The sequence below is a fragment of the Microcoleus sp. B9-D4 genome, assembly GCF_036705105.1.
In the GTDB taxonomy this organism is placed as follows: Bacteria; Cyanobacteriota; Cyanobacteriia; order Cyanobacteriales; family Microcoleaceae; genus Microcoleus.
Genome location: NZ_JAUBTS010000004.1, coordinates 115,343 through 173,013, shown reverse-complemented (window position 1 = coordinate 173,013; position 57,671 = coordinate 115,343). Strand labels below are relative to the sequence as shown.

At 45.9% G+C, this 57,671-nt stretch carries 45 protein-coding genes, 1 tRNA gene and 2 pseudogenes (1 of these 48 cut by a window edge); 16 read left to right on the top strand and 32 right to left on the bottom strand.

Annotation, left to right across the window (positions count from 1 at the left end):
- The first annotated feature begins 191 nt into the window (after nucleotides 1–191).
- From QUB24_RS03960 to QUB24_RS03940, 5 genes are all read left to right on the top strand, one after another.
- Entirely contained in the window at nucleotides 192–542 is a 351-nt protein-coding gene (locus tag QUB24_RS03960) for an STAS domain-containing protein (protein ID WP_333150853.1), read from the top strand.
- 144 nt (nucleotides 543–686) lie between these two features.
- Nucleotides 687–3,518 (top strand): TIGR03960 family B12-binding radical SAM protein, encoded by a 2,832-nt coding sequence (locus QUB24_RS03955; protein ID WP_333150943.1) that lies wholly within the window; start codon nucleotides 687–689, stop codon nucleotides 3,516–3,518.
- Between the two features lie 807 nt (nucleotides 3,519–4,325).
- A complete protein-coding gene (locus tag QUB24_RS03950; RefSeq protein ID WP_333150851.1) occupies nucleotides 4,326–4,454 on the top strand; it encodes a hypothetical protein in 129 nt (42 codons plus the stop codon).
- Between the two features lie 402 nt (nucleotides 4,455–4,856).
- Complete coding sequence (locus tag QUB24_RS03945) at nucleotides 4,857–7,175, top strand: Rne/Rng family ribonuclease (protein ID WP_333150849.1); 2,319 nt, start codon at nucleotides 4,857–4,859, stop codon at nucleotides 7,173–7,175.
- 2 nt (nucleotides 7,176–7,177) lie between these two features.
- Nucleotides 7,178–7,861 carry a ribonuclease HII gene (locus tag QUB24_RS03940; RefSeq protein ID WP_333150846.1) on the top strand — a complete coding sequence of 228 codons (684 nt, stop codon included), beginning with the start codon at nucleotides 7,178–7,180 and terminating at the stop codon, nucleotides 7,859–7,861.
- An 816-nt stretch (nucleotides 7,862–8,677) separates the two neighbouring features.
- Here the strand turns inward: QUB24_RS03940 and QUB24_RS33530 are convergent.
- Nucleotides 8,678–10,067 (bottom strand): annotated as a pseudogene (locus tag QUB24_RS33530) (IS4 family transposase).
- 151 nt (nucleotides 10,068–10,218) lie between these two features.
- Entirely contained in the window at nucleotides 10,219–13,212 is a 2,994-nt protein-coding gene (locus QUB24_RS03925; protein WP_333150840.1) for a PAS domain S-box protein, read from the bottom strand.
- A gap of 691 nt (nucleotides 13,213–13,903) precedes the next feature.
- Between QUB24_RS03925 and QUB24_RS03920 the strand changes: the two genes are divergently transcribed.
- Both QUB24_RS03920 and trpD read left to right on the top strand, forming a co-directional pair.
- Nucleotides 13,904–14,074 (top strand): hypothetical protein, encoded by a 171-nt coding sequence (locus QUB24_RS03920; RefSeq protein WP_333150838.1) that lies wholly within the window; start codon nucleotides 13,904–13,906, stop codon nucleotides 14,072–14,074.
- 10 nt (nucleotides 14,075–14,084) lie between these two features.
- Nucleotides 14,085–15,200 (top strand): anthranilate phosphoribosyltransferase, encoded by a 1,116-nt coding sequence (gene trpD, locus QUB24_RS03915; protein ID WP_333150836.1) that lies wholly within the window; start codon nucleotides 14,085–14,087, stop codon nucleotides 15,198–15,200.
- An 808-nt stretch (nucleotides 15,201–16,008) separates the two neighbouring features.
- Here trpD and QUB24_RS03910 read toward each other — a convergent pair.
- Nucleotides 16,009–17,127: a mechanosensitive ion channel domain-containing protein gene (locus tag QUB24_RS03910; RefSeq protein ID WP_333150833.1), complete on the bottom strand. Its 1,119-nt coding sequence runs from the start codon at nucleotides 17,125–17,127 to the stop codon at nucleotides 16,009–16,011.
- Nucleotides 17,128–17,607: 480 nt separating this feature from the next.
- Nucleotides 17,608–18,252: a retropepsin-like aspartic protease gene (locus tag QUB24_RS03905; RefSeq protein WP_333150830.1), complete on the bottom strand. Its 645-nt coding sequence runs from the start codon at nucleotides 18,250–18,252 to the stop codon at nucleotides 17,608–17,610.
- Nucleotides 18,253–18,707: 455 nt separating this feature from the next.
- Between QUB24_RS03905 and carA the strand changes: the two genes are divergently transcribed.
- The 5 genes from carA (at nucleotide 18,708) to QUB24_RS03880 (ending at nucleotide 23,463) form a co-directional block, all read left to right on the top strand.
- Nucleotides 18,708–19,865, top strand: a complete 1,158-nt coding sequence (gene carA / locus QUB24_RS03900; RefSeq protein ID WP_333150828.1) for a glutamine-hydrolyzing carbamoyl-phosphate synthase small subunit — start codon at nucleotides 18,708–18,710, stop codon at nucleotides 19,863–19,865.
- Nucleotides 19,866–20,046: 181 nt separating this feature from the next.
- Nucleotides 20,047–20,403, top strand: a complete 357-nt coding sequence (locus QUB24_RS03895) for an STAS domain-containing protein (protein ID WP_333037230.1) — start codon at nucleotides 20,047–20,049, stop codon at nucleotides 20,401–20,403.
- A gap of 383 nt (nucleotides 20,404–20,786) precedes the next feature.
- Nucleotides 20,787–21,242, top strand: coding sequence for a ribonuclease III domain-containing protein (locus QUB24_RS03890; RefSeq protein WP_333150826.1), 456 nt, complete (start codon nucleotides 20,787–20,789; stop codon nucleotides 21,240–21,242).
- Nucleotides 21,243–21,496: 254 nt separating this feature from the next.
- Nucleotides 21,497–22,888 (top strand): 23S rRNA (guanosine(2251)-2'-O)-methyltransferase RlmB, encoded by a 1,392-nt coding sequence (rlmB, locus tag QUB24_RS03885; protein WP_333150823.1) that lies wholly within the window; start codon nucleotides 21,497–21,499, stop codon nucleotides 22,886–22,888.
- Between the two features lie 296 nt (nucleotides 22,889–23,184).
- Nucleotides 23,185–23,463: a DUF1816 domain-containing protein gene (locus QUB24_RS03880; RefSeq protein WP_333150821.1), complete on the top strand. Its 279-nt coding sequence runs from the start codon at nucleotides 23,185–23,187 to the stop codon at nucleotides 23,461–23,463.
- A gap of 128 nt (nucleotides 23,464–23,591) precedes the next feature.
- Here the strand turns inward: QUB24_RS03880 and QUB24_RS03875 are convergent, their stop codons facing one another.
- The 4 genes from QUB24_RS03875 to QUB24_RS03860 form a co-directional block, all read right to left on the bottom strand.
- Nucleotides 23,592–24,428 carry an alpha/beta hydrolase gene (locus tag QUB24_RS03875; RefSeq protein WP_333150819.1) on the bottom strand — a complete coding sequence of 279 codons (837 nt, stop codon included), beginning with the start codon at nucleotides 24,426–24,428 and terminating at the stop codon, nucleotides 23,592–23,594.
- A gap of 56 nt (nucleotides 24,429–24,484) precedes the next feature.
- Complete coding sequence (locus QUB24_RS03870; protein ID WP_333150817.1) at nucleotides 24,485–25,711, bottom strand: serine hydrolase; 1,227 nt, start codon at nucleotides 25,709–25,711, stop codon at nucleotides 24,485–24,487.
- A complete protein-coding gene (locus QUB24_RS03865; protein ID WP_333150815.1) occupies nucleotides 25,674–25,844 on the bottom strand; it encodes a hypothetical protein in 171 nt (56 codons plus the stop codon). Before QUB24_RS03865 ends, QUB24_RS03870 begins: the two co-directional genes overlap by 38 nt.
- A gap of 156 nt (nucleotides 25,845–26,000) precedes the next feature.
- Nucleotides 26,001–26,456 (bottom strand): helix-turn-helix domain-containing protein, encoded by a 456-nt coding sequence (locus QUB24_RS03860; RefSeq protein WP_333057162.1) that lies wholly within the window; start codon nucleotides 26,454–26,456, stop codon nucleotides 26,001–26,003.
- Between the two features lie 463 nt (nucleotides 26,457–26,919).
- Between QUB24_RS03860 and QUB24_RS03855 the strand changes: the two genes are divergently transcribed.
- The 3 genes from QUB24_RS03855 to QUB24_RS03845 all read left to right on the top strand — a co-directional run bounded on the left by QUB24_RS03855 (nucleotide 26,920) and on the right by QUB24_RS03845 (nucleotide 30,144).
- Nucleotides 26,920–27,576, top strand: coding sequence for a VWA domain-containing protein (locus QUB24_RS03855; RefSeq protein WP_332955871.1), 657 nt, complete (start codon nucleotides 26,920–26,922; stop codon nucleotides 27,574–27,576).
- 16 nt (nucleotides 27,577–27,592) lie between these two features.
- A complete protein-coding gene (locus QUB24_RS03850) occupies nucleotides 27,593–28,378 on the top strand; it encodes a PP2C family serine/threonine-protein phosphatase (protein WP_333150812.1) in 786 nt (261 codons plus the stop codon).
- A gap of 155 nt (nucleotides 28,379–28,533) precedes the next feature.
- Nucleotides 28,534–30,144, top strand: a complete 1,611-nt coding sequence (locus QUB24_RS03845) for a protein kinase domain-containing protein (RefSeq protein ID WP_333150810.1) — start codon at nucleotides 28,534–28,536, stop codon at nucleotides 30,142–30,144.
- An 18-nt stretch (nucleotides 30,145–30,162) separates the two neighbouring features.
- Here QUB24_RS03845 and QUB24_RS03840 read toward each other — a convergent pair whose 3' ends face one another.
- From QUB24_RS03840 to QUB24_RS03820, 5 genes and pseudogenes are all read right to left on the bottom strand, one after another.
- The gene (locus tag QUB24_RS03840) at nucleotides 30,163–33,654 is read right to left on the bottom strand and encodes a helicase-related protein (protein ID WP_333150808.1); all 3,492 of its coding nucleotides are present in this window, start codon (nucleotides 33,652–33,654) and stop codon (nucleotides 30,163–30,165) included.
- A 257-nt stretch (nucleotides 33,655–33,911) separates the two neighbouring features.
- Nucleotides 33,912–35,138: pseudogene (locus tag QUB24_RS03835) on the bottom strand (ISAs1 family transposase).
- A 113-nt stretch (nucleotides 35,139–35,251) separates the two neighbouring features.
- Nucleotides 35,252–35,527: a hypothetical protein gene (locus QUB24_RS03830; RefSeq protein WP_333150806.1), complete on the bottom strand. Its 276-nt coding sequence runs from the start codon at nucleotides 35,525–35,527 to the stop codon at nucleotides 35,252–35,254.
- Nucleotides 35,528–35,573: 46 nt separating this feature from the next.
- Nucleotides 35,574–36,971, bottom strand: coding sequence for a HAMP domain-containing sensor histidine kinase (locus QUB24_RS03825; RefSeq protein ID WP_333150804.1), 1,398 nt, complete (start codon nucleotides 36,969–36,971; stop codon nucleotides 35,574–35,576).
- Entirely contained in the window at nucleotides 36,937–37,614 is a 678-nt protein-coding gene (locus QUB24_RS03820; protein WP_333055594.1) for a response regulator transcription factor, read from the bottom strand. The genes QUB24_RS03825 and QUB24_RS03820 overlap by 35 nt, the downstream gene beginning before the upstream one ends.
- Before the next feature lie 185 nt (nucleotides 37,615–37,799).
- Between QUB24_RS03820 and QUB24_RS03815 the strand changes: the two genes are divergently transcribed.
- A complete protein-coding gene (locus tag QUB24_RS03815; protein WP_333150802.1) occupies nucleotides 37,800–38,522 on the top strand; it encodes a pentapeptide repeat-containing protein in 723 nt (240 codons plus the stop codon).
- A gap of 198 nt (nucleotides 38,523–38,720) precedes the next feature.
- Here QUB24_RS03815 and urtE read toward each other — a convergent pair whose 3' ends face one another.
- From urtE to QUB24_RS03720, 19 genes are all read right to left on the bottom strand, one after another.
- Nucleotides 38,721–39,419 carry an urea ABC transporter ATP-binding subunit UrtE gene (urtE, locus tag QUB24_RS03810; RefSeq protein ID WP_333150800.1) on the bottom strand — a complete coding sequence of 233 codons (699 nt, stop codon included), beginning with the start codon at nucleotides 39,417–39,419 and terminating at the stop codon, nucleotides 38,721–38,723.
- A gap of 215 nt (nucleotides 39,420–39,634) precedes the next feature.
- Entirely contained in the window at nucleotides 39,635–40,381 is a 747-nt protein-coding gene (gene urtD / locus QUB24_RS03805; RefSeq protein WP_333150797.1) for an urea ABC transporter ATP-binding protein UrtD, read from the bottom strand.
- A 179-nt stretch (nucleotides 40,382–40,560) separates the two neighbouring features.
- Complete coding sequence (locus QUB24_RS03800; RefSeq protein ID WP_333150795.1) at nucleotides 40,561–41,289, bottom strand: TIGR00266 family protein; 729 nt, start codon at nucleotides 41,287–41,289, stop codon at nucleotides 40,561–40,563.
- A gap of 188 nt (nucleotides 41,290–41,477) precedes the next feature.
- Nucleotides 41,478–42,620 (bottom strand): urea ABC transporter permease subunit UrtC, encoded by a 1,143-nt coding sequence (gene urtC / locus QUB24_RS03795; RefSeq protein WP_333150793.1) that lies wholly within the window; start codon nucleotides 42,618–42,620, stop codon nucleotides 41,478–41,480.
- 27 nt (nucleotides 42,621–42,647) lie between these two features.
- On the bottom strand, nucleotides 42,648–43,802 hold the full coding sequence (locus QUB24_RS03790) for an ABC transporter permease subunit (RefSeq protein WP_333150791.1): 1,155 nt from the start codon (nucleotides 43,800–43,802) through the stop codon (nucleotides 42,648–42,650).
- A gap of 376 nt (nucleotides 43,803–44,178) precedes the next feature.
- Complete coding sequence (gene urtA, locus QUB24_RS03785; protein WP_333150788.1) at nucleotides 44,179–45,501, bottom strand: urea ABC transporter substrate-binding protein; 1,323 nt, start codon at nucleotides 45,499–45,501, stop codon at nucleotides 44,179–44,181.
- 539 nt (nucleotides 45,502–46,040) lie between these two features.
- A tRNA-Ala gene (locus QUB24_RS03780) sits at nucleotides 46,041–46,113 on the bottom strand.
- A gap of 120 nt (nucleotides 46,114–46,233) precedes the next feature.
- On the bottom strand, nucleotides 46,234–46,962 hold the full coding sequence (locus QUB24_RS03775) for an HAD family phosphatase (protein ID WP_333150786.1): 729 nt from the start codon (nucleotides 46,960–46,962) through the stop codon (nucleotides 46,234–46,236).
- Nucleotides 46,963–47,047: 85 nt separating this feature from the next.
- The gene (locus QUB24_RS03770) at nucleotides 47,048–47,947 is read right to left on the bottom strand and encodes a methyltransferase domain-containing protein (protein ID WP_333150783.1); all 900 of its coding nucleotides are present in this window, start codon (nucleotides 47,945–47,947) and stop codon (nucleotides 47,048–47,050) included.
- A gap of 241 nt (nucleotides 47,948–48,188) precedes the next feature.
- Nucleotides 48,189–50,753 carry an ATP-binding protein gene (locus QUB24_RS03765; protein WP_333150781.1) on the bottom strand — a complete coding sequence of 855 codons (2,565 nt, stop codon included), beginning with the start codon at nucleotides 50,751–50,753 and terminating at the stop codon, nucleotides 48,189–48,191.
- Nucleotides 50,754–51,048: 295 nt separating this feature from the next.
- Complete coding sequence (locus QUB24_RS03760) at nucleotides 51,049–51,774, bottom strand: TVP38/TMEM64 family protein (protein ID WP_333150779.1); 726 nt, start codon at nucleotides 51,772–51,774, stop codon at nucleotides 51,049–51,051.
- A 297-nt stretch (nucleotides 51,775–52,071) separates the two neighbouring features.
- On the bottom strand, nucleotides 52,072–53,058 hold the full coding sequence (gene arsS, locus QUB24_RS03755; RefSeq protein WP_333150777.1) for an arsenosugar biosynthesis radical SAM (seleno)protein ArsS: 987 nt from the start codon (nucleotides 53,056–53,058) through the stop codon (nucleotides 52,072–52,074).
- Between the two features lie 201 nt (nucleotides 53,059–53,259).
- Nucleotides 53,260–53,655 carry an arsenate reductase, glutathione/glutaredoxin type gene (gene arsC, locus QUB24_RS03750; RefSeq protein WP_333150775.1) on the bottom strand — a complete coding sequence of 132 codons (396 nt, stop codon included), beginning with the start codon at nucleotides 53,653–53,655 and terminating at the stop codon, nucleotides 53,260–53,262.
- A gap of 64 nt (nucleotides 53,656–53,719) precedes the next feature.
- Complete coding sequence (arsH, locus tag QUB24_RS03745; RefSeq protein WP_333150773.1) at nucleotides 53,720–54,379, bottom strand: arsenical resistance protein ArsH; 660 nt, start codon at nucleotides 54,377–54,379, stop codon at nucleotides 53,720–53,722.
- A 7-nt stretch (nucleotides 54,380–54,386) separates the two neighbouring features.
- Complete coding sequence (locus QUB24_RS03740) at nucleotides 54,387–55,097, bottom strand: MIP/aquaporin family protein (RefSeq protein ID WP_333150771.1); 711 nt, start codon at nucleotides 55,095–55,097, stop codon at nucleotides 54,387–54,389.
- A gap of 68 nt (nucleotides 55,098–55,165) precedes the next feature.
- A complete protein-coding gene (locus QUB24_RS03735) occupies nucleotides 55,166–56,194 on the bottom strand; it encodes a PstS family phosphate ABC transporter substrate-binding protein (RefSeq protein WP_333150769.1) in 1,029 nt (342 codons plus the stop codon).
- Nucleotides 56,195–56,310: 116 nt separating this feature from the next.
- Nucleotides 56,311–56,670 (bottom strand): metalloregulator ArsR/SmtB family transcription factor, encoded by a 360-nt coding sequence (locus QUB24_RS03730; RefSeq protein WP_333150767.1) that lies wholly within the window; start codon nucleotides 56,668–56,670, stop codon nucleotides 56,311–56,313.
- A 97-nt stretch (nucleotides 56,671–56,767) separates the two neighbouring features.
- Nucleotides 56,768–57,022, bottom strand: coding sequence for a hypothetical protein (locus QUB24_RS03725; RefSeq protein WP_333075830.1), 255 nt, complete (start codon nucleotides 57,020–57,022; stop codon nucleotides 56,768–56,770).
- 84 nt (nucleotides 57,023–57,106) lie between these two features.
- A protein-coding gene (locus QUB24_RS03720; RefSeq protein WP_333150765.1) for a hypothetical protein crosses the window boundary here: on the bottom strand, nucleotides 57,107–57,671 show its 3' portion. 35 nt of this gene lie beyond the right edge of the window; the window shows 565 of its 600 coding nt (coding positions 36–600); its start codon lies off the right edge, out of view — the gene reads right to left on this strand; the stop codon is at nucleotides 57,107–57,109.

The following is a 57,671-nucleotide window of genomic DNA, read 5'->3' as shown; positions in this document are numbered from 1 at the left end:
TTACCTTTCCTCCCCAAATCTTACGCAAAATTTTATAAAAAAGAGTCAATAAATAAAGATTCAGTAAAATTACTGAAAACAACTGGTCAGTTGACCTCAGATCAAGTTAGGCTCAGAGTAATCAAATAGGTTGAGGCTTACATCCGTCCAGCGCAGTAGTTGAAAATACGTAGCAATCATAGGTTTGACATATGCAGACACTTCTTGCCCATAAACCAATTACGGTGATTCGACCCCTAGACTACCTTAATGCAGCCACCTGCGGAGAATTCGGACGGGAACTAACGACAGCAATTGCAGCCCCCGGGGTTGTAGCGGTACTCGTAGATTTGGCCGAAGTAAAATTTATTGACAGTGCAGGTTTGATGGCATTGGTTTCGGGCCTCAAGCAGGCGAAAAAAATGGGGCGCCGGTTTAGTCTTTGCTCGGTATCCCCTGGGATTAAGATGATTCTGGAACTCAGCCAACTCGATCGAGTTTTTGAGATATTTGAAAATGTCGATAGCTTTGATGCCCAAAACTCCTGCGTAAAACAACACTGATAGAGCCTCCTGGGCGACGAGAACAGGCAACAAAACACAGCAAATTCGGTTACATGGGCGAAAAGACAGACGACTATCGTTGGCGTGTTTGCAGATTTTAAGGTAGGCTGCTTAAGAGTCGCAAATATGAGAGCGAGTCGAGCCGTGGCAGTAAAAGTCGAAGAATTACTTACAGCAGACATTAATCAGCCTGCTCGTTATCTGGGAAACGAATTGGGGGCTGTGCACAAGCCTTGGGACGGGGCTTCTGTGCGCTGGGTGCTCACTTACCCAGAAGTGTATGAAGTTGGTGCTTCCAATCTGGGGCATATCATCCTTTACAACATTTTGAACGCTTTGCCGAGGCAGTTGTGCGATCGGGCTTATTTGCCCGCAGCCGACTTGGCAGCAAAACTCCGATCCTCTCCGAGGGCTGCGCTAACGACCAAAACTCCCCTGTTTGCCGTAGAATCAAGGCGATCGCTCACAGAATTTGATATTCTGGGCTTCAGCCTCAGCTACGAACTGGGAGCAACAAACATTCTGGAAATGCTGGATTTAGCCGGCATTCCACTAACTTGGCAAGAAAGAGCGACCAATCCCCAAAACGGTCAAATGCCGCTGATTTTTGCTGGCGGGCAAACGGCAACTTCCAACCCCGAACCCTACGCGGACTTTTTTGACTTCATCGCTTTGGGAGATGGAGAAGAGTTGCTGCCAGAAATTGGCTTGATTTTGGCAGAAGGCAAAACAAATAATTTGAGCCGAGAAGCATTGCTGCTGGATTTAGCGCAAATTCCCGGTGTATACGTCCCGCAATTCTACGATATGGCGGCCGACGGTTCTGTTCATCCCAACCGCCCGCAAGTTCCAGAACGAATTCTGCGCCGCGTGGCGACTCCGATACCAGCTTATTCGATCGGCCTGGTTCCCTACGTCCAGACAGTACACGACAGACTGACAGTAGAAATCCGCCGGGGATGCACCCGCGGGTGTCGCTTCTGTCAGCCGGGAATGCTGACTCGCCCCGCGCGCGATGTCGAACCGCAGCAAGTCGTAGAGGCGATCGAACAGGGGATGCAAGCCACCGGGCACAGCGAGTTTTCCCTGCTTTCCCTGAGTTGTTCAGACTATCTGGCACTCCCAGCAGTCGGCATGGAAATCAAAAATCGCCTCAAAGATAAAAATATTTCTCTGTCTCTACCCAGCCAGCGAGTTGACAGATTTGACGATAATATTGCCGACATTCTCGGCGGGACGCGACAAGGTGGTTTGACTTTTGCCCCGGAAGCTGGTACTCAGCGGATGCGCGACATCGTTAACAAAGGTTTGACAAACGAAGAATTGCTTCGGGGTGTCAAAACTGCGGTCGATCGTGGCTGGGATAAAATCAAGCTGTACTTTATGATCGGTTTGCCCGGAGAAACAGATTTTGATGTTCTCGGCATCGCCGAAACAGTCCGCTGGCTGCACAGGGAATGCAGGATCAATGGCAGGCGGGGACTGACTTTTAACTTGACAATTTCTAATTTTACGCCTAAGCCTCACACTCCTTTTCAGTGGCACTCGGTTTCTACTGCTGAGTTTTCCCGCAAGCAAAAACTCCTGAAGGAAGAGTTTCGGGGGATGCGGGGGGTCAAGGTGAATTACACTGATGTGCGGATTTCGGCAATGGAGGATTTTGTCGGACGGGGCGATCGACGTTTGGCCGCTGTAGTCCGCCGCGCTTGGGAACTTGGCGCGGGTATGGATGCGTGGTGGGAAAGCTTGGATCAGGCTTACAAAGCTTGGACTCAGGCGATCGATGAATCGGGCCTTACCTGGAAATACCGCCAAGTCGAAAGCGGCGAGTGGAATCTTTTTGAGAAGGAAGAGGAGCACGACACGGATGCGGACACGGATACACGGATGAATTTAACGGCGGGGGCGGGCACGGGGGCACCGCCCCTACCAGCGGGGGCGGGCACGGGGGCACCGCCCCTACCAGCGGGGGCGGGCACGGGGGCACCGCCCCTACTGGATCAACCTTTGCCTTGGGATCATTTAGATACGGGAATCGACAAAAACTGGCTGAAAATTGACTTGCAAAAGGCTTTGGAAGCCGCGACGGTTCCCGACTGTTCCTTTGAAGGGTGTTCGCGCTGCGGGGTTTGTGGCACTGATTTCGGACACAATGTGGTTGTGGATGCGCTGCCAATTCCTGAGTTTGCTGGGGAGTTTGTCCCGAATACGGAGCGGAAACAGCGTTTTCGGGTTTGGTTCGGGAAGGTGGGCGATATGGCTTTGGTTGGTCATTTGGATTTGATCCGATTGTTCGATCGAGTAGTCCGCAGAGCTGATTTGCCGATTTCGTTTACAGGCGGGTTTCACCCGAACCCTCGGATTTCTCTGGCAAATGCTCTGCCTCTGGGTGTTACCAGCACTGGGGAAATTGCCGACTTTGAGCTCACTGAGTCGATCGATATTGAGAGTTTTCGGGAAAAGTTGGCCGCTAAGCTGCCGGAAAATATTCCGATTTACAAGGTTGAGTCGATCGATCTCAAGGCTCCTTCTGCTAACCAGTTGTTAGAAGCAGCGGAGTATGTGATTACTGTGGCTGTAGGGGGCTCGTTGACAGAAAATGGCAAATTAGACCGGGAAAATTCTGCTCCTGTCTCCGTGGCTCCTGATCCCAACTGGGAAGCTTGGGTCAAGACGATCGTCGAAACCGAGGCTTTTTGGCGGGTGCATACTACTAAGTCGGGAAAGACGCAGAATGTCAATTTGCGCGAGCGGCTGCACAAACTAGAACTTGTAGATCACAAACCCGACAGCAGCACCTCTGCTAGAAGTGCTACATCCGAAGGTAGAGCCGTCTTGCGCTTTACCGGCAGTTGTCGCAGCGACGGCAACGTGCTAAAGCCAGAACATATTGTTTTCATGCTCGAACAAGTCAGCCAGCAGGAAATTCAGCTTCTACAGGTTGAGCGTAGTCAGCTAATCCTGGGTTATGGTTAAGATAGGGAAGCCGTGGTGGAATATTTCACCTTCGGCTCTCGATCGGGATGTGTCGTTTCACGCTATAATCGCTTGTTATGGAAGCCGCGGTGGCTCGAGCGCTTTAGTCGCTCGCCGCCCTCGTCAACCAGCAACGCGGGCTGGGTGCAATTTGCTTCTGTTCAAGACTTCAAGCCTTTTTGTTGTACATTCACTGGCTAAATCTAGCGCCAAACCCGCCGGAGCGGGGTCTGAACCAAATTTAGCGATTAATTTCGATCGATCGACTGGTTGTCGGTGGTCGGCTTATTCAAAAATCTCACGGTTCAAACCGCAGAGCGGATATTCAACAATAGATGTTTTTGACGGGTCAAAAAACGGAGATAAGCCCCCGACTTAAGTCGTGGAGAACCAAAAATTTTAGATTTTAGATTAAAGTTCCAGCTCCCAGATTTATCTGTGGAGTAAATCTAAAATCTAAAATCTAAAATCTAAAATCGACTGACCCGTCAAAAAACGCAGATAAGCCCCCGACTTAAGTGGTGAAGAACCAAAAATTTTAGATTTTAGACTCTAGTTCAATGTCCCAGATTCATCTGTGGAGTAAATCTAAAATCTAAAATCTAAAATCTAAAATCTAAAATCGACTGACCCGTCAAAAAACGGAGATAAGCCCCCGACTTAATTCGTGGAAAATCAAAATTTTAGATTTTAGACTAAATTTCAATCTCCCAGATTCATCTGTGGAGTAAATCTAAAATCTAAAATCTAAAATCTAAAATCGACTGACGAGGTTTTAGGGTTGGCAGGGGCGGAGGTTGCAGTCGAATGCCAAGCTGCGGTATGTTGAGTGCGATCGCGCAAGAATTCAACAAAAGTCTAGGCGCTTTCACTCCTACCTACTTTCCCTCAAAACCAGCCCTCAACCACCACGCAAGCGGAGTTATCAGTTCGTAGTGTTAAGTTGTGTGTTAAGAAATTGGTACGGTGTCAATGAATTTATTCGCGCTCGTTCAAAGGAAGAGTTGTAAGTGTTGAATTTTGAGTATTGATTTCGCAATTGTCAACTCAAAACTCAATCTTGCTAACTCGATAAAAGCCTCCTTATTTCTATCTCTCAGATTTATCTGCTGAGCATAACTCATAACTCTGTACGGGCGGGTTTAACTACTTTATCTGTAACAGTTAACAGTGAACAGTTAACAGTTAACAGTGAACGGTCAACAGTTAACTTTCCTTCCAGCCTGCACCAACTCACAGCTAATAACTCTTCAAGCTACTACTAATTACAGTCTAAGTCAGAGGCACTATGAGTGCGTAAGTGTCTCTAACTTGCTGCCAGTTTTTTGAGGAAATTGAATGACAAAGCAGATAGTTATAGCAGAGCAGCATCGCATTGCTGCCGTCTTTTCAGAAGATCAAATCCAAGAACTTGTGGTAGCCACAGGCAGCCACCAAGTCAGTGACATTTACTTGGGAATTGTTGAAAATGTACTCCCTGGGATAGATGCGGCCTTCGTTAATATTGGCGACCCAGAACGTAACGGGTTTATGCACGTCACAGACCTCGGCCCGCTGCGCCTTAAACGCTCGGCAGGAGCAATTACAGAACTCCTGACCCCCCAGCAGAAAGTGGTGGTACAGGTAATGAAAGAACCGACGGGCAGCAAAGGCCCCCGGCTGACAGGCAACATTACCCTGCCGGGCCGCTATTTGGTACTGATGCCCTACGGCAGGGGAGTTAATCTCTCGCGGCGGATCAAGTCGGAAGCCGAGCGCAACCGCCTCAGAGCCCTGGCTATTTTGGTGAAACCGGCCGGGATGGGGCTGCTGGTACGCACTGAAGCTGAAGGGATGACTGAAGAAGCGATCATGGAAGATTTGGAAGTCCTCCAAAAACAGTGGGAAGCCGTTCAACTCGAAGGCGGTACTTCGCGGGCGCCGGCACTGCTCAACCGGGATGACGATTTTATCCAGCGGGTGCTGCGAGATATGTTCAGCGGTGACGTGAATCGGATTGTGGTGGACTCGCAAAATGGAATTAAGCGGGTGAAGCAGCAGTTGATGAGCTGGAACGGCGGTAAACTTCCTGCGGGAGTTTTGATCGACCACCACCGAGAGCGCGCCTCGATTTTAGAATTTTTCCGGGTTAACGCTGCGATTCGAGAAGCCCTCAGACCAAGGGTTGATTTGCCTTCGGGTGGTTATGTGATTATCGAGCCGACTGAGGCGCTGACGGTGATTGATGTCAACTCTGGCTCGTTTACTCGATCGGCGACGGCTCGGGAAACGGTACTCTGGACAAATTGCGAAGCAGCCACGGAAATTGCTAGACAACTGCGGTTACGCAATATTGCCGGGGTGATTATTGTTGACTTTATTGACATGGAATCCCGCCGCGATCAGTTGCAGGTGCTGGAACATTTCAATAAAGCTCTCAAAGCTGACAAAGCTCGACCGCAAATCGCTCAACTGTCGGAATTGGGACTGGTAGAACTGACTCGCAAGCGCCAAGGTCAAAATATTTACGAGTTGTTCGGCCACAGTTGCCCTACTTGCAGCGGGTTGGGTCATCTGGTGCACTTGCCTGGGGAAGAAGACTTCGCCGCAGCGGTGCGGGAATCGGGCGATCGCACTGTTGCTACGTCGAACCGCGTTTTGTTGAATTTGCCAGAAGGATTGGAACGTCGCAGCTTGACGCCTGTGGCGGCTGCAACTCCTGCCCCGGTGCGGGAAGAACGCCCCCCCGAACCTGCTCGCGCTGCTTGGGAGCCTCAAAGCGAAAGTTTGGATTTTGAGACCGGCAGCAACGCATCGCCTTTGGACTTGCTCAACCATCCCAGCTATCAGGATTTGGGGAACGGAACTAGACGCCGCCGCCGCCGCCGGATTGGCGAAGAGCCTTTTGCTCTCCCGGCGGAGGAGGAACCGGTACGCAGCAAGTTGCGGCTGCCGAATACTTCGAACGCGCCCGTCGCGGATACGCGCTCTGAGTATCTGGCACCCCCCGGCATCCGGGCGGCTTCGGAGGGCTTCGGGCTGGTGAATATGGCGACTGTTGGCAGACGCGAGGATTTCGATCGCGTGCGTCCAGCTAAGTCTGAGTTGATGAAGCCGATGGTGGAGCCTCCAGAGGTGATTTCGGTGGAAATGACGGCGGAGGAGCAGGATGTTTATGCTCTGATGGGGGTTTCTCCTTTGGTGCTTACTGATCGCAGCGTCAAAAATCCTAAGAATGCGATCGTTTCGGTGACTCTCCCCGGATCGGCCCCGAACAAGCCGCCTTTCGAGCAGCTCGAATTTGAATTTGAACCGACGGCGCCTGCAGAAAATGCACAGGAACGGGATTATTATCCAGAAAGGTCGGTAGTTGAGCCTGTTTTTTCTGAGGATGATGAGGCCCAAATTTACGGCGAGAGTTCGATCGACGCAACTGATGATTTTGATCGGATCGAGGAACCCAGCGAGGTGATGGGCGAATCCTATGAGCCGATCGAATCCTATGAGCCGATCGAATCCTATGAGCCGATCGAATCCTATGAGCCGATCGAATCCCCTGAGTCGATCGAATCCCCTGAGTCGATCGAATCCCCTGAGTTGATCGAATCAAGCGAACCCGAGGAGCCTGCTATTAACCGCCGCCGACGCCGCCGCTCATCTGCCCTTTTGGATGAATAGTTATGAAGGAAGAGGGAAGAGAGAAGAGGAAAGAAACAAGAAGGAAGAAGGAAGAAGTAGAAATTTTTACTCTCTTCCCATCTTTCCATCTTCCCCTTTCCCCCTCTCCCTCGAACGCTCTGATAATTGCGGGTGTGGATGAAGTCGGACGAGGCGCTTTGTTCGGGCCGGTGGTGGCTGCGGCCTGCATTTTGCCCGATGAAGTTCTCGATGAATTAGCAAGTTGCGGGGTGCGCGATAGCAAGCAGTTGAGTGCCGCAGCCCGGAGTCGGTTAGCTGTGAAAATCCGGGCTGTGGCTGTTGACTGTCAAATTGGTGTGGCTTCGGTGCGGGAGATCGATCGCCTCAATATTTTGCAGGCTTCTTTGTTGGCGATGAAACGGGCGATTTTGAAGTTGAAGGTGACGCCGGATTTGTGTTTGGTTGATGGGAATCAAAGGATTCCCAATTTGGCGATCGAGCAAGAGACGATGATTAAGGGTGATGCGCGATCGATTCAGATTGCGGCTGCTAGTATTGTGGCGAAGGTTTGGCGCGATGAATTAATAGTACGTTTGGCTGTTAAGTATCCTGAATATGACTTGACAAATAACAAGGGATATGGAACAGCTAAACATAAATTGGCTTTGGAACGCTGCGGTGTATCTGTCTTTCACCGACAATCATTTAGCCCTTGTCAAAAATAGTTAGTTGTATCTGAAATGTTGCACCAATGTCAATAAGCTTTTATGAACAGGCTTTTCGGCCTGTTCCACAAAGAGTGAATTTCCTTGTGGAACAGGCCGAAAAGCCTGTTAAGCGAGAATTGTGCAATATCTCAGTTGGATCTCACATCTTGCACCATTCTCAACTAGCCCTTGCATTTGGTTCCAAAAGGTGAAAAAAAGGGCGTAAAAACAATCAGGTAGGTCAATGTTAACCATTCGTGAACGAACCTGACGGTCAACGGATTACCGTTAGACCGCAGGCTTCTTTTTCCTTTTTTGCTCATGCTTTTTAGAGTGAGGTAGTTCCACCCCCACTTGCTAATATAGTAAGCTGTCACGCATTTAAATTGCATATTCAGGGCGGGCTAGACGGCCCACCCCACAAGACTTAGATTATTTTTTGACATTCAATTTAAATGCACAACAGCTTACCAGAGTATTTCCAGGTTATCAAGAGGTATAAAAGAATAATTGTCGGTTTCCGTACCTACACCCGACGAGCCTTTCATCACGCGGGCGTAATTCCCAACGGGGTACGGGGCGCAGCGCTCAGATTAATCCCCTTTAAATATACGCCCGGGACTTCCCGGCTGGTAGTTAAACAGTAAGTACCAGCATTATTAGTCGCTTTCTCAATCATTACCAATGGTAAGTGCGGGCAGTAATTCGAGTTGAGATCAAAGCCAGGGTTTTAGTAATACAGAACATAAGCAAAACTTCTCTATTTAGGGTTCCATACCCACGGCACCTTACCGCTTTAGTCCGAGCCAGTTTTATGAGGACTTTAGTCCAATGTCACTGAAAAAGTCTCGATCGCAAGGCCTGTTTACCTTTTAAGATAGAGCGAGGTTCCTGCATTCGAGGATACGGCTTTGGCCTGTGTTTCAACACCCGAGGTTCGGAACGCTCAGGTCGTATCGTGAGTAAATTAGTTGCCACCTGCGACAACAGAAATTGATGCCATTGTCGCTGTTGGCGCTTTCCTGTAGTTGCCAACAGCGTCAATAACTGATTAAACTGCTGCGAAAGTTGATTGGAAGGAGATTTGAAAAGCTGTATGTTCTGATGAAGATACTGACTGCCACATAATGGTACGTAATAAAGTGTAAGCCAATAAGTGTATCCAGATTTCCTTTCTGACCATTGCCGGAGTTTTAGCTGTTAACATCTCCATTTTCAAAGTTGTTTTAAGATGACGGAGACTGACTTCAGCAGCAGACCACCGCAGCCCGTATAACTGAGTTAATTTGTGAACAGTGTAGCGTTTGGCGTCCAGTAACGTTGTGACTACAATAATACGCTCGTCTCGGAAGCCACGGTGTTGAATTCGCAAGCAGACTTCCCGAACAATGAAATTAGATGGTAATTCCTCGAATTCCTCATTACTCATGTGTTTGGGACACTGTTGAGGCTTATTCCAGACTACTTGATGGTCGCCAATTCCCAACTTTTTGCCCCGCCCTTAAGTCAGTTTTACGGAGATGATTTTTCCGAAAAACAGCGTCGGCTCCCTGCTGTTTTACCAAAACTAAATCGACATAATTGCCGCACAGGCTCGATCGGCTAATATCACATCGTCGGGAACTAAATTCGCATATAACAGGCGACTCATTACAATCTCACTCATCGTCAATGAAGCAATACCAGCCGATACGACTGCACCTGTGAGCAATGAAAAGAGCACTACCACTTTGGCGATGGGAAATCCACACCCAGTTTTTTGATTGCTGTGTTGCGGATACTCAGCTTGATTGGCAGCAGTATCACTCATCAACACGGTTGTGCCGACGAGATCCCGCACCTGTCGTCCACACCATTGCTGTAGGCGAGGAACTTGCTTTTCTAGTGCCTCTGCCACTACAGGTACTAACTGTTGGACAAGTCTTTCAGGTAGTCGTTGACGAGCTTTACTGTATGCCCCAGTGTCTGAAGAAGGAGGCACCACTCCAGCTACACTCAGCCAGGTACTCATCCGTTTTACTGCTTGACTCAAACTTTTGTCTGGATCTAGTACCTGAGATATCATCGCCCATAAGGTAACTATCGGCGTATAGACGCTGTTGTAGTATCTGAGATTCTCCTTCGCCAGAAGCTCTTTGACTGTAGAGTCTGGTAGCAATTCTTTCCAGGGTAAGGCAACACTCTGTAAAAATTGTTGCTTGAGAATAGACGCACGATTGGGCATACTAGAGAGAGATATTTTGGTTTGTAAGGCAATTATCTATGCAGAGCTTGCCTTACAGATTTTTTTTTGCTCACTTTTTCAGTGCCATTGGACTTTAGTCCTCACTAGAAACCGCGACTCGTTATCTCGATACGATCGCCCCGATCGCACTTTAGGATTGTTTGATTGGTTGTTCGATCGGCAATTCTATGATAAACTCGGCTCCGTGGCCGAGTGCAGACACGCAGCTAAGTTTGCCACCGTGTTCTTGGACAACTTTGTAGGAAATGGACAGGCCTAAACCGGTGCCTTTGTCGGCGGGTTTGGTGGTAAAAAAAGCCTCGAATAACTGCTGGGAAACTTCTTCTGGCATACCGGGGCCGTTGTCAGAAATCCTAATTACAGCATTGGAGTTTTGGACTTCAGTCCTAATTTTAATCTTGCTGCGGTTAGCTTTGACTTCGGCAACTGAACGCCCTTCGTTGTATTCCTCGATCGCGTCGATCGCATTTCCGATCAAATTCATAAATACCTGATTGACTTTCCCGGCATAGCACTCAACCAAAGGCAAATTTCCATAGTCCTTAATTACCGCAATTTCGGGATAGTTACCTCTGGCTTTCAGGCGACTTTGCAGAATCAGCAACGTTCCTTCAATCCCTTCGTGCAGGTTAACTTTGCTCATTTGAGAATCGTCTTTGCGAGAGAAATTTCTGAGCGAGCGCACTATTTCCCGAATGCGATCTGCCCCAACCTGCATCGAAGACATCGCTTTCGGCAAATCTTCTAGCAGAAACTCTAATTCGATATCCTTAATTTTATCTTGAATTGCTGCCGGCGGCTGCGGGCAGTGCTTCTGGTACATATCGATCAAATTCAGCAAATCTTCCGTGTAGTGGCCGACGTGGACGAGATTGCCGCAGACGCTGCTAACAGGATTGTTAATTTCGTGAGCGACACCGGCTACCATTTGACCGAGAGTAGACATTTTCTCAGTGTGAATCAATTGAGCTTGAGTTTGCTGCAATTCGTGCAAAGTATTTTCGAGTTGAAGTTTTTGTTTGGTTAACTCTGTTTGCGATCGCAGCAAAGCTTCTTCACTGCGTTTCTGCTCGGAAATATCAGTAATTAACCCTTCTAAAGCTATCAATTCTCCAGAGTCGGCAAACACTCCCAAACCTTGCTCCCAAACCCATTTTAATTCGCCATTTTTAGAAGTAATTCGGTAATTTAGCTGATAGGGTCGATTTTCTTGTAAAGCCACTTGCACGGCATTCCACAAATTCTCGCGATCGTCCGGGTGAGTCAATTCCGATATAGAAACTTGCCGAGTGCCGATAAATTCTTCAGGAGAATAGCCGGCTAACTGATAGCAACCTTCGCTGACAAACTCCATACTGCGATCGGCATCGTTGCGAAAACGGTAGGCCATTCCCGGCAAATTGCTCATCAGCGTCGCCAAAGCCCGCTGGCTTTCCCGTAGGGCTTCTTCGGCGTGTTTGCGATCGGTAATATCCGTCATCACCGCCAGCATACAGAGTTCGCCGTCCAAATTAATCAACTCTGCTGACAGCAAACACACCACCACCGATCCCGACTTCATCCTAAACTCGCATTCCTGATTGCGAACAACACCTTGTTCGTGTAAACTTTGTCTAAAATTAAGTCTGTCTTCCGGCCTTACCCAAATATTTAACCCCGGTACTGTATTCCAGGTCGTTTCTTCTAAATCATAACCAGTCATCAACAAGAAACTATCATTAACTTCAATAAAACGACCCTCAGCAAAAGTAGTAATAATCATCGGATCTGGACTCGAACGAAAAGCCTTAGAAAACTTTTCTTCCGATAAACTCAACTTTTTAATAGCCTCTTCCAACTGACTTGTTCGCTCTTTAACCCGGCATTCCAATACCTCATTAGCCTGCTTCAATGCCTCCTCAGCCTGCACCCGATAAGTGATATCGCGCACCACGCCTTGCAGCCCTATTTTGCCGCCGATATCCATAGAAGTTAGCAGCACTTCCGCCGGAAACTCAGAACCATCCAAACGGCAGTGTCGCCAGTCAAAACGGCAATTTCCCGATCGCAAAGCCGTATTAATTCGCTCTTGAGAAAGACTCATAGAATCTTGTCCGTCCGGTTGCAACGGCGGGCTGAACTCCGAAGGATGCTTGCCGCAAAACTCCGACTCAGTGCTGCATCCAAATAACTTTAAAGTAGCCGGATTGCAATCCAAAAAACCCTCTTCGTCTAGCAGCATTACCGCATCAGTCGTCGATTCGTACAAAGTGCGAAACTTTTTTTCCGACGCCTGCAGAGAAGCAATCAACTGCATCTTTTCCTCAGCCGCCCGCTTTTGGTCAGTAATATCCTGCATTACTTGAGAAAAGCCTTGCAACTTTCCCCTTTCATCGCGCAAAGGAGTAACAATAATATTCGCCCAAAATCGCGATCCGTCTTTGCGAAGCCGCCAGCCTTCATTTTCGTATCGACCTTCGGTCACAGCCAGGATTAATTTTTCTTGGGGTTTGCCAATTTCCAGATCTTCTTTCGTGAAAAAACACTCCGAATTATTGCCGACTATTTCATGATATCTGTATCCCAAAATGCGTTCTGCACCGGAATTCCAGCTAGCTACATACCCATCAGGATCTAACATGAATATAGCGTAATCCTTAACGCCTTCAATTATTAAGCGCAGGCGTTCTTCGCTTTCTCGAAGTGCAGATTCTGCTTGCTTGCGCTGGGTGATATCTTCTACAAAACCTTCGTAGTAGAGCAATTTACCCGCTTCATCGCAGACAGCCCGCGCATTTTCAGCGATCCAAATTATTGTTCCGTCCCGCCGATAAATCTGCGACTCAAAATCCGATACGATGCCATGTTCTTGCAAAGCAGAAACAAACTGATCGCGCCGATCGGGATTGACGTAAAGCTGATCGCTGATATCAGTCAGACAGCCCATTAATTCTTCAGCAGAATTATATCCGTAGATGCGAGCCAAAGCTGGGTTAGCGCTGATGTAACGACCGGATTGGGTTGTTTGAAAAATACCCGACACAGCATTTTCAAACATACTATAATATTTTGCTTCCATTTGGTGCAGTGCCTCCGCGACATTCAGGCATTCTATCGCTTTATTTCCTAATTTTTGATTTCCCACTTGTGAATACCCTGCTATTGTGTGTGAGTTGAAGATTTTTGGTCTACAGCCTGTTAAATTAGATCCGTTATTTAGGCTGAAAGCTCGTGTGTCGCAGCCGGAGACGAGTGTGTTTATTCATCTGTCCTACGGGGCGGCTAGTTATTAGTGATTGTTGGGGAAAGTTAGTTGATCGGGTATTTATTTGATGCTTGACTGGCTCTCACGATCGCATTGGCACATCGATCGGCTTGCAGTGCAGGTGTTCGAGCAAAACCCGCTCCTTGAAATCTCCCTGAATATATTAGCAGTTGAATACCCTGAAATAAGTTAGTGGCAAGGATGTTACTACAATAAAAGGCAGCGATTTCTACAACCCCAAGATTCTATTTATAAGATTTGGGTGAGAGTACGATCGACTCTTACCCGAAGCAACTAACCCCCCTGCAAGAGCTAAACGCTCGCTGTCCTTGCTGTCAGTCGATTGGAGATTTGAGATTTGAGATTAAAGAATTGACTCCACAGATGAATCTGGGGCTCTCCTAAAATCTAAAATTTTTTGGTTTCCACAACTCCTGTCGGAAACTTTTATCGCTCTTTGGGTACTCTGAGTTACTGTTAAGTATTATTGCTGATAGATAATACAGCAGACTACTGGCAGTTGTACGATATGGGGTTTCTATGTAAAGTTGGCACAACAATAGGGTAATTGTTGTATCAAAAAATTCATATTCTGCTGCTGCGGGCGGAAAAATTCTGTAGCGGTGCTGGCATTTGGGCAAAAATCGGGGCCCGATCGCGCAAAATGTGGTCGGCAAGTCTGGTAAAATCCCGATCGATTCTCAGTTTGGCCACAAAGCTCGATCGAGCTAAATTTGACTAGAAACTAATAAATGACAGATTCTCCTCTACTAGCAACGCCAGAGTTATCCCCTGCTTCAACCCAGACGGCGGATTCTCCTGTGTGGCCAGCCCTCCTGCAACAACTGTTAGACAGACAATCTCTCTCACGCGCCCAAGCAGCCGACTTGATGCAGGGATGGCTAGCAGAAGCTATTCCCCCCGTCCTCTCAGGAGCCATTTTAGCGGCCATCCAAGCCAAAGGAATCTCTGCCCCAGAATTGGCAGGAATGGCTCAGGTATTGCATTCTCAGTCCCTCACAGGCGAGTCGGAGAGCGTTTTCGATCCCAAATCTCCAATCTCAAATCTCAAATTAATTGATACTTGCGGCACCGGCGGTGACGGCGCTTCCACGTTTAACATTTCCACTGCTGTGGCTTTTGTGGCCGCCGCGGGCAAAGTTCGAGTCGCGAAACACGGAAATCGATCGGCATCGAGCAAAGTGGGATCTGCTGACGTGTTGGAAGCACTCGGAGTCAACCTCAACGCCGATGCCGCGAAGGTAAAAGCTGCGGTAGACGAAGTAGGCATCACCTTTTTATTTGCGCCTGGGTGGCATCCCGCACTTAAGGCTGTAGCATCGCTCCGGCGCACTTTGAAGGTGCGGACTGTTTTTAACCTTTTAGGGCCCCTTGTCAATCCTATGCGCCCTACAGGGCAGGTAATCGGGGTGTTCGATCCTAGTCTGGTATCAACTATTGCCCAAGCTTTGGGCGAGTTGGGGACTGAGTTGGCTGTAGTCGTTCACGGCAGAGAAAAGTTGGATGAAGCGGGTTTAGGTGATGTTACTGATTTGGCGGTTTTGTCGGGTGGTCAAGTGGAACTCACTACTTTAGACCCGGAAAAGGTAGGATTGACACCAAGTACGATCGGCTCGTTAAAAGGCGGAAATGTTGAGGAAAACGCCGAGATTTTGCGTAACGTTTTGCAAGGCAAAGGTACGCCAGCACAAATGGATGTTGTAGCTTTGAATGCGTCTTTGGCTCTTCAGGTGGGAGGTACAATTCCTTTGGGTTCCCACGAAGCAGGAGTTTCTATGGCTAAGGACATTTTATTTAGCGGTGAATCTTGGTTGAAGTTGCAGCAGTTGATTGAGTTTTTGAAATGAAGTCATTGGTCATTAGTCATTAGTCATTAGTCATTAGTCATTAGTCATTGGTCATTGGTCATTGGTCATTATTGACAATTTGATTAAAACGGATTGGTAGAGTTTGATAATTTAATCCTAATGATTCTAGGATGACCTGGGAATCTTGTGCCGTCATAAACTGCTGAGGATGATTTATGCGTGCTGGATAATATTTGAGATAAAAATCATGAATCTCATGATAAAAAGAGTCTTTAGATAGTTGATAAATCAAAAATTTACCATCAGGACTGAGTAATTTTAAACAAGACTTGAATACAGAACCCATTTTACAGCATATTCGAGGTTCATGAAGTACAGTAGCAGCTATATTGTGTGGTGTTAATCATCCGGGTGCGTCGATCTTCGATCTTGGATATAACTCAATACGCTTGGGTTAAAACTGTTTATTCTTCGGAGATCCCCCTCGCATCCCCCTGATAGTCGGGGGACTTTGAGTAAATTCTTGTCCCCCCGCAACGATTCGGGGTGCGCCAGGGAGATCGGGCTTAACTGAACCGTATTGGGATATAACTTCCCGATTTACGGGTGGCGACGCACCTTACACGGGCAATCGCAAGATTGTGTGTATCACATATACATGGAATATGCTGTATATTTGGGCTTAAGTTGTCGGGAGAACAGCAGGCGATTTAGCATTACTGAGGCGAGTGAAGTACAGATATCCGGTCTGGTTACGGCTGTGCTGTATTTCACCCGATTTTAAGCCGCGATCGCAGCATCTGATTTAGAAAACAGTTGCTCAAAATTAACAACTCGATATGAATGCTCAATTGTTGGTTGCTTGCTGGGTCCGTTTGTATTTTTCCGGCTCAGTTCTAAGTTCCACATGAAGGAAATCAATTCCCTCTTTTTCTAGTAATTCTAGTATCGCTAGATTTAAGTTTTTCTCAGCATCAAAGTAGAAATTATCATCATTAACGAATGTCATAATTTCAATAACACGGGCATTTTTTTCAATTTGTTTAAAACGCACCGTACAGGATGGAGACAAGCCCTGAATTGACTTCGGTAATTCTTGGAGACTATCACAAATTTGGGCAGTTTGTCGTGCCGAAATGCCGTCAATTTTGAGAGTTAAAACTAAGCCCCATTTTAATTCTTTACCTGAATTTTGTGACCAATTTTCAACAATTCCAGAAATCATTTTGGAATTAGGCATTTTAACGATAGAACCCCACTTAGTTATATGCAGAGTTGTGGTTCTGAATCCGATACTTAATATCTGCACAAAACCATCTACTCCTGATATTCCCACCCAGTCACCTTCTCGATAGAGCTTATCGGAGTAAATAATTAATGTACAAAACCAATCATAAACAATATCCTTCAACAGCAAACCAAAAGTGATGCCAGCACCGCCTAAGAGACCAACCAATGCAGCGGCAGATTGCCCTAAAAATATCTCACTTATCTTGAGCGTCAATACAATAATTGCTGCGGATTGAAAAATCTTTGGCATTAAAGGTCTTAGCAATTCATCAAGCTCTGTTTCGGTGTGCAGCACTATGTTGGCTATTACATGACCCAAAAGAGAAGAGCCTCGGTAAACAACATAAGCAACTATAAAAATGACTATATAGTTGAGCGTAGTGCCGATTGTTAGGTTGAGTTGAGAACCTAAGTTATCTGCCAGAATTTCTTTACTCATCCAAAATCCACCAATCAACATCAGCCAACTTAAAGCCGGCTTAATAATTGCAATCAACTCATCATCAAGTGTAGTTTTGGTTTTGCTAGTAAAACCCTCAATGCTTTTAACAATGACTGCAACAAAAAATCTCCTTAATGTCTGTGTCAAGGTCAGGATAATTATAACAGCAGCGATTTTAGCGATCGGTATGCCGGAGTAATTGATATTTTTTAGCGTATTCCAAACTGATTCCATAGGTTAAACAACTGGTAATTGAGTTTTTCTACTTGACCAAGAAACTATTGCGAAAACCAGGGAGAGGATGGAGAAATGCCATCCTCTCCCTGGTTGGGCGGGACTCCTCACTTCGCCACCTCGATCGCCATTGGACAGATCGCGCTCTAGGTGTCGGTGGGTTCGGTGGAGAGTCCACTCCGGCTTGAGTCCGTCTTCTGGGGAGACCTGTTGAAGGCACTCGGCATGGTTCCCAAAAGGCTACGAACCCGTTATATCGACAGGACTCCCGGATGATACTGGGAAAAATCTTACTACAAATTCTATGGATTAAGAGAATTTAACTTATGCCCTGACTGTCAATTTTTAGGAATCCCCAACTGGATAATGCGATCGTGACAGAGATTTTTGGGTGTTTTTACTTACTAGGCTCTCGACTGATTCAATTTGACTCGCTTAATTCCTGTATGTACCAGTTGGGGGGTGCGGAATTTGGGTATTTCACGATCGCGATCGAAATTCAATGACATCTTGCTTAATAGTCACATCTTTATTACCAAAAAAGTCGTGACCCAACAGTCCGATATCTAGGGATGGCGAGACTGCGACAACTACATTGTTAACAGCTAGACCACCTGCTTCCATAGAACTCAGGCGACCGAGGGGAAAAGTAGCCACTCCGTTGGGAGTTTGTGCTTGCACTGTTCCCTGGAGAACAACGCCCAAGGCTTTAGCCATTGCTGGTGTAATTACTGTGCCACTAGCTCCAGAATCTACCATCATCTCGAACTTTTGTTTGCCGTTAAACGTGACTTCTATGACGGGGATATTAGCCTCTCGGCGTTTGATTTTTGCCTGAAACACTCCCGACTTTGCCGCCGCCGAAGTGGGGGGAGTCAATTCTTTGGGGAGAAAACCGCAGACTGATTGGCTGAGGTTGACGGTTCGGCCTGACGAGCTCCGCATGAAGCATCCCTCACTTTCTTGAGCCACTGCTGGCGAGGAGTTGGCAACACTTCCTACTAAAATTGAACTGCTCAGAGAAATAACCCCTGCTAAAACCAGTAAAGGTTGGCGCAGGTTTTGAGGGATCGGTAGAGGCTTTTTTGAGTTTGAGAGTAAAGGCAAGGGAGATTTGCTGGCCATAGTTTGATTAAACGCAGTAGCTCGATCGTAACAGCGACAACTGCCTTTTGGTATATATATGGAATTTCCGCCCGCATCCTAAGCTGCTGGCAGATAAATTGCTGGCGCGGAGGCAGGGTGGTTTCATTCTCAGGAAAATCATGGTTTTGTAGGGGTAGTGCGACCCCTACTCCCCGTGCCTACCCCCCCACCGATGATCGAATGGGCGTTTCAGGCATCGGGGCTCTTCACGAGGGTTTGCCCCGGAGCGAGAATGAAACAGCCCTGGGCGCGGGAGGAGATGGAGAATTTGCACTTGTTGCTGCTTTTTGATTACCTGTTGCTTCTGCCTCCGGCATCAGTGCCTTGCTTTTCCGAACCATTGCACAAATTCAAATAATATCTGTATATTGCCGGCTAGCATCAAATCCCTGGCAGTGGTAAGAATTAAACCAAACGAAAGAATTAAGGATGCCATGTCACTTTCAACTGCACAACCCGCTCTCCTAGTCCTGGCTGACGGTACTGCTTACCGCGGCTGGTCGTTTGGCGCTGACGCCACCGTCGTTGGCGAGGTAGTATTTAATACGGGAATGACGGGCTACCAAGAAGTATTGACAGATCCCAGCTATTGCGGTCAAATTGTAACTTTTACTTATCCAGAATTGGGCAATACCGGGGTAAATCTTGAAGACGAAGAATCCTCGCGCCCGCAAGTTCGGGGTGCGATCGCCCGCAACGTATGCAGCCGACCCAGCAACTGGCGCTGTTCGCAATCTCTGCAAGACTACCTGAAACAGTACGATATCCCCGGAATTTACGGGATCGACACCCGCGCCCTGACTCGCAAAATTCGCACGGTGGGAGCGATCAACGGTGGCATTTCGACCACGATTCTCGACCAGGCAGAGCTTTTGGAGCTAGTACAAGATGCCCCCAGCATGGACGGGCTGAATCTGGTTCGGGAAGTCACCACTCGCGAGGTTTACGAGTGGTCTGAAGCCACGGACTCGGTTTGGGAGTTCAGTCCTACAGTCAAACCTGCTAACGGCAAAATGTGGACGGTAGTAGCGCTAGACTTTGGGATCAAGCGCAACATCCTGCGCCGTCTGGCGAGTTACGGGTGTCGGGTCATCGTTGTCCCCGCTGACACCTCGCCGGAGGAAATCCTCAAATACAACCCGGACGGCATTTTTCTGTCCAACGGCCCTGGAGATCCGGCGGCGGTAACGGAAGGGATCGCGACTGCGAAAGCTTTGTTAAAGTCGGACAAACCCGTATTCGGTATCTGCATGGGACACCAAATTTTGGGACTTTCCTTGGGTGCAGAAACTTTTAAACTTAAGTTCGGCCATCGGGGATTGAATCATCCAGCGGGTTTAACTGAGCAAGTAGAAATTACTAGCCAAAATCATGGTTTTGCGATCGACCCCGATTCCCTAGCCCCCGAAGTAGAGATTACTCATCTCAATTTGAACGATCGCACCGTAGCCGGATTGAAGCATAAAACCCTGCCGCTGTTCTCAGTGCAGTACCACCCAGAAGCCAGTCCGGGCCCGCACGACGCCGATTATTTATTCGATCGATTCGTGCAGTCAATGCGAGACAATCAGAAAGTAGCCAGCAGTAAGTAGTCATTACTCATTAGTCATTAGTCAGTAGTCATCAGAGGCTGTTTGTGTCGATCGCTTCTGACTAATGACCAATGACTAATGAGTAATGACTAAAAAACTGTAGACAAAAGACCAAAAAACTCCTATAATGAAGCCTCGACTTTAAGCCATATCTAGCTAGGAGGGTGTCATTCCTGAGTCATTGACCCTGACCGTTAGCCTCAGAGGCACTCGCGAAGTCAAGAATAACTATCAGTTATTTCGCCTGACTGGCCTGCTGGACGCTTTTTCTGAGGCAACTTTTCGGAAGGTAATAAGCAAATGTATTGACGAGGGCCCAAAACACGTAATTTTGGACTTGTCTCAGATAGACTTTGTGGATAGTTCAGGCTTGGGCGCACTTGTGCAGCTTGTCAAAAAAGCCCAAACCTTGGAAGGGACATTGCAAATTGTCTCAAATCCCCGCGTAACTCAGACTGTTAAACTGGTTCGCTTAGAGAAATTTTTGTCTTTGCAGCCTTCGGTTGATGAGGCGGTAAAAAACGTCAAGGATGCTTGACGCCAAAGTGAGTTAAATTAGCTATCCGGTTCTCAACGCTGGATAGCAAATTTTTATTTTTGTGCGGGTAAAACAATACCGATGTTCCCAGAAGCTGCGACACGCGCCAGCCGCTATTTCCCCGATGCTTAGAGTTTCGGCGGATGGGCAGTAAAATATGTGTGGCAAACACGCGGAAAAATGGTATAAAAATTAGAGCATCCCGATTTGGTAAAAAGCCTTTTTTAGGAGTGCGATCGTCACGCCAACCTTTGCCTATATATCTCGCTTCGCGATCGGACAGCGCACACTCCTGTGAAAGCTATAATTGCTGAAGTAACGAAAGACGAAATAAGTAAGTGACTAGAAAAACCAAGCTGTGCGGAAGTTTTATTTAAAAAAGTATGTCGCCGATCGCAGATGACGGACTCAAACTGAGTCTGACGGATATCAGTTTAAATCGAGTGCATCCTGCGAGGGCTACACCAGCAGAAATAGAAAGAATTTCGCCCGCAGCCTGGGCATATTTGGGAGATGCAGTGTACGAACTATACGTTCGGAGTTCGTACTTAGTGCCGCCCAAAAGATTGCAAGCTTATCACGAATTGGTGGTGGGGCAAGTACGAGCCGAAACTCAAGCGCGTCATTTGCGATCGCTCTCTCCTTACTTGAACAGTACAGAATTAGCAATTGTCAAGCGCGGCCGCAATGCTGCAGCGGGCCGTTCCAAGCGAGCAGATCCAGAGATATACCAACAAGCCAGCAGCTTAGAAACTTTGATCGGATATTTGTACCTCACCGATCCCGAAAGATTGACCGAGATTCTGGCACTTTTAGAACTTGAGAATGAAATGATTTAGCAGTTAAGAGTTGGGAAGGAGGAGGGAGTAATTAACCATCCTGGCACGGCTAACATAAAACCGCAAAAATCTCGATCGGCAAAACAGGATTTATCAGTTATTAACTAGCAATTGGAACACAGCAAAATCCTTGCTCCCTCGCTAGACTATCTCAAATCTTAAAGCCCAAAGATTGCTCCCTCAATCAAGAATCTCACATCTACAATCTACAATCGATTAGCCTTCAGCCAAAACATTTTGACCACAAGAAACCAATGAGAAAATTTACCAAACCCAACTTTTCGCGATCGAATTCCGACAGCAAGCCATTCAAAAGCGAAGGCCGCCGTCAGGACTCACAACCATCCTCTCCCCGCTTTGAACGCAAGCCCCGTCCCGATACTCGCGGAGTAGACGCGCCTCAAAAGCGATCGACCTTCGCCCCGCAATCGCGAGAAATGCCCGTGAGAGCAATTTTCAAACGGAGAGTCGATTCCGACAGCCAACCGGAAATTCGCAGAAATAATCATTTCAAAGACAGAGACAGCAGCCCGCAGGAATCCCGCGGCAATTATTACCAAGACAGAGACAGAGACAGCAGCCCCCAGCCGGCCCGCAACAATTTCCGAGACAGAGACAGAGACAGCAGCCCCCAGCCGGCCCGCAACAATTTCCGAGACAGAGACAGAGACAGAGACAGCAGCCCGCAGCCGGCCCGCAACAATTTCCGAGACAGAAACAGAGACAGCAGTCCGCAGGAATCCAGGGGCAATTATTACAAAGACAGAGACAAAGACAATAGCCCGCAGGAATTCCGGGGCAACCATTTCAGAGACAGAGACAAAGACAGAGACACTCGCCCTATTGACAGTGCCTCAAATACAGTCGTGCAACCAGACGCAGACACAGACGACATGATTTACGGCCGCCATGCGGTGCAAGCAGCTTTAGAAACAAACCAAGTCCTCAACCGGATCTGGGTTGTCCCCCACCTGCGCTACGATCCCCGCTTTCACAGCTTGCTAACCGAAGCCAAAGCCAACGGCAGCATCATTGACGAAGTTGACGATTTGCGCCTCGACTACATCACGCGCAAAGCAAACCACCAAGGCGTAGCCGCTCAAGTATCAGCCTACGAATACCTGGATTTGAGCGAACTGATCGCAAAGGCTAAGTCGGCTTGCGAAGATCCAGTAATTGTGGTAGCAGAAGGACTCAACGACCCGCACAATCTAGGGGCGATTATTCGCACCGCAGAAGCATTGGGCTCTCAGGGCATGGTGATTCCGCAGCGGCGGGCGGTTGGGATTACCTCAGCAGTGAGAAAAGTGGCAGCAGGGGCATTGGAAAGTCTGCCTGTGGCGAGGGTTGTCAATCTTAACCGGGCGCTGGAAGAACTCAAAGAGGCTGGATTCTGGATTTATGGCACTGCAGCAGGCGTCGGTCAATCTATAGAGACAGTCAAGTTCTCCGGGCCCACTGTTTTAGTGGTAGGTGGTGAAGCTGACGGTTTGAGCCTTTTGATACAGCGCGGATGTGACGGATTAGTTTCAATTCCTTTAAGGGGTCATACTCCTAGCCTGAATGTCTCGGTAGCAACGGGGATGGCTTTATACGAAATTTACCGCCAGCGCGGACCCAAAAAGTTTCACGTACACGGATCGTAAAGGTGGTTGAAAAAAAGAGCACAACAGAGTAGTTTATTGTCAATGCCGCCCAGCATGGAGTGGCACGACACCCGGAACAAGTAAGGATAGCTGATCGACTGTCGTTACTTGTTCAGGCGAAAGTAGAAGGGGCCTGCCCCCTAGGTTCAAACAAGAATTCGACACCAATCTATTTAGATATCAGCTTTAAATAGGTTTGGATCGGTTCTTGGCAGCAGTCAGCCACGTGTAAATAACAAAAGCCTAGGCGTGTTCGCAGCACCCTGAAAACACCGTCAAATACATTAGAAAAGCACATGAAAGAATTCTTGATTAGCTTGCTCAACTTTTTCGGATTGGCTTGGTGGGTTGAAGTTAAAACTTCAGCGCCGCGGTGCATTTACTATTTTGGCCCGTTCTTAACCAATGGAGAGGCGGAAGCTGCAAAAGCAGGATATGTAGAAGATATAGAAAATGAGGGGGCAGAAGGTGTTAGTGTTTCGATTCACCGCTGCAAACCAATTACTTTGACGGTTGCAGAAGATTTGGGAAAGCTTGGTGATGGAGGGCTGTGGCCGGTTTTGAGCGGTCAGTAGAAGCAGCGGAGTTTTGAGTTTTGAGAGGCCTACGCTTCCCTCGCAACGCTGTGCGGTTTTGAGTTGTGAGTTATAACTTCAAAACTGTTGAGTGTTGGGTGATTAATTGCTTCTGACAAACTCCAAACTCAACACTCGCAATTGCCCACTGCTTCGGGGTGACTCTCTATCCAGCGATCGATGTCTGCGAGTACCCGATCGGGAATTTCCCAAGGGAACAAGTGGGCTGTATTGGGATAGCACTGCCACTGACAATCGTGGAGGTGGCGGGCGGTTTCTAAACTGGATGCTGAGGTGATGTGCCGATCGCCTTCTCCGGCCAACACCAAGCTGGGACAATGAATGTCGTGCAGGTGCAGCAGTCGATCGTATCCAGCCCTCAGAGCGGTATTTAACGCCTTTGTGGCCGTGTTGGAAGTCTTGAGGTAGGCGGGGGTACCTGCCTGTGCTAAGTAGCGGTAAGGGGTGGCATTATGCTGCTGTATCAAGTAGCGAAAGAGCGATCGTCTAGCAAAAGTATCAATATTCCACTGCCAACCCGGTATCACCCAATTGATAATTCCGGCTAAACCGGTGTAAAGGTTATCTTGCCAAGAGATGGGAGGATGACTTCCTCGCGGTTTGGCTGCGGATGCGAGTACAATCAAACCGGTGACTCGCTGGGGATATTTCATGGCTAATTCCAGGGCTAAAATCCCTCCCAAAGACCATCCGATCACCAAACACCGATCGACTCCTAATTTGTCTAATAGTGCTTCTAAATCGACCAGATGATCGGTCATTTCAAAGGAAGTTGAGGTGCGGCTGTTGCCGTATCCGCGCAAGTCTGGGGCGATCGTCTGGAACCGCTTTGATAGGTGTTCTGTAAAGACCGACATACAATCGCCGGAACCTGGATGACCGTGCAAGCAGAGAATAGGAAATCCTTTGCCTTTGACGGAAACACTGAGTTGTTGATGCGGCATTTTTTAACAGTTTGGGCGGTGCGCTGTCCCGCGCTATAAATGGTATATTCCAGCCGTTAAAAGCTGGGGTTTCGGACAATGTAATCGGCAATTTTAGAAATAGACTGGCGCATTTGTAGCTCGCCGCTGCGGCTGTCAATCACAGTAATCACATAGGCCTCGTCGTCAATGCTCATAGCTAAAGTTGTACCGAGCACCTTGGAATTTTGACCGGTTTTTTCGCCCAACCACTGAGCTTTAGTTCCTTGTAAGGCGGCAAATCCCAGAGCGTGATCGTACTGGCGGTTGAGAGTTTCTATTAATAGTTTAGCACCGGGTGTTTCGCCGTTGTAAATTTGCACCATCATTTCGGTGAGTTCGTTAGCAGTCAGGCGGTTGCGACCTGAACCGGGGTTGGAGGGCATAATTCTTTCCCCCATTAATTTGAAGTTGACGCGGGTGACTTCGTAGCCGCTATTATCTAAATATTGATTGATGTAATCGGAACCCAAATAATCTATCAGTTGATTGGTGGCGATATTGCTGCTGCGATAGATCATTTCTTCTAACAGTAGCTGTAGCGGGTAATTGCGATTGGACGTAATCTTTGCCGATGCGTCTTCGGTGAAATTACCACGACTGACTAATACTTCCTGGTTCAGACTAATTTTTTCTCTTTCGACTTTTTGCATCAGGGCGACAGCAATCGGCAATTTAATTAAGCTGGCTGGACTGACAGGAGGTACATCGCCCCGGATGTTTACGCATTCTCTAGAAAGGTTGCAAATGCCGATCGAAGCTTGAGCCGACAAACCGCTTTCCCTGGCAAGCACACCCAAAAAATCCGATTTTGCTTGCTGCACTTGAAAGGTTGCTGCTGTTAAATTTTCCCGGTATTCTTGAGTTTTTGAGGCAGTGAGGGAAGCTAAAAATGAATTTTGAGGAACTTCCTGCAAGTTGTTGAGGGCTTGATGCCAGAAAAATTGAGTTTGCTGCGAAGATTCGATCGACTTATTGGGCTGCTGTTTAGTTTCTAGGGCTCGGTTGGCTAAACGGACTGCTTGCTGTAAGTTGTCGTTAGCTCTCTGTTCTACTAATATTTGAGCTTCCACCGCTTGCAACTGCTGTAGCAGTTGTTCTTGAGGATTGGCGGTGAGGGGAACTAAGCGGGAGAGGAGGGTTGGTTCTGGGGAGGGAGAGGAGGGTTGTTCTAATTCGGCGATCAGCCCATCGCGAATTTTGTAGAGTTCGTCTAGGGAACGCGGGTTAGATGATTGAGAGAATGAACTTGCGATGGTTAACATCTGAACCAGTCCAATGCCGGCTACTACTGCCGCCATCTTGTTGGCGATCGACAAAAAACACCTGATATCTCGCATATTTAACATCCTCAACACCACCACATTCAATATAAGCAGCTATTGTTACATCAGTCAAACGATTTTAGATTTTAGATTTTAGATTTTAGATTTTTTCTTCAATCTAAAATCTAAAATCTAAAAGGGTTTTGATCGCGCCAATGTGGCAAGATAACTAAAATAAAGGGAGCGATCGCACGAAGGCAATCAACCCCCTCTAAATATTGCGGACTATCTACTTTCTGCGCCGCCGTCGCCAGTCAGCACCCAACCGCTTGAGGTAATCCCAGCCGCGTTGGGGCCAGACATGATCGCTACCAATCTTTTCGGCAATCCAGCGAGCGACTTTGGGGCCTGTCCAGTCTCCGCCGTCGGGGGCAGGGCCTAGCAGCGCTTGTCGCAGTTCTTCTTGCTGTTCAGGATTCAGCAAGGATTTTGCAGGAGGGGGCTGGCGGTCTCCGCTGCGATTTCTCACAGAGTTAGGCCCTTCTCGGTTATAGCGCTGGACAATTTCTTTGGCGTAGTCGTAGTTGAGGCCTACGACTTGGGCTGCTTGTTTGATAGTCCAATTTCGGGACACTAACAGCAGCAAGTGCCAGCGGCGCGACTCTGTGGTGTTTTGTGCCTGCCGGTAGCGAATTTTGAGTTCCTCTGCCGTCAGGTGGGATTCTAAGTGAGCTTTAGGTGGCATTCCTCCAACGGGGCATCGGGAACTTCTTACCATATATCTTGGGTTTTGGGGATAATTCCGGATGAAATTATTTTCCTGGGGATCGTGGTGGCAAATACCTAGCTTTGTTTAGCGCAGAGGTCGGCGGCTGGACGCGGATTGACAAATATTAACCGTGCCTATCCCCACCTCGGTCGGGGTGGGGATAGGCACGGCGGCTGTTCTATTTTTGTGGGCTGGTAATATGTTTAGGTGGTATAAACTAGAACTTTCTTGGAAACTCTAGTCGATGAACGTACTCCTAGCTTAGAGGGGTAGATAAGCTGAATCGCATATAAATCGAATACAGAGATGGGCATCCTGCCCATCCCACAAGAATCTCATACAAATTGACTGTCAAATTAGATACATAGCAGCTTATTACCCAAGGTCTTCTTCCTGTAGAATAAAACTATCACTAATTTTGTTCTAGTGGGGGTAGTGGATGCCTGTAGGATTGCCTGAATTTGTTGAGAACCCGGAAAATCGCTGTCCAGTCCTCCTGTTGCTCGATACATCTGGCTCTATGGCGGGAGAGCCGATTCAGGAGTTGAATCGAGGGATTGCGGCTTTTAAGGAGGACGTACTGAAAGATACGAAAGCCTCCCTGAGTGTCGAGGTAGCGATAATCACCTTCGGCCCAGTGCGTCTGATACAAGATTTCGCAACCATTGACCACTTCACACCGCCACGACTGGAAGCTAGTGGCTTCACTCCAATAGGTGAGGCTATTGATTGCGCTTTGGATCGACTCGAAGCCCGCAAGGAGACTTACAAAGCCAACGGTATTCAGTATTATCGCCCTTGGATCTTCTTAATTACAGATGGAGCGCCGTCTGATTGCTGGCAATTGGCAGCGCAGCGCGTGCGGGAGGATGAGGCAAAGCGCCGACTCTGTTTCTTTGCGGTTGGCGTGAAGGACGCAAATACGAAAATTCTCGCACAAATTGCCCCGCCAGAACGTCCACCTATAATGTTGAATGGTCTAGATTTTCGCTCTCTGTTTGTGTGGTTGAGTACCTCGATGAAACGGGTTTCGAGTGAGAAGATAGGAGTGGCTGTGGCGTTGCCACCTGTCGGATGGGGTCAAATTACTACCTAGATACTGAGGATATTTTGTGGATTGGAAAGCGATCGCACGTTCGGCAACAGGAACCAGCCATAAAAAACAGCAGTTACCCTGCCAAGATTACGGACAATTTATCATCTGCCACAACGTAATCTTGGGGGCTATTGCGGATGGGGCTGGTAGCGCTAAACATTCTGATGTAGGTGCCAAGTTGACGGTCGAGACAGCACTTAATGAACTCTTGCAGCTTGGAGAGTACACCCTTTATTTACATTGCGCCCCTCAACCTCTCCCTGATGAACAAGCTAGAACAATATTTGCAAATACTTTAAAAGAAGTAGTAAAAGCTTTGCAAGAACGAGCAGCCAGTAGCGATTACTCAGTTAATGACTTAGCTTGTACTTTATTAGTATTTTTGGCTACTCCGAATTGGGTTGCTGCCATGCAGATTGGAGATGGATTCATAGTGGCGCGTCTTCGGGAAGGAGAAGATCAACTACTTTTTACCCCAGACAAAGGAGAATTTATTAATGAGACAACATTTGTCACCTCGGCAAATGCCTTAAATGAGATGCGTGTGCGTGTTTTACCAGGTCAGCAAAAGTTTATTTGTGCATCAACAGATGGACTGGAGCGAGTAGCGATTCGGATGAGTGACTGGACACCTTTTCCGCCTTTTTTCCAGCCACTAGAAGAATATATGGTAGAAACCAGTCATCCAGAGCAGGAAGACGAATATATTAAAAATTTCCTTGACTCTGAAAGGCTAAATGCTAAAACTGACGACGATAAAACCTTGCTTTTGTGCCTCTATGACGATAGTAAAGTGAAATGACAGTTCTTATTTGTGCCAGTACAGGTCAATCGATCGCTCTAGTCGAACAAATAGCCAGCAGTGGTGAAGGAACCGTTTGGAAAACAGATCGCAATGGCTATCTCGCCAAGATTTATCACTCTTCACACCACGAGCGCGTTAAGAAGCTGGAAGTCATGGTAGCGAACCCACCCACAGAGCTTAACTCACATCTCAATCATATTTCTTTTGCTTGGCCCCAGGAACTACTGACCGATCGGAATGGTTCGGTGTTAGGCTTTTTAATGCCAGAGATCAAAGATGCAAAAGAATTACTAGATGTGTATAATCCACAGCGTCGTAAGATGCTGAAGCTTGAGGTTAATTGGTATTTCCTCTACACGACAGCGCTAAATATCGCCTCATTTATTCAATTAATTCATGACAAAGGTTATGTTTTAGGTGACATTAAGCCACAAAATATTCTGGTTAATAATCGTACTTTACCTTCGATTATTGATACAGATTCTTTTCAGGTTCGCCATCCTAATACAGACGAGGTGTATCGCTGCTTGGTGGGTACAGAAGGCTTCACCCCTGTAGAACTGTTAGATAAAGATTTTCATATTACAGATCAAACAGAAGTCCACGACCGTTTTCGATTGGCAGTAATTGTTTACCTGTTGCTGTTTGGCGCTGAGCCCTTTAAAGGAAAATGGGTAAAAGAAGGAGATTCGCCGGCACCGAGTGAACTAATTCGCCAAGGATTTTGGCCTTATGCCCCAAACAGTTTGATCCAGCCTGGGCCATTGACAATTCCCTTAAATATTGTGCATCCTGAGATTCAGCGATGCTTTCTTAGATGCTTTAATGATGGGCATACAAAACCACATTTGCGACCCACTGCTGGGGAATGGTACAAAGCACTGGAAGTTGCGATCGCTGATTTAGCCGAGTGTGACCAGATTACCAACCATTACTACAGCAAAAGTTATGGTAAATGCTATTGGTGCGATCGGGCGGCCCAACAAGGAGTCGATATTTTTCCGGGTGTTCCCAGGGTCAAAATACAGCCTACTGCTACTGTACCCCCCTCACAATCAAAAGTTTTTGCAGCCGATAATGTACCAGAGTTGCTTAAGCAAAAGGGGGAAAAGATTACCGTTGTAGGTCGAGCCTTTAGCACGATTGATAATATTCAAAATAATCAACATCAGTCTTTCTATATTAATTTTGATAATCCTACATCTTCAAGCTGCAAAGATGGTAGTTTTAGGATAGTAATTTCGGGACAAGGCTTGGATAAATTAGCCCAAATTCAAGGAATAAAACCCGAAGAATTAAAAACTTGGAACCGTCAATTTATAAAAATTACTGGTCTTTTGGATATTTATCAAGCTAAAAAACGTTGCTTTACTCAAGTTATATTAGAAGATCCTGCTCAACTAGAGCTACTCGCTGAAGGTGAAGCTAAAAGGTTACTTGGGCAAGCTTCTAATGAAGCAACTTTTCAAACAAAACCTATTAAAGCAGCACCTAATCAACCTCCTGCAACAGCTAAAACAGCCCAAACTACTAATAACCTTCTTTTTGAGACAGAGAATCAAGAAATATCTTTATGCAGACAAGGTAGAGTTCATGCCCGACAAAGAAATTATTGGGCAGCAATTCAATGTTATGACCAAGCTCTCTTGCTCAAACGAGACTATGGTATTGCCTACTACTACCGTGGTATTGCCCACCAAAGGGTTGGGGATCAATTAAAAGCGACTAAGGATTTCCTAGAAGCTAAAAGACTCGGTGTTTAATTGCCTGCTAGGGATTACTTAAACTAAGGTTGCCCTAGACCAAAGTTCCGACCAGCTATAATTCACGCTTGTCACTGCAAAATCTGGCTTTTGCTGAAATGGACGCTGAACATAACGCAAAGTAAAATCATTCAGAGATAATTGTGTTGACTCAGAAACTTCCACCAAAGCCAAGATATAACTATCAGGTTTATTCAAAGCTGTGATAATTTCATTTTTCGTGACTGTCACCGTACTCGCACCCCGAATTCGACCTTTGACTTCAATAAAACGCAGCCGATTCGTGCCGGGGATGCGCGATTCAATATCATAACCGCACTTGTCAGCACTTACATCCCTTGGCTCAAATCCCTGCTTTCGTTCCGCTGCCATCACTGCTTGCATAGCCAGATTCTCTACTTGCTGTTTTTCTATAGCGAAATTACCTGGAGTTTGTTGAGTTTCCCCTTTCAAATGCTGGATCAAAGCCACAGGTACAATCAATGCACCGCCCAAAACCACTGGCGGTTTAGCTGATATATTACGCTCTTGCTCTAACTCTGCCAGTCGCTTTTCCCGGCGTGCTTTTAGTTCTTCTGCTCTCCGACGAGCATTATCGTAATTGGGTTGTGCAGTCGCCTGCAATCCAATTTTTAGTCGAAATTTTTCGGCTCGATTCTCATAGTAGTTAATTTCTGTAGTCAGTCGCTCTTTTACAGCTTCTATTGTCTTATTAATCCGCTCCGTCCGCTGCTGTTGCACTTGCTCTTTATGCCGGGGAACTAGGTGTTGAATGGCATAATGTTGCGCTTGTTCATCAATCCCTTTCTGTAGGATTGAAGATTGATTCATCAATATGTTTAATATCTGGGGTAGCAAAGATTGTTCGGATTGCTGCAAAGGTCGGTAATCTAAATAGGGTGCGTGACCTGCATTTTTAGCGTTACCTTCTGAGTCAATCTCTACATACTGCATCTGCCTAGATACAACTCTGAAATGGTCAGACTTGTCCTTACGAGCATCTTCAATAGAATGTTCTAGGTACACTAAAATGCGAACTTGTTCAGTCAAGTCATTCTCATCCACAAGGATACATCCTTGTTTTAATAAAGCACGATATGGTTCCAAAATTAAATCTATTGTGTGATTTAAGAGTGGATGACCGGGATAGATAAACTCAGCATCTAGTTTACCCCGAAGACGAGCTTGAGCTTTTTCAAAACAAATGTGACGGTAAGACTTAGGTAATCGGTTGCGGAGACTACTTGGAATAGGAGCTACTATTTCATAACGTCCCAATTCACCTCCCTGTATTTTACCTCCAAGCAGCCGAAAGCCTGCTACAAAAAAGTCTATTATAAAGTGGGGTTGTAGCTTATGCACTTCTGCGCGTTCAATATTTTCATAAATTTCACGCAGCTTAGAATTGTCCATTAAGTTATGATAAAGTGACCGTTTTTCTAAGATCTTTTGAAGGTTCTCTAGATTAAGTTTGTCCTCAATATCTTGCTCTAGTTTCGCTTGGTTGTCGGGTCTATCACCATAGCGGATAGCCTCAATTAAAAGTTTCTCTAGTTGTTTACCATCGATCGCCTCTCCTAAGACATCAAAAACTTTACCTCCTAATGCTTTTCGCGCCACTTCTAATTTTTCCAGCACCGTTTGGAACACTTTTCCCTCTCGTGTATTTACTGCTACCAAGTTCCAGAGATGGCATATTTCTGTTTGACCAATCCGGTGAATGCGCCCAAATCGCTGTTCTAGTCGATTGGGATTCCAGGGCAAATCATAATTAATCATTAAATGGCAAGATTCATGGAGGTTAATCCCTTCACCCGCAGCATCATTAGCCACTAAAACTTGCACCGTAGGATTTTGGTTAAATGCCTCCTGTATTTTTTGACGATCTTCTTGTTTAACACCGCCATGAATGGCAACAACTGCTTGTTCACCTATAATTTTTCTGACACGGAGTACCAAATAGTTCAAAGTAGCGCGATGTTCAGTAAACACAATAATTTTGCGCCTTTGTCCCTGAGAATTAAACATTTCTGGATTATTTTTAAATAGCTTAGAAAGCTCTTCCCATTTTGTATCAGTACCGCTTTTTCGCACTTCTTGTGCCAATTGTACCAATTTTTCTAGCTTATTAATTTCAGCTAAAAGTTCCGCAATAGTTGAAGCGGCTGTAGCTTGATCTACAAATTCATCTTCCAGATTTTCTATTTCTTGAGATAGAAAATCTTCTAAATCCTCTGAATCGGGACAAGTGAGTGTCTTCAGAAAATCTTCTTTTTGACGCAATTTATTTTCCAATCGCTCCCGTCGCCCTTGCAAAGACTGGTAAATTGCTTCTGGGGATGATGCCAGTCGTCGCTGTAAAATTGTTAGGGCAAAACCGATGCTCGTCTTGCGTCCCTTCTCTAGTTTATCAGCCCTATTGAATTCTTTTTCTACATATTCAGTCACTTGTTTATAAAGCAGCTCTTCCAAATATGATAGATGATAAGCTAAAGAGTAAGATAAACGTTGTGGCAACAGAGGCTTGCCTTCCAAATCTACTAAGTCTTCTTTTAGCATCCGTCGCATCATGTCAGAGGTGTCTGCATAATGAACGCCATTACGAAACTTGCCCTCGAAGCGATCGGGGTCTAGCAGCCCCATAAACAGTTGAAAATCTTCTTCTTTGCCGTTATGAGGCGTAGCAGTCATCAATAAAAAATGGCGGGTAGTTTTACTATCTGATAGGATCTTTCCAAGCTTGTAACGTTTAGTTTCTTTCACTTCACCCCCGGAGAAAGAGGCAGACATTTTGTGAGCTTCATCGCAGATAATTAAATCCCATTCAATTGACTTGATATTTTCTTGAAGTTTTTTCTCTTGACTCGATTTATCTCGTTTTAATTTATCTACCCTAGCAATGACCAAGCGCATATTTTCAAAAACGTTTTCTGTGAGTGTGGTCTTGATGTGGTCGTTACTAATAATTTCAAAATTTAGCTCAAATTTCTTCTGGAGTTCTAGTTTCCACTGGGTTACTAAGTTGCCAGGAACAACAATTAGACACCGCTGCAAATCACCGCGCATCATTAACTCTTTAATCAACAACCCGGCCATGATGGTTTTGCCTGCACCTGGATCGTCAGCCAGCAAGAAGCGCAAAGGTTGACGTGGTAGCATTTCTTCATAAACTGCCGTGATTTGGTGGGGATACGGCTCGACTTTTGAGGTATGAATAGCCAAAAATCGATCGAATAGATGGGCAAAGTCAATTCGGAGGGCTTCCGAAACTAGGCGAAATAAAGCCCCATCAGCATCGAACGGCCAAGGATATTTTTGAGTGATAAGTTCTAATTGTGCCTCGTCTGAACGATACAGGACGCGATCTCCTAGATTACCGCTGTCATCAGCTCGATATATTAGTGTGACAGCATCGGCTCCACACCTGGAGACACGTTCTACCGTGACTGTGGTGTTCGGTAGAATTCCTTTAAGCTTAAACCCTTCGCTTAATTCCTCAAGTTTAGCCATGATGAGTGCGCTCAGTCCCTTATGAATTGTGAAAAGCTTGTAAATAAATTTATGTGCTTAAGGATACTCCAGCGTCACAAAAAGTCGAGTGGCTACCGGATTTGCACTGGGCAATGCACAGCCACAAAAGATCATTGTTGCAGCGGCACTCCTCAATCCACTTCAAAAGGTATATGAAATTAAAATAGTCTTCTAATTGCATAGGTGATTTGGGAGTAATAAATAGGGGTTTTTAATGCAGGGTAAGAGCATCTCAATCAAGCTTGACAAAAGGAGTTGAGAACAGTCATCATATAATCATTATTCATAGAAGCCTGTTTGATTTTTTGACGAAGACTACGCTGCAATGTTTTCTCCTGATTAAGAGCGTTAAGTGCTATCCGTCTCAGGATAGCAAAATTACTCTTGACTATGACCTGAACGAATCCGACATTGATCCTCATGGAACGTGACATCTAAAGTCCAATGAACTTGGTTCTCAATCGTCCAATGTTGACGAATGGCACGACCAAGAACTTGAGCATCCGCCGGCAGAGAAGTCAGATAAAATTGGACTTCATGAGTCGTTTTGTTCCAAAGATGGCGGATTCTTTCAATAATGACGATGGTTTGCAGTCCCGACCACGGGTCTTGTTGATAAAGACCACCGAAAGCCTCTAAAGGAACAGCCCAAACATAACGTTTTTCAGTGCGATGGTGTCCCTTTTCAATCTGTTGGTTATAACTAACGTTAATGCCTTCAAAGTTATTAGCTCTTCTGGTATCAAACCATTCTTTAACCTGAGAATATAAAGTGGGATGATTGGCTTTAAGAGATACAATATAATCAGCTTTTTTGTGGCGAATTTGTTTCACAATCTCGGTTTGCGTTCCCATCGCATCAATGGTAACGATCGCCCCGGTCAGGTCTAATAATTCTAAGAGTGCCGGAATTGCCGTAATCTCGTTGGAATGATCCTCAACTTTAACTTGCCCTAAAACTAAACGCTGTTCACTTGCCCAAGCCGTGACCAAATGCAAAGCTTTTACGCCTTGATTACGGTCATAAGAACCTCTAACACTTTTGCCATCGATGGGGATAATCTCGCCAACTATCGAACCAAGCATACTTTGAAGCCACTTCGCTAAACATTGTTCTCTCATCATCAGGATTAATTCTTTCAAAGACTCGTCGAAAAGTATCATCACTCGGGATACCATTGGGTAATTCGAGAAATTCCTCTAACCATTGTTGTTTAGCGATGCCATAATTTTCCATGTCTTCCCAACCTTCGGCACCGCTAATGACGGCTAAAATAGAGATTACTAAAATATCTTTTAATAACTGTTTTTGGGTTCTTTGAACTCTGGGGTCGGGGAGCTCTGCTACATAATTCAATAAATTGGCTTGGATTTCGCGAGCGAGGTGTTAAATGTCGTTTTTCTGCTCTTTTAGCTTGAGATTTTACAGCGAGTTTCAATCTAGGTGCAAAACCATTTGTCATTGTCTTTAACTCCGTTTCAACTTGATTGACTTTGTTAAGAGTCAAACTTGATTATAGGTTTGAGTTCGGTGCACAGATATAGATCCTATTGGCGGCTTTTTGTCAAGTACAATTTATACCAAATTAGATGAGCTTACCCTGTTATCAATATGTGTTCCGTAGTACATTCCTCCCTGATAGCGACTAAACATAATCGGACGCATCGCTTTAGGGCGCGCCGCTATTTGGAATAAAGAATTTCGTTTTACTGCTTGGTTGACTAAATTTCTGAGTTCTTGAGTGGGAGCCGCATAATTTTTTAGTTGAGCGTTATTTTTTACTTTTTGGGTGTACCAACCTGCTGTTAACTTGCCATCAACAAATTCAGCATTGGAGAAAGCGGTGAACAAGGAAAATCTGGGAAGAAGAGTTAAGGTTTTATATTAATATCAACTCTTAAGCTACTGAGGATAATTTTACTTGAAAACAGCTACCTACTCCTAGCTGACTGGTAACGCTAATGTCTCCTCGGTGGCTTTGGACAATTGCTTGGGCGATCGCCAATCCCATCCCCAAACCCCCTTCACGGCGATTTCTGGCTCGATCGGCTCTCCAAAATCTGTCGAAAACTAACTTGACATCTTCTGGAGCAATGCCGATACCAGTATCCTCTACACTCACAATTGTCGATCGGTTCTGTCTGCTCAGAGAAACAGTCACACTTCCGCCCGCTGGTGTGTAATGAATTGCGTTTCCGAGCAAGTTGGAAAACAAACGAGTTAGCTGTGCAGCATCTCCCATTACAGACGTATTAATGGCTAAATTTGACTTGAGAATAATTTGCTTTTCTTGAGCTTGCAGTTCCCACAAATCTAGCAAATCCTCTAATAGTTCATCTAACGGCACCGCTATCCACTCGCGGGCGATCTTGGCTGCTGGTGCATCCATTCTAGTTAATAAAAGTAAGTCTTCAACTAACTGAGTCATCTGTTTAGTAGCAGAGGCGATCGCCGCCATTTTCTTAACATCCGCTGCATGAATTCTCTCTGGATGACTCTGCATAACTTCCACAGAAGTTTTAATCGCTGTCAGCGGACTTCTCAACTCATGGGAAGCATCAGCAGTGAATTGTTTTAACTGCTGAAAACTATCCTCAATTGGCTTGAGAGATTGCTTAGTCAGCCACAAACCACCAACCGCAGTCAAGCTCATAACAATAATACTCCCATAACCCAAATTCCAGCGGAGTCTGCTGAGAACTTCTTCGACTTCTTTAGTAGATTCGCTGGTGCGAATATAACCTTTTAATTCTTGCTTTTTATTATCATAAGAAATGTAAACTGGAATGGTCGCCGAGCGAATTTGCCCGTTTTGTATGGTTTGGAAACCCGATTTTATCGGTACTGGCGGTAAAGTATTGCCGGAATTTCCTAACATTTTACCTGCTTCATTAAACCATTCTACAGCTTGATCTGGTTCCCGCAGATTTTGCCAGGGAATGTCTAAGTCTCCGTCTTTATCTAACTGGCGCGTTACTTTTTTGCGATGGAGTTCAATTTGAATATCATCATTGCGCTGTTCACTTTCTTGGTCAGATTCATCGCCTTTTTTTTCTGGATTTTCTGAAATATGCTGCTTTTCGATCGCAACTAAACTGTGAGAAGCTGCTTGAGCCAAAACCTCCAATCGCTGGTCTAATTCTTGATACAGACTGCTGGCAAATAATTCATAAACAGCAATAGCAGAAGTTCCTAAAATAGCTACCATCACTGTTAAGTAAGATAGCAATAAACGCCATCCCAAAGCTTGAAATTGGGGATTAGAGGTTTTGGTTGAGCCGATAACCGATGCCATAAATAGTCTCAATAAAATTAGCTGGTGCACCTGCAGCTTTCAGTTTTTGCCGCAAACCCCGGAGATGAACTTTTACGGTTTCTTCTCCTGGCGAGTCTTCAAAAGCCCATATATGGTCTAGGATAGCACTCCGTGTTAAAACGCGCCCTCCTGTTCGCAGGAATAATTCTAGCAAACTGTACTCCTTTGGTGTAAGATGCAGCAAATTATCGCGATAAGTAACTTCGCAGGTATTCGGGTTTAAACGCAGATTTTCCCACTCTAATACTGGTGGTAAAGTTGTACTTCCCCGCCGCAGTAAGGCTCTAATTCTTGCTGCTAATTCGGGCAAATCAAAAGGTTTAACGACATAATCATCGGCTCCCGCATCTAATCCCATGACTTTATCATTGCTGGTGTCTCTGGCTGTTAGCATTAACACGGGGGTTTTTAAACCTTGTCGGCGCAAGCGCTGACAAAGGCTAATTCCATCTAATTTTGGCAGCATCACATCTAGCAGAATTAAGTCATAAGTAAAAGCTTCTGCAAAGTTCCAACCTTCTTGACCGTCGGCGGCTATATCTACGGCATAATGTTGGTCGGTGAGGGCTTCTGCTAATGCTTGGGCAATGCGATAGTCATCTTCTACTAACAGAATCTTCATAGCTCGCTGCTAAATACTGACTGCTAAATACTGACTGCTAAACAGCAATATAAAAGATAATTGGCACACCAGACGGTTCCGAAGTATTTGATCTAAGTTGAGATTTATTTATCTCAATGTAGGGCGTTCGCTTTTCGGAGTATCATACAATATCAATGGTATTTTTGCACTCTTGTTATTTATTTATGAGAAAAATCACAATATTATCGATCGCCCTACTAATTTTTGTAGGAACTCTCGAACTGCCGAAGGTGGGCTTGCAACTAAGTGCGATCGGGCAAATAGAAACACCCCAACCCATCCCAACACCCCAACCCATCCCAACACCCCAACCCATCCCAACACCCCAACCACAAACACCCCAACCAATTTCAACACCCCAACAAATCCAAACACCCCCAATCCAAACACCCCAACCAAAAGCAAACGACCCCAAAAAGCTCGGCTACGTCTCCCCAGAATTTGCCGAAAATTTCTCCCAGCAACAAATCGACCAAATCAACGCCAACGTCGAAACGCTGCTGCTAACTCAAAGCTGCTCCCGCTGCGACCTCCGAGCCGTAAAATTAGTTAACATTAACTTAAAAAATCCCATCCTGACAGGAGCAGATTTATCAGATGCCAACCTCAGCGGTAGTCGGTTCGAGATCTCAGATTTTGTCAACACCAATTTAGCTCGCACAAACTTAAGCGGAGCCGAATTAGTTGGAGCGAGAATCAGCAACGCTAACCTCAGAAAAGCTAACTTGACAAAGACAAATCTAGACGGTGCAGACCTGCGATTTTCCGACTTGAGGGATGCCAATCTTTCCGATGCCAACCTCCGCAATGCTAATATAGATGGCGCTACTATCGATCGAGCAAGCATGGCCGGCACCACAATGCCAGACGGCAGAAAAAATCAATAATATAGTCTCGTTTCCGGCGCGATTGAAATCGCTTCTTGTCCCACAAAGTGGGGATGGTGCGCCGACTGCATCCCTTCCAGGCTCTGCCTCCTTCCAGGCTCTGCCTGGGAATAAATATCTAGAGGCTCTGCCTCGTTTCCAGATTGTTAATTAAGCCGTGTATCCGTGTCCAAATCCGTGTCATGCCTTCCTTCTGAATCAAACAGCCAAAAACCTCTGAATCACCTCATCACTTAACTCGCTAGTGCTTCCAGAAGCCACAATCCCGCCTTTTTGCATAGCATAATACCAGTCAGCCTGCCGCACAAAATGCAAATGTTGCTCCACCAACAAAACAGAAATCCCCCTAGTCGCAACCACGCGGCGCACCGCAGCTTCAATATCTAAAATAATCGATGGTTGAATCCCCTCCGTAGGTTCATCCAAAACCAGCAACTGCGGCTCACCCATCAAAGCCCTAGCAATAGCTAACTGCTGCTGCTGTCCCCCGCTCAAATCACCTCCCAGGCGATCGAGCATAGTTTTCAAAACCGGAAATAACTCAAAAATTTCATCAGGAACTTCAGGATTTTTGGTTTTGCTTGGTTTCGCTTCCAAACCTAACAAAAGATTTTCTTTTACAGTCAAACGTGGAATAACTTCACGCCCTTGAGGCACATAACCAATGCCTAATCTAGCCCGCTGGTAAGTCAACTTAGAAGCAATAGATTCTCCGCCAAAAGCAATAGTGCCACTGCGCGGTTGCAGCAACCCCATAATCGTTTTTAGCATCGTAGTTTTGCCCACACCATTGCGGCCGATCAAGCAAACCATTTGCCCCGCCATAACGCTTAAATCGACATCGCGCAAAATGTGACTTTCGCCGTAGTAAACATTCAAATTAGATACTTGTAGCATATTCTTTGGATTGGTAATGAATAATTGGTAATTGGCAATCCCTAGTATCCATTCTGCTTGTATCGGAATGATTAAACCGCAGAGGACACAGAGGATACAGAGAAAGGGAAGAGAGAGATGAATAATTCCGATGCCAACGGATTTGATATAATCGGAAACAGTCAACTAACTAATGACTAATGACTAATGACTAATGACTAATGACTAATGACTTATTACTCTTCCGGTTTGCCCAAATATACCTCAATTACCCGATCGTCATTTTGCACCTCATCCATAGTCCCCTCACACAAAACCGCACCCTGATGCAACACCGTCACCTGTCGCGCAATTTGCCGCACAAACTCCATATCGTGTTCAATTACCAACACCGAATGACTTTCGGCCAATGAAATCAGCAGCTCTCCAGTTAACATCGTTTCCTCATCCGTCAAACCCGCCACAGGTTCATCTACCAACAACAAATCAGGAGATTGAGCCACCAACATTCCAATTTCCAACCATTGCTTTTCCCCGTGAGAAAGCAAACCCGCCGAAATATCAGCCTTAGCAACTAAACCAATTGTTTCTAACAAACCAGAAACCGTGCGTTTTTCAGCAGCAGAAGCAGGCTGAAACAAAGTCGAAAAAACATTTTTATGGCGGCTGCAAGACAATTCCAAATTTTCGCGTGGCGTTAAATTCAAGTAAACTCGCGGCGTCTGAAACTTGCGGCCAATTCCCAAGCGCGAAATCCTATCTTCCGACAACTTTCGTAAATTTTGTCCCTTAAATAACACCCTGCCCTCTGTCGGCTGCACCTTCCCGGTAATTGAATCTAGAAAAGTTGTTTTACCCGCACCATTGGGGCCAATAATAACTCGCATTTCGCCCGCATCCATGCTGAAATTTAAACCGTTGATGGCTTTAAAACCATCAAAACTCACAGTCAAGTTTTCTATTTCTAATACTTTTCCATTCATAGGTGATTTCTCCGGGTAGGGTGCGTCAGTTAACAGTCTCTGGGTAAGCCGGAAAATCTGTGGGCTGACGCACCTGACAGCGCTGATTTTCTCTGAGAAGGTGCGTCAGTTAAAAGTCTCTGGGTAAGCCAAGAAATCTGCGGGCTGACGCACCCTACACAAGCACATAAACGGTTATTTTACTCTAAACTAAAACTGCTCGAACTGCTCGACATTGGAGGTGGAGAAGCTGCCATAATTCGCTCAGCTAACTTCGAGAGCGGCAGACTTTGCAAATACACTTTTCCAGGCCCGGTTAGCTTAACTAAAAACAAGCCTTCACCACCAAATAGAGCATTTTTAAACCCGCCCACAAACTGAATATCGTAATCTACAGTCGGCGCAAAAGCTACCAAACAACCAGTGTCCGCTCGCAACACTTCGCCAACTGCCAAATTTTTCTCAACTATTGTTCCTCCCGCATGAACAAAAGCTAGCCCGTCACCCTGCAATTTTTGCAGAATAAAACCTTCTCCACCAAAGAAACCGGCACCGAGCCGCTTGGTAAATGCTACCTCAATTTCAATGCCGTTGGCCGCACAGAGAAATGAGTCTTTTTGACACAAAAATTTACCGCCAAGTTGGCCTAAATCGAGGGGAATTACTTTACCCGGATAGGGGGCGGCAAAAGCGACGCGGGCCTTGCGATTTCCGGCGTTGACAAAGGTGGTAATGAAAAAACCAGCTCCTGTCAGCATCCGTTTGAAACCTTGAAATAAGCCGCCACCTGTGGATGTTTGCATTTGGATGTCGCCTTCCATGTATGTCATGGTTCCAGCTTCAGCCCTGACGCCTTCTTTGGGGTCGAGTTCAATCTCGATGAGCTGCAAATCGTCGCCGTAGATTTTGTAGTCAATAATATCTGCCATATGTTGCCCCTCAAGTTAAAGAACGAAGCTACTTGCTACGAATATCTAAGTAGGTACATATATATTACGTTTCCTCAGACAGAGATAAACACAGCGTTTGTCAAGTCTATTGCGATTGCTTTGTTTGTCTGTTGTAGGTGAAATTTATTTATGTCAGCCTACTTATAAATTACACGATATTTTTGCACTCAATGTTCAAGTTCTTCTTTTTCGAGCTGCACTTGGGGGTCTTGTTCCAGGCTGGGATAAGTAGATGCGTACTTGGGTCTTCTGAACAAGCTGCGGATTTGGCCGAAACCTTGATGTTGCAGCCATCCGACTAAGCCGTCGGGCAGCACTGTGACTACTATTAGGAATAGCGCGCCTTGGAAAAATAGCCAAACTTCGGGGAATTGTTCGCTCAAGAAACTTTTGCCAAAGTTGACTAGCAGTGTTCCCAATATTGCTCCCGATAATGTGGCGCGACCTCCCACTGCGACCCAGATTACCATTTCAATTGAAAAGGCAATATCCATTGCTTTTGGCGAAATGATTCCGGTTTGTACGGTAAATAATGCGCCTGCAATCCCTGCTAAGGCGGCGGAAATTGCAAAGACTAAAACTTTGTAGCCTGTGGGATTGTAACCAGAGAAACGCAGGCGCACTTCGTCGTCGCGAATGGCTACTAGCAGCCGGCCAAAACGCCCGCTGGTCAGCCATCGGCAGAGGGCGTAAGTTGCTGCTAAAAATAGTATGGTGAGAATGTAGAAAATATATTGAGTATCTCGGTCATTGACTGTGGCTCCGAACAAGGTTTTAAAGTCTGTGAGTCCGTTGGTGCCGTTAATCAGTTTTTGCTGACCGTTAAAGAAGTTGAAAAATACAATGGTTGCTGCTTGGGTGAGAATTGAAAAGTAAACGCCTCGAATTCGATTGCGGAATACTAAATAACCTAAAAGTGCGCCTAAGATGGCGGGGATGAGAACTACTGCTAATGCTGAGAAGGGAAATGAATAAAATGGTTGCCAAAACCAGGGGAGTTCGGTAACGCCGTAGAGGTTCATAAATTCTGGCAATTGACTGCTGGCGGTTGGGGGAATTTGCAATTTTAGGTGCATGGCGAAAGCGTAGCCGCCGATCGCAAAAAACACCCCATGCCCTAAACTAAGTAAACCTGTGTATCCCCAAATCAAGTCTATGCCGAGGGCTGCAATTGCTAGTGCTAAAAACCGCCCCAATTGATTGAGCCGAACGTCGGGCAGTATTCCTGGGATGAGTAAGATGAATGTGAGGGCGATCGCGCTGACAATTGCCGCTTCTTTTAGCCAGGGTTTTTGATGTTTGTTCTGCATTTTTCGCTACACTCGCAGTTGTAATTTTTAATTTTCTACCGTCCGCCCTTTTTGCGGGAAAATCCCTCCCGGCTTCACTTGCAGAAAAGCCATAATTAAGGCGAATACCATTACTTTTGCCATGCTGGTTGTGGCGAAAAATGTGAAGAAGTCGGCTAAAGGCTTGACAGGAGCGAACATTAATGCTAAGGTTCCCGAACCGATCAGGTAATTTGCAGTGCCGATCGCGATCGCAGCAACTACACTCCCCACAATCTTGCCGACACCGCCCACAACCACCACCATAAACGTATCGACTATATAATTTTGTCCAGTATTTGACCCTACCGAACCAATCAAACTAATCGCGCACCCAGCGACACCAGCCAGCCCCGAACCCAAAGCAAAAGTCAGCGCGTCTACTTGTTCGGTAGGAATACCCAAACACGCACTCATGCTGCGATTTTGCGTCACGGATCTAATCCGCAATCCCCACACAGACTTTTGCAAAAATAGGTAAATTCCCGCCAAACAAATTCCTGTCAGCACAATAATAAAAATTCGGGCGTAGGGCAACTGAAAATTGCCCAGCGGTATGCCACCGCGCAACCATTTCGGTGCAGTTACGTCCACATTTTGAGCGCCAAACCAAGGTTGAGTTACTGCCAGTTTGTAAGTTTGCCCTAAAAAGGCGCTCACCGCCCAGGAAATACCCAAAGATAAAGGCAAAATTAGGGCGATAATTTTGTTACGAATGCGATCGAAATCCAGGCGCGATTTCAGCACCCGCAAACCGCCAAAAAACAGCAAACAAAACACCGCAATCCCAATTACCAGCACCCAACTAACGCTGCGGACAAACTGCTGCAAAATTAAACTTACGCCCCAAGTGGCCAGCAGAGTTTCTAGCGGTCGCCCGTAAAGATAGCGAATCACTCCGCGTTCGAGAATCAATCCTACCAATGCAGCTACTAAAAATGCTAAGGGAATTGCAAATAAAATATAGGTTTCAAAAGCAAATCCTCCGATACCTTTGAAGACATTTTGCACCACGAAAGTTGTATAAGCCCCCAGCATCATCAACTCGCCATGAGCCATATTAATCACGCCCATCAGCCCGAAAATAATCGCTAGTCCCAGGGCTGCAATTAGTAAAACAGCGCCGATGCTAAGGCCGTTAAATAAACCATCTAATATCGCCAATTTTGTTACTCCTGCATCAAGTCTGTTAACTTTGTTCGCGGATAATTAGGGGCGGATTTTACCCCATTGGTGTCAACTTAGAACTAAAACCCTCTGTATATTTCGCTTGTAGCCGAGTCTCGATCCCCCTCGCATCCCCCTTAATAAGGGGAGTAGGGGTTGACTTTGAAGAGTCCAGTTCCCCCTTAATAAGGGGAGTAGGGGTTGACTTTGAAGAGTCCAGTTCCCCCTGATTAAGGGAGTAGGGATTGACGAAAGAATGCTCTTACTCCCCCCTTATTAAGGGGGGCCGGGGGGGATCTCCGGGTTTAAAGACAAACCCTAGGGCAATCGAATATACGTTGCCAACGTTAACAAAATTGGTATTACCTACTTATCAAGCTTTGAATTTGCCACCTTTTGCGGGGTCTGACCAATCGCAAGCAAAGCCTTTTGTTTCAGCGACAAATTGATTCCAAGGCACCGGCTTCACTGCTTCTGGTGTAGCAAAAGCGATGTTAAATAAACCGTCGTCTCTAACTTCGCCCAACCGCACAAATTTAGAAAGGTGATGGTTAACATCCATCGTTACTGTGCCCCCTGGCGCGTCAAAGGTTTGACCCAAAGCTGCGGCCCGTACTTTTTCCAAATCGTCGGCTGTCCCTGCTTTTTCGACGGCTTGCTTCCACAGGTAAACCATGATGTAAGCTGCTTCCATCGGGTCATTGGTCACTCTATCTTTACCGTATTTTGCCTTGAAAGCTTCCACAAATTTTGTATTGGCCGGAGATTCTACAGTCATGAAGTAATTCCAGGCGGCGTAATGGCCTTTAAGATATTCTACGCCGATCGCCTTTACTTCTTCTTCTGCAATACTGACAGACATTGACGGATATTTGTCCGGGCCCAAACCTGCACCCTGCAACTGTTTGAAAAATGCTACGTTGCTGTCGCCGTTGAGAGAATTGAAAATGACGCCGCCGTCTGGCAAAGCTGCCTTAATTTTAGTAATAATTGGCGTGACTTCTGTCCCGCCCAAAGGAATGTAATCTTCCCCAACTAATTCGCCGCCTTTGGCTGCTAGCTGTGCTTTGATAATGGTATTTGCCGTGCGGGGAAAAACGTAGTCAGACCCGACTAAGAAGAATTTTTTCCCTTTATTTTCTAGCAGCCAGTCAACTGCTGGTTCGATTTGCTGGTTCGGCGCAGCCCCGGTATAAAAGATGTTCTTGGAACACTCTTGACCCTCGTATTGTACGGGATACCAGAGCATATGATTTTTTTCTTCAAATACCGGCAATACTGCTTTGCGGCTAGCGGATGTCCAGCAGCCGAAGACGGTGACAACTTTATCTTGGTCGATCAATTTTTTGGCTTTTTCTGCAAAAGTCGGCCAGTCTGAGTTGCCGTCTTCTATGACTGCTTCGATTTGTTTTCCGAGGACACCCCCAGCTTTATTAATTTCTTCGATCGCTAATTGTTCGGCATCGACAACGCTTTTTTCGCTGATTGACATCGTGCCGCTCAAGGAATGCAAAATTCCTACTTTGATCGTGTTTCCGCCCCCGGCTGCTGCTGGTGTTCCTGTGGAAGTTGGAGAAGGAGAAGCGGCGGGAGTTGCTGTTGGAGTTGGAGTTCTACAAGCTTTTAGAAATAAACTTGATGTTAGGGTAGCAGAACCGTATAAAAGGAATTTCCGCCGATCGAATCGCTTTGTCATTTTTTCTTGTTACTCTTGAACAGATGAGTCTGATGATTGAGAATAATAACACATAGCGACTTGATATTAAGACTCGCTTCAGCAAACTGTTGTATTTTTAGCTACAAAACTTATTGTTTTTGACAAAATGAATGTTTTGTGGGATTGAGGGCAACTGCGCCAGAAACCGGGGTGATACCATTTTAGATTTTAGATTTTCGATTTTCGATTGACTGATGACATCAGGGTTGGGATCGCGGGCGTAGCGGATTTTTTTGGCAAACCTGGTTTAGACGCCCAAATACGTCTTTTCAGGAATTAGTGTGACATTAGAAACCTGGTTTCTTTACATAAATTATCTTATTGATGCTACCAGTTAGGCAGCAACCGGGTCGATCGCACTTGCATAGAAAGCGGGTTTCTCGCTCTCGACAAGTTTTTGATGCTAAAACTTAGGCAGCAACCGGGTCGATCGCACACTCATAGGCGAGTATCAAAGCAGGTGACGATCGCACTTCGCTTTGAGTACGATCGTCACCTGTAGAAATGCCCCTGATTTATGGAGAATAGCGGACTCGAACCGCTGGCCTCTGCGGTGCGATCGCAGCGCTCTACCAACTGAGCTAATTCCCCTGATTGAGTTTTAATTTAGCATTTTAGATGCGAGATTGCCGAATCTAAAAGACTGACAGGTTTTGCTTGCTCTCACGTTCGCAGACCGTCACTTACACTAGCACGTAACTGCTAAAAAGGTCAAGTGTTTTCCGCAGTCGGCTCAGTGGGGGCGATCGAGCAAAGTGCCGCCACTCTATCCAACTCTAAATCAGCAAAATAGTCCACCGTCCAATTAGCTTGGCGCTGGATCATGTGAAACGGGTAAGTATGAGTCACACCCGCAACCTGAATCCCCGCTTTTTTCGCTGCTTCAATCCCCGCAAAAGTATCTTCTATCGCCAAACACTCGATCGGTTGCAGGTTAAAGTCGGGATATTTCTGGTTGAGAAGTTCCACAGCCAATAGATAGCCGTCGGGTGCTGGTTTGCTCGCCGTCAAGTCATCGCCTGCAACAATTAACTCAAAGTTTGCTGCCAAACCGGCCCGATCTAACACCAATTCTATATCCGATCGCATTGCCCCGCTAACTACGGCCATTTTCAGTCCGGCGGGCCGAATTTTATCAAGAAATTCTGCCAAACCCGGATAAATCGGGAGTTTCTCCAAAGTATCTATTTGAGCTTTGTAAGCTTGGGCCTTGCGCTGCAGGAGTCGATCGAGATATGTTTCTGTTAGATATCGTCCTCGGCGCTTGAGTAGTTCGGTAATGCAAGCGCGATCGCTCCTTCCCAAACAAATTTCTCGAAACTCCCCACGTTTGAGCTGGAGATTTTCATCGAGCATCAATTGATCGATGATTTTCTCGTGAATCGGCTCGTCATTAACAATCACACCATTAAAATCAAATAAAACTGCTTTTAGAGTCATTAGTCATTAGTCATTAGTCATTAGTCATTAGTCAGTCAACAGTCAACAGTCAACAGTCAACAGTCAACAATCAACAATTAATACATCAAGCCGGAGCTGGAATGCCCGGTAAATCGCCATCAAAATCAGGAGTTCGATCGCCCCAATTCCACCCCGTCGCCACCTTAGCCTGTTCCAAATCTTCCCCCGGCAAAGGTTTCACGCCCTGCGTCACCTGATTCACCCACCAGTGTTCGTGAGTTTGCACCGCCGCGAATCCTGCCGTCCCCACCCAAGCATCGAGGCTGCCAGCCGCGTAAGACTTAATATAAGGCTCTTCAAAGATATCAGTCAGCCACTCTGTTTGCCGCAAAGTTTTTTGATTTCCGTCCAAAATTGCCACTTGTCCCCCAACCTTCAGCAGTCGGAAGCTTTCTCGCAAAATTGCCCGCGATACAGCAGGTGGCGTCTCGTGAAACAGCAAGGAAGCTGCGACTAAATCGAAGCTAGCATCGCCAAAAGCAACGCTTTCGGCATTTCCGTGCAACCACTGGATATTTAAGCCGGCTTTTTGCGCTTTCATGTCGGCAACTACCAGCATATAAGGCGACAAATCCAGCCCGACTACTTCCGCTTCGGGAAAAGCCTGCTTGAGCATGAGCGTTGTCGAACCCGTGCCACATCCCAAATCGATAATTCGGCGCGGTTTCACCCGCACAGCGTCAATTAATCCTTGCCTGACGACTGTTTCGTGGGGAGGCAAAACATATTGCGTGATGGGATCGTAGGAAACGGCGGCGCTGGGGTTGAGGTAGCCGCCTTTAATGCCGTGAAAGTTTTGGCTGCTGTAATATTCGGGATAAACTAAATCGGGTTGTCGGTAGCGATCGCCCGCTGTTTCCCAGTCGATACCTTCGTATAGTCGTTTCAGTGCTTCTTCGTCGATCGCCAGTCGCATCAGGGGCGACAAAAAGCGCTCGAAAATTGTATCCTTGCCAACAGCCATAAAACACCTTTAACAAAAACTCTTCTAATTTTAGCCAACCGCCGTAAATTTAGCATTAATTAAAACTGTTGATCCCCTCTTCCCTCTTCCCTCTATCCCTTACCTCCGTTACAAAATCCGTCGGCTTCCTTTCCCTCTTCCTACTTATACCAGTTTCTCAAAAGAAGGCAACTATATACCAGCTTCAAAAGCTTGTTTCATCTGGTCTTCCAAAATCTAAAATCTAAAATCTAAAATCGTTTTACTTTCCGTTAATAATAGGAATTTTAACCAAAAATTCCGTTCCTCCCCCCGGAGGTTTAGCAATTGTGATGCTACCACCATGTCCATCCACTACAATTTTGTAGCTAATTGCTAACCCCAAACCCGTGCCTTTGCCCACCTCTTTAGTAGTAAAAAATGGGTTAAAAATTTGGTCTTTAACGCTGTCGGGAATGCCGGGGCCGTTGTCGCCGATCGCCACTTTCAGAAATTTACCGCCATGTTCGCGAACTACTCCCGTGGAAATAGTAATAATTTTATCCAGGCGATCGATCTCGTTCAAGGCATCGATCGCATTACTCAGCAAGTTCATAAACACCTGATTGAGCTGAGAGGGATAGCACTCGACTGAAGGCACTTTTCCGTATTTCTTGACTATATAAATTCTATTTTTAATGCGGTTGGAGAGCAGCAGCAAGGTATTTTCTATACCTTCGTGAATATCCGCTAGCTTTTTGTCAGATTCATCCAGACGAGAAAAGTTTCGCAAAGAAAGAACTATGCTGCGAATGCGTTCGGTTCCTATTTTCATAGAATTCAATATATGCGGCAAATCCTCCTCGATAAATTCTAACTCGATTTCTTCGCTAAAATCTGCGATTTCCTGGGGCACCTCTGGGAATGCTTCTTTGTATAAACTCACCAACTCTAATAAATCTTTAGTATATTTGCTAGTGTGAGGCAAATTAGCCGAAATAAAGTTAACTGGGTTATTTATTTCGTGCGCTATTCCAGCCACCATTTGACCTAGAGATGACATTTTTTCGCTCTGCACTAAATGAGTTTGAGTTTTTTTCAGTTCATTTAAGGCACTATTAAGCAGTTTTACTTGGTCTTGGGTTTGACTGTAAAGGTGAGCTTGAGTAATTGCGATCGCCAATTGGTCGGCTACAGCTTTTAATAGTTGGATTTCCTCCCGGCTCCAAAGCCAGTGAGTAGCGTGGCTACAAATTAAATAACCCTGCGGCTGGTTCTGAGTCTGGACAGGTACGGCTAAATAGCTATTAGCTTTAAGTTCCGGCGGTTGAGTTACACCCTTGGCCCAAGTGTCGCTCGAAAGAATAATTGGTTCGCCTTGACCACTCCGTACTAACACATTTTCGAGAAAGTAAGACTCAAAATTTATGGCTTGTGTCGGAGAATCAGATGGGCAACATTCCCACAGGATTTGTAACCTTTTTTCTTGCGGTTTGTACCAACCAAAAGCCGCCCGTTCTAGGTGTAGCAAACTTACTATTTCTTCTACTGTACTTTGCACAATTTGGTCTAATTCCAGAGAAGCGCGAATGCGTCCGGCAATCCGGTTGAGCATGGCTTCTCGCTCCGCTTGAGCGCGATTGTTTTCGGAGGAGTAAATTAGCCAAATGGCTGCTAGCATTGCCGGGATGAGCAGTCCGGCGACTACGGATGTCAGCAAATTTAATGCTTGCAGTTGGGATTCAATATTTTCGCGGGGAATTACTAAAGCCATCGACCAGTTAACTTCCTTGAGGGGAGCATAGGCCACATACACCCATTTGTTATCTATTTTTACCAGTTCGATGTTCGTCTGGCGGTCGATCATCTGCCGCGCAATTGTGGAGAGTGCGGGGTCTTTTGAGTGTAAAAAGCTTGGGGCCTCCTGGTCGATATTTCCGATTAAGTTATTATTGGGATGAACAATTGGCACTCCTTGTGAATTGAGCGCAAAAGCATAACTTTCGGAACCGTATAGTAAGCTGTTAGCGACAGATGTTACTCGGTCTAATTTAATGCTGCCCGATAGGACTCCAATTACTTGATTGGGAGCGGGGGGCAAGGCCCAAATAGGAGCTGAAATAATAATCGTAGAAACTTTTGTACTGCGGCCGATCAGCGGGTCGGAAACGTTGAGCTGTCCGGCCATTGCTTTTTGAAAGTGTTGGCGGTCTTTACTGTTCGCGCGGTTGCCTAAAGTGTTGATAAATGAGCCGTCCGATTGAGTTAATGACAGGATGAAATACTCTTTTAATCTGTATATTTCTCCTTGCAACCGGGGTTCGACTAATTGCCAATTGAGAGTGCCAACCGTAGGATCGTAAGCAATGGTTTCTATTTCTGCTTTGCGGCTGCTTAGCCAGCGGTCGATTTCATCGGTGCCTTTTTCTAGTTTTAATAGTGCTATTTGCTTTAAATTGTCAAGGATTAGTCCGCGTACAAAAAAATAGCTGATGCAAGCAGTTGTGCTAATGGTTAAAGCGGTGGTACCCAGAATTAGCAGGGTCAGCAAATGGCGGCGCTGCCGTCTGTGTTGCCAAAGACTGTGCGCTTGCTGCCACTGCGATTGAGCAGAATTGCTGATGTTGTCCCAGATTTGGCGCAGCTTTTTTGTTTGGTGTGGCGGCGGCGCAGACACAGATCCGGCTTGATTTGCTGGGTTTTGCATCATCAAATGTTCTCTCCGAATCAAATTCATCAAACTGTATTGGTCATTCGGCAGAATTAATATCAGCCAAGTCGTGAAACCAGTTTCAGAAAATAATGCAACTGTAGACCGGTGCTGCCAACCCTGGTGGTCATCAGTCATTCCCAATCTAAAATCTAAAATCTAAAATCTAAAATGGTAAGACTTACATTCCGGATTGCAAACAATTTTTCTTAAGGTTGGGCACTCGCCTTCTATTTTGGCATCAATTTTATATTTCGACCTTCGATTTACCTATTTGAGGTTTGTGCTTTACGATATCTTTAATATCTATCTCGTTTGTATAACAAAATAATTGTAAATAACACAGAGAAAATACGGAGTTTTTTAGATTGCCAATGTATTATAATGTATGAGCAAAACTCTCTTGACAATTTTACTGATTTGTGCTTTGGTTTCAAGGGGAAATTTTTTCGTCTAAAGCTTTTTTAGCCAAGCGGGTTGCATAAACGGTGAGGGCGATCGTTGCTACCAAACCAATGCCGTAAAGAGTCCACTCAGCAGCAGTGCGCGATCGCCCGCTAGATCCAAGTGCAGCCAAACTCCCGGCCAGGGAACCGATATAAACATACATGACTGTTCCGGGAATCATGCCGATCCAAGATGCCAAAAAATAATCTTTTAGAGATACCTGCGTGACTCCAAAAGCATAGTTAAGCAAATTAAACGGAAAAATGGGAGAAAGTCGCGTCAGCAGCACAATTTTCCATCCTTCAGAAGCAACTGCGGAGTCGATCGCCTTAAATTTTTGATTGCCCTCTATCTGTTTGGAAACCCAGTCGCGAGTTAAATACCGCCCTACCAAAAAAGCGCAAGTTGCACCTAAAATCGAGCCGATGGAAACACAAACCGAACCGCCAACGACTCCAAACAAAACGCCCGAACCGAGAGTCAGCAAAGAACCGGGGATAAATAGAACTGTTGCGACAATGTAAATTAGAATAAAAGCTGCCGGGCCCCAAGGGCCGAGACTCGCGATCGACTCCAGGGCATTTTTCAGAATTCCTTGGAAGTTGAAAAACTTAGTCGCCACAATCAAAGCCACAACTAAACCAATCCCTAAAATCAGTTTCCACCTATTTGATGGCGGCGGATTTTCATCGGGCGATCGCGAATCATTCATTACTTAAACTCCCCAGTCTAAATTGCATACACCGTCGTTTCCAGGGTAGGGACACGGCACTGCCCATTAGTGTCAACTTAAGCTGTTAGCCCGCCAAGTCCATCCGCCCACCCGCCAGTCCGCCAGGGGTTGAAACCCCTGTCTAATAGCGAAAGTCCTCTCAAGAGGACTAATAACTTCTTCAGTCCTCTGAAGCGAGGACTTTAGCTTTGAGGCAGGGGTTGAAACCCCTGCCGGACTATGGGTTCTACCTTAACTTGACACCTATGGGCTCTTGGAGTGTCCCTACTGTATTGCTCAAATCAAAGTACCGCCACAGCTAGAACCGCTACCCGCCGTACAGCCGTAACAATAAGCAGCAGTTTGCACCTCTTGAATCACATCTAAACTGCCAGATTCGAGCAATTTAGCAACAGTTATCTTTTCCCCGCTGCCAGTTTTCGCCGGCAGATTTTCCATTTGGTTAAAATCGCAGTCGTAGACATTGCCCAAATAGTCGATCGACAATTCGTTACGGCACATTAAATGTTCCAGAGTACCGGGATTAAAATTATCCTCCAAAAACCCCAGATAAGGCTTGTGAAGTTTCTTATGTTCCAAATGAAACTTAGTTCGTCCCACCGGCAAATTAGTAATCGCGAACAATTGATTAAAACAAATCCCAAAATGTTCGGCTAAATAAACCTTGTAATCTTCCTCTAACTTGCCTTGTTCCGGTGTTAGCGAAAACTTGTCTGTTGCCGGCACTTGTGGATTGTACACCAAATCCAGAGTTAAATTTGGGTTTTTTCCGTATCCCAACTGATTTAGCCTTTGCAGCGCCCGAATCGAACTGTCAAAAACACCGTTGCCACGCATTTTGTCCACATTGTCAGCTTGGTAGCAGGGAAGCGACGCCACAATTCTGAGTTTTTGCTGCGCGCAATATTCGGGAATATCTTCAAAACCTTTTTCAAAGTAAATCGTCAAATTAGAACGAACAATGACCTCTTTACCTGCCGCCCTGGCAGCTTCCGCTAGCGGTTTAAAACCGTAAAGCATTTCGGGAGCACCGCCGGTGAGGTCAACAGTTTGAATTTGAGGAAAGCGGCGAATTATTTCAATTAATTGGTCGCAAATTTCCGGGGAAAGTTCTTCTGTTCGTGTCGGGCTAGCTTCTACGTGGCAGTGAGTGCAAGCGAGGTTGCAGCGTTTGCCGAGATTAATTTGTAAAACTGTAATCTGCTTTTTAGTTAAAGCTGAGTTAATTTTGTTTTTGAAAGGGGTGACTGCTGTCTGAATCATGTGCTAACCTTTTGGTCTGTGCTCGCAACGAATGTAGAGGCGTTCCGGCGGAACGCCTCTCATAATTTAGCACTAATTCTAATAGTTCTGGACGCATCAAAACCCAAGAAACCGGGTTTTTTGCCGTTTGTGCGGGATGTAAAGCGTGTTCTGAGAAAAAAACCCAGTTTCTGACCACCCGTGCCTGTAGGACTATTAATCTTACTTTAGAGAGTCCACTAATGCTTCAACTCGTGCTTTAATTTCATCTCGAACGCGGTGAAAAGTTTCGATGGGTTGTCCGTCGGGATCGTCGAGTTGCCAATCTTCAAACACTTCTCGCAATACCCACGCTTCGGGTAAATTCACGCCGCAGCCGCAGAGAGAAATTACTGCATCGTAGTCTTCAGCATTGAATTCGCTTAATGGGTTTGATGTTTGATCAGTGATGTCAATGCCGATTTCTGACATGACTTGAATTGCTGTCGGATGAACTCTGCTTGATTCTAACCCGGAACTGGTGACTCCAATCTTGCCGGCTCCGATGGTTTTAGCAAATCCTTCTGCCATTTGCGATCGGCAGGAGTTTCTTTTGCAAACAAACATTACTTTTTTCATGGTTTTTGTTGGTTATTAGTTGTTAGTTGTTGGTTATGGGTTGTTGTCGGGGTGGCGGCGGTTTCTAAGCGCCCGGTAATTCAAGGGCGCGATTTGCTAGGGCGATCGCCTCTTTAGCTGCTTGTTCCTTGCGTTCGCTGTAGCGATCGGTCAAATAGTCCGTTTGCTCTCGCAACAGCAAGGTAAACTTGTACAGTTCCTCCATCACGTCGATCGCGCGATCGCGATAAGGCGAATCCTTCATCGTCCCATCTTCATTAAATTCCTGATAAGCCTTAGCAACCGAAGACTGATTCGGAATCGTAAACATCCGCATCCAGCGGCCCAAAATTCTCAAAGTATTCACAGCATTAAAAGACTGGGAACCGCCGCTGACTTGCATCACCGCCAAAGTTCGACCTTGAGTTGGTCTGACAGCCCCAATATTTAAAGGAATCCAGTCAATTTGGTTTTTCAGAATACCCGTAATATTGCCGTGCATTTCTGGACTAGACCACACTTGACCCTCCGACCACAGGCTTAATTCCCGCAACTCTTGAACCTTCGGATGAGTATCGGGAACGCTGCCGTAAATTGGTAATTCTAGAGGATTAAATAACCTAATCTCTGCACCGAAATCCTCAATAATTCTCGCCGCTTCTTCCGCCAACAAGCGGCTGTAAGAACGATCTCTTAACGAGCCGTATAAAAACAAAATTCTCGGTTTGTGCGTAAAATTTGTCATGCTACTTTTAATTAAAGTCCCGAAATCCGTTAGATATTTCCCGATAAACTGCGACTGCTAATTGTGCCCCCCAAATAGGAGCAACCCAGTAAACCCAGTGGTGTTCCCAAATGCCGCCAACTAAAGCCGGGCCGAGAGAGCGTGCCGGATTCATACTCGCTCCGGTAATCGGCCCCATAAATGCAGCTTCCAGTCCTACAGTTAAGCCAATTGCTATCCCGGCAAACCCGATGTGAGCGCGTCTGTCAAGTCCTGAACCGAGGATAACAAACATTAAGATAAAAGTCAAAACAGTTTCTAAAATTAGAGACTGCAACCACTTACCGTTGAGAGGGAGAGTTGCACCGAGATTTGCTACTTTTCCTATGGTAATTAGCAGCACTTGAGAAGCTGCGATTGCACCCGCACACTGCCCTAAAATGTAAGGCAAAACTTTATATTTTGGGAAAAAACCGCTCGCCCAAAAGCCTAAAGTTACGGCAGGATTAAAGTGTGCACCGCTAATGTGTCCTAGGGCGTAAATCATCGCAGTTACTACTGCACCAAATACAAAACTGATGCCTAAATGAGTTACGGAACCAGCGCTAGTTTTGTTAACCATCACCGCACCGGTGCCTGCAAAAACCAAAATAAATGTACCTAAAAATTCGCCGATCACTTCTCTGCTGCACTCCGGTGAAAACAAGCTGCCCGCTGTCTTATAAACTGACTTGAACATTGAATCTCTTGATAACTTTAGCTTTGTTGTTGGATTATAGTTGCAATCCAGAAGGTGCCCAATTATACCTAAAAAGTTGTCTGCTGTCGCAATAACTCGCCAATAGTCAAGTCAAGCTGAGCTTGACCACCAAAAACTGTGCCAACCTTCCCATTGTAGAAGTGCTGATAAATTAGTTGATAGCCTTCTTTTGGTAAAGGAATATAACCCACAGAACTAACTAAGGTCGGAGCTTTCTTCATGTAGAATTCTACAAAGTTGCGTAGTTCTACTTTATTTTGAGCCGAGTTGTAGTTGACATAGATAAATAGAGGTCGTGCCAGGGGCTGATACTGAGCTTTTTCTACAGTTTCGCGGGAGGGCAACACTGCTCCTTTGCCTCTGTCAATACCTACAGCTTTCAATTGACTTTGGTGGTCTTCGTAATAGGACAATCCAAAGTAACCTAAAGCATTTTCGTCTTTAATAACTCCTTGCACTAAAACTGTATCGTCTTCACTAGCTGTATAGTCGGTTCGACTTGCTTTCGCAGTACCTACTGTGGCCTCTGTGAAGTAGTCAAATGTACCGGAATCTTTGCCTGCACCGTAAAGGGTTATAGGTCGATTTGGCCAATTAGGTCGAATCTGATTCCAGCGGGTAATTTTTCCTTGGGCGGCAGGTTCCCAAATTTTTTTCAATTCCTCTACAGTAATGTCTTTTATCCAGTTATTTTTGGGATTTACTACTACTGTTAGCGCGTCAAATGCGACAGGTAATTCGTAGTAGCGAATGCCAGCTTTGTTGCAGGCTTCCATTTCCCCTGGGCTGATGGGTCGCGAGGCGTTGCTGATGTCAGTTTCGCCAGCACAAAACTTTCTAAATCCTCCACCAGTACCGGAGAATTCAACAGTAATTGATGCTTTTTTGGGATTGGTATTTTGATATTCTTTGGCGATCGCATCCGTAATTGGATACACGGTGCTGGAACCGTCAATTTTAATGCTTTGCGATTCTGGCGACTGGACTTGTCCGCAGGAGCTGAGAAGCCCGATCGCACCTATGGTCAAAGCAATTATACTTAGTGCGAAAGCCTTGGGCTTTTCTGCTGGCTTCATTGACCTCACCCAATGTCATTACTAAGGGGTACACTGGAATCATATCAATAAAACTTGATATGTCAAGTATGAGGGAAGACAAACAGCAAATAAACACATTAAGAAATGTTGATGGGTTAATCAGCGTCAGAACAGGGGCGCGCCGGCAGGATCTGGCACGATCGGCGGTATTCGGCCAGGTATAGTTCGAGGGCGACAAACTGAGCTAAATTGAGGCTGTAGTAAATCCAGCGGCCTTCTTGGCGGCTGCGGACTAAACCGGCTTCTTTTAGGGTTTTGAGGTGGAAAGAGAGTTTAGGCTGAGGGACAGAAAGTCGATCGCACAATTCGCAAACGCACAACTCCTGTTCCCGCAGCAACTCCAAAATCTGAATCCGCAGGGGGTCAGAAAGAGCGTGAAAGCCGGAGGAGACAAGTTTTTCCGAAATCTGTCGCTGTGAAATGCGATCGGGCGCAGCCGTAGAATTTTTAAGCATCAATTATTTAGAAAACATCCATACAAAACATCATAGTTTCTCAAGCTTCCTCCCAGAAAATCAGTGCATTCAGCCTCGACAGATTCTTCGGACTTGATTACTTCGGATTCTGTACCCTTGCCGGCACATCAGTGAGTCCCGCCTTCTGCATCAGCGAAATCACCCCTATAGATAAAATTCCCCCAATAATTGCCCCAACAACTACCAGGATGATAAAGACTTTTTGCAGAGTTTTTTTAGTTGCCGGGTGGTACTGTTTCGGCAATGCTTCACCTTGCTCGTCAACTTCTTGCTCCAAGGGGTCTAAGGGATTGGAGGGATTTGAGTTAAAGGGATTGGGCGCTTGATTCATGGCTGGCTTTGGTTAAATTATATCAACAACTATTTTAACTTGCGATTTGTACGCAGCAGATTAAATAATACATTCTGGTTTCACTCAAGACTCTATAAAATTTATTAAGATACCGAGAATCTTACCAACATTATTGATAAAATATTCGCTGGTGTCAATCTCGATCGCAATTCCTTCTAACTTGAAAAATTTCCAGATACTCCCAGTTGTGACCACTCCATAAATTTTCTGAATGTCATTTTCTTGACGCTGGTTAAATATTTGTGCTGCGATCGTTTCTGCCATGCACTGTCCTAAGCCGGATTGGATGTTGTCATTTTTGGCTTCAACCAAGGCGATAACTGGGGATTCAATGACTAGCTGTTCCGGCGATCGGCTAATTAGAAAATCGCAATAACCGCTCAAACCCCTAGCAGCGTCTACATTGAATTCTCGACCGGAAAATAAACTCATCCGTTGCGGCAGCAGTTTTTTTATCTCAACTAATATTGGCGCGACAATTAGCTCTGAGCGAGCTTTATCGGAATTAATTTCTAGTGCTAAAGGCAGATTGAATTGCAAAGTTTCTTGCAAAAAACTGCTGGGTTCTATTTCGGGAATGTCAGCAAACAAGCCCATGTTGCTCGAAAAAACGATGCCGAAAGTTGCC

Bases quoted from the DNA above. Each gene is read 5' to 3' on its own strand.
- QUB24_RS03950 (WP_333150851.1), top strand. From the start codon at position 4,326: ATGCCAAGCTGCGGTATGTTGAGTGCGATCGCGCAAGAATTCAACAAA.
- rlmB (WP_333150823.1), top strand. From the start codon at position 21,497: ATGAGAAAATTTACCAAACCCAACTTTTCGCGATCGAATTCCGACAGC.
- arsC (WP_333150775.1), bottom strand. From the start codon at position 53,655: ATGAAAAAAGTAATGTTTGTTTGCAAAAGAAACTCCTGCCGATCGCAA.
- arsH (WP_333150773.1), bottom strand. From the start codon at position 54,379: ATGACAAATTTTACGCACAAACCGAGAATTTTGTTTTTATACGGCTCG.
- carA (WP_333150828.1), top strand. From the start codon at position 18,708: ATGTCACTTTCAACTGCACAACCCGCTCTCCTAGTCCTGGCTGACGGT.
- QUB24_RS03880 (WP_333150821.1), top strand. From the start codon at position 23,185: ATGAAAGAATTCTTGATTAGCTTGCTCAACTTTTTCGGATTGGCTTGG.
- QUB24_RS03870 (WP_333150817.1), bottom strand. From the start codon at position 25,711: ATGTTAACCATCGCAAGTTCATTCTCTCAATCATCTAACCCGCGTTCC.
- QUB24_RS03740 (WP_333150771.1), bottom strand. From the start codon at position 55,097: ATGTTCAAGTCAGTTTATAAGACAGCGGGCAGCTTGTTTTCACCGGAG.
- trpD (WP_333150836.1), top strand. From the start codon at position 14,085: ATGACAGATTCTCCTCTACTAGCAACGCCAGAGTTATCCCCTGCTTCA.
- urtE (WP_333150800.1), bottom strand. From the start codon at position 39,419: ATGCTACAAGTATCTAATTTGAATGTTTACTACGGCGAAAGTCACATT.
- QUB24_RS03960 (WP_333150853.1), top strand. From the start codon at position 192: ATGCAGACACTTCTTGCCCATAAACCAATTACGGTGATTCGACCCCTA.
- QUB24_RS03730 (WP_333150767.1), bottom strand. From the start codon at position 56,670: ATGCTTAAAAATTCTACGGCTGCGCCCGATCGCATTTCACAGCGACAG.
- QUB24_RS03815 (WP_333150802.1), top strand. From the start codon at position 37,800: ATGAGAAAAATCACAATATTATCGATCGCCCTACTAATTTTTGTAGGA.
- QUB24_RS03725 (WP_333075830.1), bottom strand. From the start codon at position 57,022: ATGAATCAAGCGCCCAATCCCTTTAACTCAAATCCCTCCAATCCCTTA.
- QUB24_RS03890 (WP_333150826.1), top strand. From the start codon at position 20,787: ATGTCGCCGATCGCAGATGACGGACTCAAACTGAGTCTGACGGATATC.
- QUB24_RS03855 (WP_332955871.1), top strand. From the start codon at position 26,920: ATGCCTGTAGGATTGCCTGAATTTGTTGAGAACCCGGAAAATCGCTGT.
- QUB24_RS03735 (WP_333150769.1), bottom strand. From the start codon at position 56,194: ATGAAGCCAGCAGAAAAGCCCAAGGCTTTCGCACTAAGTATAATTGCT.
- QUB24_RS03860 (WP_333057162.1), bottom strand. From the start codon at position 26,456: ATGCCACCTAAAGCTCACTTAGAATCCCACCTGACGGCAGAGGAACTC.
- urtA (WP_333150788.1), bottom strand. From the start codon at position 45,501: ATGACAAAGCGATTCGATCGGCGGAAATTCCTTTTATACGGTTCTGCT.
- QUB24_RS03910 (WP_333150833.1), bottom strand. From the start codon at position 17,127: ATGGAATCAGTTTGGAATACGCTAAAAAATATCAATTACTCCGGCATA.
- QUB24_RS03765 (WP_333150781.1), bottom strand. From the start codon at position 50,753: ATGACTGATGACCACCAGGGTTGGCAGCACCGGTCTACAGTTGCATTA.
- QUB24_RS03945 (WP_333150849.1), top strand. From the start codon at position 4,857: ATGACAAAGCAGATAGTTATAGCAGAGCAGCATCGCATTGCTGCCGTC.
- QUB24_RS03800 (WP_333150795.1), bottom strand. From the start codon at position 41,289: ATGGCAGATATTATTGACTACAAAATCTACGGCGACGATTTGCAGCTC.
- QUB24_RS03840 (WP_333150808.1), bottom strand. From the start codon at position 33,654: ATGGCTAAACTTGAGGAATTAAGCGAAGGGTTTAAGCTTAAAGGAATT.
- urtC (WP_333150793.1), bottom strand. From the start codon at position 42,620: ATGCAGAACAAACATCAAAAACCCTGGCTAAAAGAAGCGGCAATTGTC.
- QUB24_RS03820 (WP_333055594.1), bottom strand. From the start codon at position 37,614: ATGAAGATTCTGTTAGTAGAAGATGACTATCGCATTGCCCAAGCATTA.
- QUB24_RS03875 (WP_333150819.1), bottom strand. From the start codon at position 24,428: ATGCCGCATCAACAACTCAGTGTTTCCGTCAAAGGCAAAGGATTTCCT.
- QUB24_RS03770 (WP_333150783.1), bottom strand. From the start codon at position 47,947: ATGGCTGTTGGCAAGGATACAATTTTCGAGCGCTTTTTGTCGCCCCTG.
- urtD (WP_333150797.1), bottom strand. From the start codon at position 40,381: ATGAATGGAAAAGTATTAGAAATAGAAAACTTGACTGTGAGTTTTGAT.
- QUB24_RS03760 (WP_333150779.1), bottom strand. From the start codon at position 51,774: ATGAATGATTCGCGATCGCCCGATGAAAATCCGCCGCCATCAAATAGG.
- QUB24_RS03940 (WP_333150846.1), top strand. From the start codon at position 7,178: ATGAAGGAAGAGGGAAGAGAGAAGAGGAAAGAAACAAGAAGGAAGAAG.
- QUB24_RS03845 (WP_333150810.1), top strand. From the start codon at position 28,534: ATGGTAGCGAACCCACCCACAGAGCTTAACTCACATCTCAATCATATT.
- arsS (WP_333150777.1), bottom strand. From the start codon at position 53,058: ATGATTCAGACAGCAGTCACCCCTTTCAAAAACAAAATTAACTCAGCT.
- QUB24_RS03825 (WP_333150804.1), bottom strand. From the start codon at position 36,971: ATGGCATCGGTTATCGGCTCAACCAAAACCTCTAATCCCCAATTTCAA.
- QUB24_RS03775 (WP_333150786.1), bottom strand. From the start codon at position 46,962: ATGACTCTAAAAGCAGTTTTATTTGATTTTAATGGTGTGATTGTTAAT.
- QUB24_RS03905 (WP_333150830.1), bottom strand. From the start codon at position 18,252: ATGGCCAGCAAATCTCCCTTGCCTTTACTCTCAAACTCAAAAAAGCCT.